This is a genomic window from Polycladomyces subterraneus (assembly GCF_030433435.1).
In the GTDB taxonomy this organism is placed as follows: Bacteria; Bacillota; Bacilli; order Thermoactinomycetales; family JIR-001; genus Polycladomyces; species Polycladomyces subterraneus.
Genome location: NZ_JANRHH010000047.1, coordinates 1 through 57671, shown reverse-complemented (window position 1 = coordinate 57671; position 57671 = coordinate 1). Strand labels below are relative to the sequence as shown.

56 protein-coding genes, 2 pseudogenes, 2 riboswitches and 2 other annotated features (1 of these 62 running past the window's edge) are annotated in these 57671 nt (G+C 53.6%); of the genes and pseudogenes, 11 read left to right on the top strand and 47 right to left on the bottom strand.

What is annotated here, in order from left to right:
* The 8 genes from yqfD to NWF35_RS13010 all read right to left on the bottom strand — a co-directional run.
* Positions 1 to 100 carry the 5' end (the start) of a sporulation protein YqfD gene (gene yqfD / locus NWF35_RS13045; RefSeq protein WP_301239645.1) on the bottom strand. It extends 1112 nt beyond the left edge of the window, so the window shows 100 of its 1212 coding nt (coding positions 1-100); it begins with the start codon at positions 98 to 100; the stop codon falls past the left edge of the window.
* 12 nt (positions 101 to 112) lie between these two features.
* Positions 113 to 391 carry a sporulation protein YqfC gene (gene yqfC, locus NWF35_RS13040; RefSeq protein ID WP_301239643.1) on the bottom strand — a complete coding sequence of 93 codons (279 nt, stop codon included), beginning with the start codon at positions 389 to 391 and terminating at the stop codon, positions 113 to 115.
* Positions 392 to 565: 174 nt separating this feature from the next.
* Positions 566 to 757, bottom strand: a complete 192-nt coding sequence (locus NWF35_RS13035) for an alpha/beta-type small acid-soluble spore protein (RefSeq protein ID WP_212772759.1) — start codon at positions 755 to 757, stop codon at positions 566 to 568.
* A 344-nt stretch (positions 758 to 1101) separates the two neighbouring features.
* Positions 1102 to 1476 (bottom strand): hypothetical protein, encoded by a 375-nt coding sequence (locus NWF35_RS13030; RefSeq protein WP_301239642.1) that lies wholly within the window; start codon positions 1474 to 1476, stop codon positions 1102 to 1104.
* Between the two features lie 70 nt (positions 1477 to 1546).
* Positions 1547 to 2533: a flotillin-like protein FloA gene (floA, locus tag NWF35_RS13025; protein WP_301239640.1), complete on the bottom strand. Its 987-nt coding sequence runs from the start codon at positions 2531 to 2533 to the stop codon at positions 1547 to 1549.
* Positions 2534 to 2855: 322 nt separating this feature from the next.
* Positions 2856 to 3299, bottom strand: coding sequence for a GatB/YqeY domain-containing protein (locus NWF35_RS13020; protein WP_301239638.1), 444 nt, complete (start codon positions 3297 to 3299; stop codon positions 2856 to 2858).
* An 18-nt stretch (positions 3300 to 3317) separates the two neighbouring features.
* Positions 3318 to 3491 (bottom strand): 30S ribosomal protein S21, encoded by a 174-nt coding sequence (gene rpsU, locus NWF35_RS13015; RefSeq protein ID WP_205492745.1) that lies wholly within the window; start codon positions 3489 to 3491, stop codon positions 3318 to 3320.
* 264 nt (positions 3492 to 3755) lie between these two features.
* Positions 3756 to 4133 carry a histidine triad nucleotide-binding protein gene (locus NWF35_RS13010; protein WP_301239637.1) on the bottom strand — a complete coding sequence of 126 codons (378 nt, stop codon included), beginning with the start codon at positions 4131 to 4133 and terminating at the stop codon, positions 3756 to 3758.
* A gap of 127 nt (positions 4134 to 4260) precedes the next feature.
* On the opposite strand from NWF35_RS13010, the gene NWF35_RS13005 reads away from it, so the two are divergent.
* Both NWF35_RS13005 and NWF35_RS13000 read left to right on the top strand, forming a co-directional pair.
* Positions 4261 to 4614, top strand: coding sequence for a hypothetical protein (locus NWF35_RS13005; protein ID WP_301239636.1), 354 nt, complete (start codon positions 4261 to 4263; stop codon positions 4612 to 4614).
* Positions 4615 to 4730: 116 nt separating this feature from the next.
* Complete coding sequence (locus NWF35_RS13000) at positions 4731 to 5666, top strand: Na/Pi cotransporter family protein (protein ID WP_301239634.1); 936 nt, start codon at positions 4731 to 4733, stop codon at positions 5664 to 5666.
* Between the two features lie 161 nt (positions 5667 to 5827).
* On the opposite strand, the gene deoC is transcribed toward NWF35_RS13000, so the two are convergent.
* The 16 genes from deoC to gpr form a co-directional block, all read right to left on the bottom strand.
* Positions 5828 to 6499, bottom strand: a complete 672-nt coding sequence (deoC, locus tag NWF35_RS12995) for a deoxyribose-phosphate aldolase (RefSeq protein WP_301239633.1) — start codon at positions 6497 to 6499, stop codon at positions 5828 to 5830.
* 26 nt (positions 6500 to 6525) lie between these two features.
* On the bottom strand, positions 6526 to 6951 hold the full coding sequence (locus NWF35_RS12990) for an NUDIX hydrolase (protein WP_301239631.1): 426 nt from the start codon (positions 6949 to 6951) through the stop codon (positions 6526 to 6528).
* A gap of 108 nt (positions 6952 to 7059) precedes the next feature.
* Complete coding sequence (locus tag NWF35_RS16890; protein ID WP_363321621.1) at positions 7060 to 7884, bottom strand: GNAT family N-acetyltransferase; 825 nt, start codon at positions 7882 to 7884, stop codon at positions 7060 to 7062.
* Positions 7885 to 8110: 226 nt separating this feature from the next.
* Positions 8111 to 9466 carry a tRNA (N(6)-L-threonylcarbamoyladenosine(37)-C(2))-methylthiotransferase MtaB gene (mtaB, locus tag NWF35_RS12975; RefSeq protein ID WP_301239629.1) on the bottom strand — a complete coding sequence of 452 codons (1356 nt, stop codon included), beginning with the start codon at positions 9464 to 9466 and terminating at the stop codon, positions 8111 to 8113.
* Positions 9463 to 10206: a 16S rRNA (uracil(1498)-N(3))-methyltransferase gene (locus NWF35_RS12970; RefSeq protein WP_301239627.1), complete on the bottom strand. Its 744-nt coding sequence runs from the start codon at positions 10204 to 10206 to the stop codon at positions 9463 to 9465. Before NWF35_RS12970 ends, mtaB begins: the two co-directional genes overlap by 4 nt.
* Before the next feature lie 18 nt (positions 10207 to 10224).
* Positions 10225 to 11163, bottom strand: coding sequence for a 50S ribosomal protein L11 methyltransferase (gene prmA / locus NWF35_RS12965; protein ID WP_301239625.1), 939 nt, complete (start codon positions 11161 to 11163; stop codon positions 10225 to 10227).
* A 73-nt stretch (positions 11164 to 11236) separates the two neighbouring features.
* The gene (dnaJ, locus tag NWF35_RS12960; RefSeq protein WP_301239623.1) at positions 11237 to 12364 is read right to left on the bottom strand and encodes a molecular chaperone DnaJ; all 1128 of its coding nucleotides are present in this window, start codon (positions 12362 to 12364) and stop codon (positions 11237 to 11239) included.
* Between the two features lie 119 nt (positions 12365 to 12483).
* The gene (gene dnaK, locus NWF35_RS12955; protein ID WP_301239621.1) at positions 12484 to 14322 is read right to left on the bottom strand and encodes a molecular chaperone DnaK; all 1839 of its coding nucleotides are present in this window, start codon (positions 14320 to 14322) and stop codon (positions 12484 to 12486) included.
* Between the two features lie 150 nt (positions 14323 to 14472).
* A complete protein-coding gene (gene grpE / locus NWF35_RS12950; RefSeq protein WP_301239620.1) occupies positions 14473 to 15120 on the bottom strand; it encodes a nucleotide exchange factor GrpE in 648 nt (215 codons plus the stop codon).
* Between the two features lie 185 nt (positions 15121 to 15305).
* Complete coding sequence (gene hrcA, locus NWF35_RS12945; RefSeq protein ID WP_301239619.1) at positions 15306 to 16328, bottom strand: heat-inducible transcriptional repressor HrcA; 1023 nt, start codon at positions 16326 to 16328, stop codon at positions 15306 to 15308.
* Between the two features lie 83 nt (positions 16329 to 16411).
* On the bottom strand, positions 16412 to 17605 hold the full coding sequence (hemW, locus tag NWF35_RS12940; protein WP_435873907.1) for a radical SAM family heme chaperone HemW: 1194 nt from the start codon (positions 17603 to 17605) through the stop codon (positions 16412 to 16414).
* A 139-nt stretch (positions 17606 to 17744) separates the two neighbouring features.
* On the bottom strand, positions 17745 to 19568 hold the full coding sequence (gene lepA, locus NWF35_RS12935; RefSeq protein WP_435873895.1) for a translation elongation factor 4: 1824 nt from the start codon (positions 19566 to 19568) through the stop codon (positions 17745 to 17747).
* A gap of 551 nt (positions 19569 to 20119) precedes the next feature.
* Positions 20120 to 22309, bottom strand: coding sequence for an anthranilate synthase component I (locus tag NWF35_RS12930; RefSeq protein ID WP_301239614.1), 2190 nt, complete (start codon positions 22307 to 22309; stop codon positions 20120 to 20122).
* Positions 22310 to 22544: 235 nt separating this feature from the next.
* Positions 22545 to 22910: a DUF3679 domain-containing protein gene (locus NWF35_RS12925; RefSeq protein ID WP_301239613.1), complete on the bottom strand. Its 366-nt coding sequence runs from the start codon at positions 22908 to 22910 to the stop codon at positions 22545 to 22547.
* Positions 22911 to 23059: 149 nt separating this feature from the next.
* Entirely contained in the window at positions 23060 to 24223 is a 1164-nt protein-coding gene (spoIIP, locus tag NWF35_RS12920; RefSeq protein WP_301239612.1) for a stage II sporulation protein P, read from the bottom strand.
* A 109-nt stretch (positions 24224 to 24332) separates the two neighbouring features.
* Positions 24333 to 25460 carry a GPR endopeptidase gene (gene gpr / locus NWF35_RS12915; RefSeq protein WP_301239610.1) on the bottom strand — a complete coding sequence of 376 codons (1128 nt, stop codon included), beginning with the start codon at positions 25458 to 25460 and terminating at the stop codon, positions 24333 to 24335.
* Positions 25461 to 25613: 153 nt separating this feature from the next.
* Between gpr and rpsT the strand changes: the two genes are divergently transcribed.
* Positions 25614 to 25880, top strand: coding sequence for a 30S ribosomal protein S20 (gene rpsT / locus NWF35_RS12910; protein WP_212772780.1), 267 nt, complete (start codon positions 25614 to 25616; stop codon positions 25878 to 25880).
* A 117-nt stretch (positions 25881 to 25997) separates the two neighbouring features.
* Here the strand turns inward: rpsT and trpS are convergent, their stop codons facing one another.
* Entirely contained in the window at positions 25998 to 26990 is a 993-nt protein-coding gene (gene trpS, locus NWF35_RS12905; protein ID WP_301239608.1) for a tryptophan--tRNA ligase, read from the bottom strand.
* Positions 26991 to 27035: 45 nt separating this feature from the next.
* Positions 27036 to 27257: a binding site (T-box leader), on the bottom strand.
* A gap of 187 nt (positions 27258 to 27444) precedes the next feature.
* Between trpS and NWF35_RS12900 the strand changes: the two genes are divergently transcribed.
* Together NWF35_RS12900 and NWF35_RS12895 are read left to right on the top strand one after the other, a co-directional pair.
* Positions 27445 to 27951 (top strand): CcdC family protein, encoded by a 507-nt coding sequence (locus NWF35_RS12900; RefSeq protein ID WP_301239606.1) that lies wholly within the window; start codon positions 27445 to 27447, stop codon positions 27949 to 27951.
* A 312-nt stretch (positions 27952 to 28263) separates the two neighbouring features.
* Positions 28264 to 29769: a M1 family metallopeptidase gene (locus tag NWF35_RS12895; protein ID WP_301239605.1), complete on the top strand. Its 1506-nt coding sequence runs from the start codon at positions 28264 to 28266 to the stop codon at positions 29767 to 29769.
* A gap of 179 nt (positions 29770 to 29948) precedes the next feature.
* Here the strand turns inward: NWF35_RS12895 and NWF35_RS12890 are convergent, their stop codons facing one another.
* Together NWF35_RS12890 and NWF35_RS12885 are read right to left on the bottom strand one after the other, a co-directional pair.
* On the bottom strand, positions 29949 to 31025 hold the full coding sequence (locus tag NWF35_RS12890) for an NAD(P)H-dependent flavin oxidoreductase (RefSeq protein WP_301239604.1): 1077 nt from the start codon (positions 31023 to 31025) through the stop codon (positions 29949 to 29951).
* 120 nt (positions 31026 to 31145) lie between these two features.
* Positions 31146 to 31643: a 2-thiouracil desulfurase family protein gene (locus tag NWF35_RS12885; RefSeq protein ID WP_301239602.1), complete on the bottom strand. Its 498-nt coding sequence runs from the start codon at positions 31641 to 31643 to the stop codon at positions 31146 to 31148.
* 142 nt (positions 31644 to 31785) lie between these two features.
* Here NWF35_RS12885 and NWF35_RS12880 point away from each other — a divergent pair, with 142 nt between their 5' ends.
* Positions 31786 to 33087: a phytoene desaturase family protein gene (locus NWF35_RS12880; RefSeq protein ID WP_301239600.1), complete on the top strand. Its 1302-nt coding sequence runs from the start codon at positions 31786 to 31788 to the stop codon at positions 33085 to 33087.
* A gap of 293 nt (positions 33088 to 33380) precedes the next feature.
* Here NWF35_RS12880 and holA read toward each other — a convergent pair whose 3' ends face one another.
* The 5 genes from holA to NWF35_RS12855 all read right to left on the bottom strand — a co-directional run bounded on the left by holA (position 33381) and on the right by NWF35_RS12855 (position 37293).
* Positions 33381 to 34403, bottom strand: a complete 1023-nt coding sequence (holA, locus tag NWF35_RS12875) for a DNA polymerase III subunit delta (RefSeq protein ID WP_301239599.1) — start codon at positions 34401 to 34403, stop codon at positions 33381 to 33383.
* A 25-nt stretch (positions 34404 to 34428) separates the two neighbouring features.
* The gene (locus NWF35_RS12870; protein ID WP_301239598.1) at positions 34429 to 35127 is read right to left on the bottom strand and encodes a zf-HC2 domain-containing protein; all 699 of its coding nucleotides are present in this window, start codon (positions 35125 to 35127) and stop codon (positions 34429 to 34431) included.
* A complete protein-coding gene (locus tag NWF35_RS12865) occupies positions 35124 to 35666 on the bottom strand; it encodes an RNA polymerase sigma factor (RefSeq protein WP_301239597.1) in 543 nt (180 codons plus the stop codon). Before NWF35_RS12865 ends, NWF35_RS12870 begins: the two co-directional genes overlap by 4 nt.
* 343 nt (positions 35667 to 36009) lie before the next feature.
* Positions 36010 to 36948, bottom strand: coding sequence for a ComEC/Rec2 family competence protein (locus tag NWF35_RS12860; protein WP_301239596.1), 939 nt, complete (start codon positions 36946 to 36948; stop codon positions 36010 to 36012).
* A gap of 45 nt (positions 36949 to 36993) precedes the next feature.
* Positions 36994 to 37293 (bottom strand): hypothetical protein, encoded by a 300-nt coding sequence (locus NWF35_RS12855; protein ID WP_301239595.1) that lies wholly within the window; start codon positions 37291 to 37293, stop codon positions 36994 to 36996.
* Positions 37294 to 37462: 169 nt separating this feature from the next.
* Positions 37463 to 37596, top strand: a riboswitch (cyclic di-AMP (ydaO/yuaA leader).
* Between the two features lie 97 nt (positions 37597 to 37693).
* On the opposite strand from NWF35_RS12855, the gene NWF35_RS12850 reads away from it, so the two are divergent.
* The gene (locus NWF35_RS12850) at positions 37694 to 39520 is read left to right on the top strand and encodes an APC family permease (protein ID WP_301239594.1); all 1827 of its coding nucleotides are present in this window, start codon (positions 37694 to 37696) and stop codon (positions 39518 to 39520) included.
* A gap of 47 nt (positions 39521 to 39567) precedes the next feature.
* Here the strand turns inward: NWF35_RS12850 and NWF35_RS12845 are convergent, their stop codons facing one another.
* From NWF35_RS12845 to NWF35_RS12820, 6 genes are all read right to left on the bottom strand, one after another.
* Complete coding sequence (locus NWF35_RS12845; protein WP_301239592.1) at positions 39568 to 39780, bottom strand: hypothetical protein; 213 nt, start codon at positions 39778 to 39780, stop codon at positions 39568 to 39570.
* A gap of 58 nt (positions 39781 to 39838) precedes the next feature.
* Entirely contained in the window at positions 39839 to 39994 is a 156-nt protein-coding gene (locus tag NWF35_RS12840) for a class I SAM-dependent methyltransferase (protein ID WP_301239951.1), read from the bottom strand.
* A 287-nt stretch (positions 39995 to 40281) separates the two neighbouring features.
* Positions 40282 to 40839: a dCTP deaminase gene (dcd, locus tag NWF35_RS12835; protein ID WP_212772793.1), complete on the bottom strand. Its 558-nt coding sequence runs from the start codon at positions 40837 to 40839 to the stop codon at positions 40282 to 40284.
* A 290-nt stretch (positions 40840 to 41129) separates the two neighbouring features.
* On the bottom strand, positions 41130 to 42293 hold the full coding sequence (locus NWF35_RS12830) for a trans-sulfuration enzyme family protein (RefSeq protein ID WP_301239590.1): 1164 nt from the start codon (positions 42291 to 42293) through the stop codon (positions 41130 to 41132).
* The gene (locus NWF35_RS12825) at positions 42259 to 43455 is read right to left on the bottom strand and encodes an aminotransferase class I/II-fold pyridoxal phosphate-dependent enzyme (protein WP_301239589.1); all 1197 of its coding nucleotides are present in this window, start codon (positions 43453 to 43455) and stop codon (positions 42259 to 42261) included. The genes NWF35_RS12830 and NWF35_RS12825 overlap by 35 nt, the downstream gene beginning before the upstream one ends.
* Before the next feature lie 297 nt (positions 43456 to 43752).
* Positions 43753 to 45054 carry a homocysteine synthase gene (locus NWF35_RS12820; protein WP_301239587.1) on the bottom strand — a complete coding sequence of 434 codons (1302 nt, stop codon included), beginning with the start codon at positions 45052 to 45054 and terminating at the stop codon, positions 43753 to 43755.
* 186 nt (positions 45055 to 45240) lie between these two features.
* Positions 45241 to 45358: riboswitch (SAM riboswitch) on the bottom strand.
* Between the two features lie 214 nt (positions 45359 to 45572).
* Between NWF35_RS12820 and NWF35_RS12815 the strand changes: the two genes are divergently transcribed.
* A complete protein-coding gene (locus tag NWF35_RS12815; RefSeq protein WP_301239585.1) occupies positions 45573 to 46766 on the top strand; it encodes an ornithine--oxo-acid transaminase in 1194 nt (397 codons plus the stop codon).
* Positions 46767 to 46826: 60 nt separating this feature from the next.
* Here the strand turns inward: NWF35_RS12815 and NWF35_RS12810 are convergent, their stop codons facing one another.
* A complete protein-coding gene (locus tag NWF35_RS12810) occupies positions 46827 to 47477 on the bottom strand; it encodes a helix-hairpin-helix domain-containing protein (RefSeq protein WP_301239584.1) in 651 nt (216 codons plus the stop codon).
* A gap of 90 nt (positions 47478 to 47567) precedes the next feature.
* On the opposite strand from NWF35_RS12810, the gene comER reads away from it, so the two are divergent.
* Positions 47568 to 48404, top strand: coding sequence for a late competence protein ComER (gene comER, locus NWF35_RS12805; RefSeq protein WP_301239582.1), 837 nt, complete (start codon positions 47568 to 47570; stop codon positions 48402 to 48404).
* Between the two features lie 255 nt (positions 48405 to 48659).
* On the opposite strand, the gene NWF35_RS12800 is transcribed toward comER, so the two are convergent.
* The 8 genes from NWF35_RS12800 to NWF35_RS12765 all read right to left on the bottom strand — a co-directional run bounded on the left by NWF35_RS12800 (position 48660) and on the right by NWF35_RS12765 (position 56423).
* On the bottom strand, positions 48660 to 48809 hold the full coding sequence (locus NWF35_RS12800) for a hypothetical protein (protein ID WP_301239581.1): 150 nt from the start codon (positions 48807 to 48809) through the stop codon (positions 48660 to 48662).
* A 427-nt stretch (positions 48810 to 49236) separates the two neighbouring features.
* The gene (gene leuS / locus NWF35_RS12795; protein WP_301239579.1) at positions 49237 to 51693 is read right to left on the bottom strand and encodes a leucine--tRNA ligase; all 2457 of its coding nucleotides are present in this window, start codon (positions 51691 to 51693) and stop codon (positions 49237 to 49239) included.
* Positions 51694 to 51749: 56 nt separating this feature from the next.
* Positions 51750 to 51990 (bottom strand) — a binding site (T-box leader).
* 142 nt (positions 51991 to 52132) lie between these two features.
* A complete protein-coding gene (rsfS, locus tag NWF35_RS12790) occupies positions 52133 to 52477 on the bottom strand; it encodes a ribosome silencing factor (RefSeq protein ID WP_301239577.1) in 345 nt (114 codons plus the stop codon).
* A 14-nt stretch (positions 52478 to 52491) separates the two neighbouring features.
* On the bottom strand, positions 52492 to 53070 hold the full coding sequence (gene yqeK / locus NWF35_RS12785) for a bis(5'-nucleosyl)-tetraphosphatase (symmetrical) YqeK (protein ID WP_301239576.1): 579 nt from the start codon (positions 53068 to 53070) through the stop codon (positions 52492 to 52494).
* Complete coding sequence (locus tag NWF35_RS12780) at positions 53060 to 53644, bottom strand: nicotinate-nucleotide adenylyltransferase (RefSeq protein ID WP_301239574.1); 585 nt, start codon at positions 53642 to 53644, stop codon at positions 53060 to 53062. The genes yqeK and NWF35_RS12780 overlap by 11 nt, the downstream gene beginning before the upstream one ends.
* 21 nt (positions 53645 to 53665) lie before the next feature.
* On the bottom strand, positions 53666 to 54517 hold the full coding sequence (locus NWF35_RS12775) for a shikimate dehydrogenase (protein ID WP_301239572.1): 852 nt from the start codon (positions 54515 to 54517) through the stop codon (positions 53666 to 53668).
* Positions 54518 to 54795: 278 nt separating this feature from the next.
* Complete coding sequence (yqeH, locus tag NWF35_RS12770) at positions 54796 to 55920, bottom strand: ribosome biogenesis GTPase YqeH (protein ID WP_301239571.1); 1125 nt, start codon at positions 55918 to 55920, stop codon at positions 54796 to 54798.
* Positions 55902 to 56423: a YqeG family HAD IIIA-type phosphatase gene (locus tag NWF35_RS12765; RefSeq protein WP_301239569.1), complete on the bottom strand. Its 522-nt coding sequence runs from the start codon at positions 56421 to 56423 to the stop codon at positions 55902 to 55904. Before NWF35_RS12765 ends, yqeH begins: the two co-directional genes overlap by 19 nt.
* A gap of 527 nt (positions 56424 to 56950) precedes the next feature.
* Here NWF35_RS12765 and NWF35_RS12760 point away from each other — a divergent pair.
* Together NWF35_RS12760 and NWF35_RS12755 are read left to right on the top strand one after the other, a co-directional pair.
* Positions 56951 to 57244: pseudogene (locus NWF35_RS12760) on the top strand (transposase).
* A 46-nt stretch (positions 57245 to 57290) separates the two neighbouring features.
* Positions 57291 to 57671, top strand: a pseudogene (locus tag NWF35_RS12755) (RNA-guided endonuclease TnpB family protein); the annotation flags it as partial.

Sequence of the window (57671 nt, the reverse complement as noted above, 5' to 3'; positions counted from 1 at the left end):
CGGCATTCTTCGCACGGTTCAACCACTGTGTTAAGCCGTCTCCTTTGAGTTCCACCCGCAGGTGACCGGTCATCGATCGTGGCCACTTGAGTCGCGTCACGGCTCCCTCTCCTCATTTCGCAAACTCGATCCCGTGTATGTTCCCCTCGATCCACACCTCGTCCCGATAAATGGCGCGAATCGTCAATTGCGCTCCGGTGATGCACAGGCTTCCCTCACTCAACCGCAAACGCAGTTCCCCGTCGCTGAAATGCGTCACTTCCCGGTAATTTTCCACTGCGATTTGCTGAGATCCGATTATTTGGATGCGCGGAACGTCGGACGTCACATCCGATGGAAGATCCAGCCATTGAAAGGCTCGTTTTCGCAGCTTGCCGCTCATCCTCCGCATGGACCAGCCCTCCATCTCCTTTCTAACCCTTATGCCGTCCCAATCGAATTTATGAGGGCAAAATAAAAGCGATGCGTTAAGACGCACCGCCCAGTTAGATGGAAAGTTTTTAAGCCCCGATCTCCCGTCAGCCCCACCATGATATGAGGGAGGGAGGTCCATCCCTTTTTGCCCTCAGCTTTGTTGCTGTTGGGCCTGACGCACCAATCGTTTCGTAATTTCCCCGCCGACTGATCCGTTAGCGCGTGCCGTTTCCGCTCCACCCAACGTCACGCCGAATTCCGCGGCAATCTCTTCCTTGAACTGATTGATGACTGCCCCAGCCCCCGGAACCAGCAACTTGTTGCTACTGCGCGTACGTGCCATGGTTTCACCCCCTTTGTCGATTAGTATGAACCGATGGGGGTGTGCCATCAGTCGCACATGTTTCCATGTCAAACAACGGCAATGCGTCCGCCTCGTCACGACAAGGATGTCAGTTCTTCACAAACAAGGAAAAACCCGACGCCAGGTCGGGGGAGACTGTTATCAAATCGGATCTGGACATGTGTAACTTGGTCGTCCGAATTGCTTTCCCGGCTCGTTCTTCGCTCGATCGGGCTTATGTCGTCGCTAACATCGCTACATGTTCGCAGACGTACGATAGCCACTGGATTTCGGGTGCGTTTTCCCTTCGCTCCCAGAGACCGATACCTGACCGCAACATGTGTTTACCTACCACGAGGAAATTTACTTCTGAACGGCCGCAATGCCCGAGGCGGACCCAGAATCTCCTGCATGACGATCGCACGGGACCAGTCCTCCCGTGCCCATTGTATCGGGGATCTCTTCTTTGTTTGCTTCAACCTCATCCGGGGTGACACCGCCTGGGGAGTCAACACCACCCTATCCTGAGATGTCCCCTTTTTTTGATTTTCCGGCGTAAAATCCGTTCGGGACACTTCATTTAACTGATAAGAGTGTCGGGCTCGATCTGTTTCGGCCATACGCTGTCGGGAAAGGGGGCGCCGTTGATCGCCTCTCGACAGCCGTCTCACCAATCGGATCAATAGAAACAATCCGACGACCAACAGTGTCCATCCCACTCCAGTGCACCTCCCCGGTGACGTTGTCGGTCTCCGCAATCGATATCAGACAAAGACCACTGAACGACCATCAGTTCTCCTCGTCCTCTTCTCCATCGGCAGAGCGGCTGATCGATTTACGCATCGCAGTATCCGCCATCACATTTTGCAAATGATAATAATCCATGACCCCCAATTTTCCGGAGCGCAACGCTTCCGCCATTGCCAGCGGCACTTGTGCTTCCGCCTCCACCACTTTGGCGCGCATTTCCTCAACCCGCGCACGCATCTCCTGCTCCTTGGCCACTGCCATCGCCCGACGCTCCTCGGCCTTGGCTTGGGCGATCCGTTTGTCCGCTTCAGCTTGATCGGTCTGCAGGCGGGCGCCGATGTTTTCCCCGATATCCACGTCGGCAATGTCAATGGAGAGGATTTCAAAGGCCGTTCCCGCATCCAATCCCTTGCTCAGCACGGTGTTGGAGATCATGTCTGGATTTTCTAACACTTCTTTGTGGCTATTGGCCGAACCGTTGGTGGTCACGATTCCTTCGCCGACCCGGGCGATGATCGTCTCTTCTCCCGCACCACCGACCAAACGGTCGATATTGGCGCGGACGGTCACCCGAGCTATCACCTTCACCTCGATTCCGTCCTTGGCCACGGCGGAGACCACCGGGGTTTCAATCACCTTGGGATTGACACTCATCTGTACAGCTTCCAACACATCACGTCCCGCCAAGTCGATCGCCGCCGCCCGTTCAAACTCCAGATCGATGTCCGCCCGCTGTGCAGCGATCAGGGCGTCCACCACCCGATCCACATTCCCTCCGGCCAGGTAATGCGTTTCCAACTGAACAATATTGACATCCAGCCCCGCTTTTCTCGCTTTGATCAAAGGATTGACGATACGCGCTGGCACAATCCGTCGCAACCGCATCCCGATCAATGTAGTCAAACCGACATAAACTCCTGACGCCATGGCACTGATCCACAGCATCACGGGTACAAATGTAAACAGGATGGACAAGAATATAATACCGACCACCACGAGCAAAACGACCAATACCTCGGCACTCATGCGCTCATCCTCCGTTTTTTGGTGGTGAAAAATAATTTTAACAGGTACGGGGCAAAAAAACAGCGTACCCCACGCTGTGAACCAGTTTGCCCAAGGTGTCTCTCCATCCTTTTGGGTGAAAGCACCAGACAGACGGTAACAATCGTTCCTGATCCCCCACCTGCAGATGGTAGACCGGAGTTGTCGGAAGGGATTCCCAACCCCAGCAACCACTGCAAATCAGATCAACGGAGCGTTGGTGGATCACCGACGGTTCAGCCGCCACGCAGGGTACACTGCCAAGCACATCCTATCATCAACCCAACAACCGCTGTAAGCGGAGTCAGCTCAATACTTCCTGCACTAAACGGTTGACCAGTTTTCCGTCCGCACGTCCTTTGACACGCGGCATGATGGCCTTCATCACTTTGCCTATGTCAGCTTTGGACGAAGCACCCGTTTCCTGCACTACTTCTCGCACCAGTTCGCGCAGTTCCTCTTCACTCAACTGCTCGGGCAAGTACGGTTCGATCACCGCAATTTCCTCCCGCAGTTGCTGAACCAGGTCATCCCGGCCCGCCTCTTCAAACTGCTGCAAGGCATCTTTGCGCTTTTTCAGTTCGCGCATCAGGACTTCGATCACTTCTTCATCGTTCAGCGTGTGTTGCCGCTGAATCTCTTCATTTTTGATTTCAGAACGAAGCATGCGGATCACGGAAAGCTTGGTCTTTTCTTTGTTTTTCATAGCAGTCTTCATATCCTGGTTCAACCGTTCCAAAAGGCTCACTTTGACAGCCACCTTTCCTTACTTCCGCTTTTTCCGTGCAGCCTCGGATTTCTTTTTCCGGCGAACACTGGGTTTATCGTAGTGTTCCCGTTTCCTCAACTCGGCCAGCACGCCGTCTTTCGAGCAGGAACGCTTAAACCGGCGCAATGCGTTATCCAGCGATTCGTTTTTGCGCACGCGAACCTCCGCCATGCATATCCCTCCCCTCCGCGGGTCAGCGAGCCGCCAAACCAAAAGCGGCCGGGGTTAGACAAAGTTGACCACCACCAGACACAAGTGGCGACCGATTTCCCAGCGAAGGGAAAGTCCACACCTGCCGGTTCTCGCTGTCAACCTGCCCCCATGCAGCCCGTAGGATGCCAACCGGCCCAAATAAGACCAGTCTTATGTTGCAAAGTCAGCCTTCATTATACATTAGCAGAAAAAGGCATGTCAAAGACCTTGGATATTGCAACATCAACCCGGAGGCCATGTCAGCTGACGGCCGCCGATCAGATGGAAATGAAGGTGAAAAACGGTTTGGCCGCCGTCTTTCCCACAGTTATTCACCACACGAAATCCCTTTTCCGACAACCCCAGCTCCTTGGCCAACTTGGAAGCCACCGTGAACAAATGGCCCAACACGGCTGGGTCACGATCTGCCGCTTCCATCACGTCGGAGTGATGTTCCTTGGGAATCAGCAGAACATGTACCGGTGCGACGGGATTGATATCCTTAAACGCCAGCACACGGTCATCCTCATACACTTTTTCGGATGGGATCTCTCCCTTGACGATACCGCAAAACAGACAATCGGCCACACACGACCCTCCTTGTCCTTCTGATGGCCACATTATATCAAGAAAACACCCTTAGACAAAAGAGTTTGAAACGATTTATCCAGCCCCGGCACTAAAAAGAGCGCATACGCATAGGATACAACGATCGCCTAACCGACCGGAAGAAAGGAGGGAAATCGACATGACCCGCGACAAACAAACAGAAAACCATTTGCGGCGCCTGATCCGCAAAATGGTGAAGGAAGAGCTGGAAAAACGGTTCCCGACGGACCATTCTGCTCCTCCAGACCCCTTTGACGATCCAGCTTTTGCCCATGATCACCCTTTCCCCCCTCCATCAAACCGCTCCCTCAAAAAAGCGGGCAACCCACCACCCTGGGCGGTTTTCGGCTCGCCCCAGCTCGATCCGGAACGCCATCCCGAAAAGGGAAAACGACCCATGCCGCCTCCGGAATGGCCAGTCCCTTTCTCTCCCGGGATGGAACCGGGAATGGAACCGCCCCCGTTCATCCCGAGACGAAACAAACAACGTTGACCCGACCTGCGCTCTGCGGTGACAAGTAATCAAAGCCCTCATGGGGCTTTTTTCTTTTGGAATCATGCCTGTCTCTACTTGGCCATATATTGGAATCAAGGTGGGGAGGCAGAGCCATGCGCGAATTGTTGATCCCTTTTGCAACAGGGTTGACCATTTTTCTATTCGGGTTGCAACTGATCCGTTCTGGATTGGAAACGATGGCTGGTCGCCATTTGCAATCGGTGTTGTTGCGATTTACCAAAACACCGCTTCGCAGTTTTATGACCGGTATTGTGGCCACCGGTTTCTTGCAGAGCAGCAGTGCAGTGACCGTGCTGACGATCGGATTCGTCAATGCCGGATTGATGGATTTTTCTCAAACAGTGGGGTTGATTTTGGGCACCAATATCGGCACTACCGTCACAACTGAAATCTTGGCCCTGAAAATCGAGGATTTCGCCGTGCCGATGATTGTCTCGGGTGCTGTCATCTGGCTGTTGCCGTGGAAACGGTTCGCGTGGATCGGCGTCGTCATTGGCGGTTTCGGCTGTATATTTCTCGGAATGAACGTGATGCAGTGGCTGGCCATTCCACTAAAAGAGCAGGGATGGATGTCATGGCTGCTCAGTCGTGGGGATGCTGTACAAACAGGTCTAACAGCCGGCATATTGATGACGGCAGTCATTCAGAGCAGCAGTGCCACCATCGCGATGGCCATGGGCTTTTTCGCATCAGGCTTGATTTCCCTTCCCTTTGCCGTGGCGGTGGTGTTGGGTAGCAATGTGGGCACATGTGTTACCGGGTTACTGGCCGTGATCGGTGCCAACCGAGCCGCCAAACAGGTGGCGGTGGCCCACTTGTTGCTGAATGTGGGCGGCATGTTGCTGTTCGCACCGTTTGTCTCCTCATTTGCGGACTGGGTAGCGGCGTTGTCCGCTCATCCTGCTACACAGGTAGCGCACGCCCAAACCTTGTTCAACATCATCTGTTCATTGATCATGCTCCCATTCACCAGCGCGTATGCTCGGTTCATCACCAGACTGGTACCATCGAGAGAATTGCGCACTTGACACTACCCATGGTTGAAGCGCGCCAAGGGAACTCCCTATGGGCGCCGTGATCTTTCAGACGGGTTCATGCTCATCCATCACTCCCATATACAAAAAACCCGCCTATTCAGGCGGGCAGGTTGGATGACAAAGTGCTTGTTTTGAATGATGTCGAAGATCCATCAATACCCTTTCGTTCCTTGGGCACCGGTGACAATGGCCACACTGGCACTAGCCCCGATTCGGTTGGCTCCGGCTTCGATCATTTTGCGGGCGGTTTCCGCATCGCGCACACCCCCAGAGGCTTTCACCCCCATGTCAGGTCCCACCGTCTTCCGCATTAGCCGGACGGCCTCCTCGGTGGCTCCACCGTGCCCGAATCCGGTCGACGTCTTGACGAAGTGAGCACCCGCTTCCTTGGCCAGAGTAGACGCGATACGAATCTCATCGTCATTCAGCAGACCCGTCTCCAGAATTACTTTGACCGTTTTTCCGCCGGCCGCTTCCACCACAGCCGCGATATCTTCCCGAACAAGCGTGTGATCCCCCGATTTGAGCGCGCCGATATTCATCACCATATCAATTTCATCGGCACCGTTTTCGATGGCGTTCCGGGTTTCGAACGCTTTGGTCTCCTTGGTAGTTGCGCCCAACGGAAAGCCGACCACCGTACATACTTTGACATCAGAACCCTTCAACCACTCGGCCGCCCGAGCCACCCAAACCGGGTTGACGCAAACGGAAGCAAAGCCGTATTCTTTGGCCTCCCGGCACAGATTTTCGATTTGCGATGCTGTCGCATCCGGTTTCAGCAACGTATGATCGATCATGCTGGCAATGGTTTTCAAGTCCATTCTTCCCTCTTCCTTTCCCTGCTCAATCAAACGTCAATGCCCAAGCATTGAAACGCTTTCTTCAATACCGACCGATTATTCTCATATCCTTCCCGTTCATGCAACTTCCAAGCCTCTTCTGCACTCAACCACCGCACTGTGTTGATTTCCGACAATTGCGGGACGACTTGGTCCGTTTCAGCTTGTACGAGATAATAGTGGACTTCTTTTTGCACGTTCCCTTTGTCGGGGTGAAAATATGTGTAGGACACCGATTCCAGCGGCTGCTCAATCCGTCCGCGAATCCCCGTCTCTTCCTCAATCTCCCTCAGTGCCGTTTCCTCGTGCGTCTCCCCGGGTTCCTGCTTGCCTTTGGGCAGTGTCCAATGTGTATAACGGTCCTCAATCAATAAAATTTCCACACCGTTTGCCGTGCGCCTGTACACTACACCGCCGGCTGATATCTCTTTCATTCGGCACACACCCCTTTTGGCCCGTTGTCGTAGGCGGCACAAGTTCACACGTTCGTGATGATAGCATACCACAAACAGCATGGGCAAGGGAAAAGGAGACAGGAGGGTTCAGGTTAGTTCCTTCCGAAACACCCAGCTGGTACGGTTATATCCCATTTTCCTCTCGTAAAACCGGTGTGCATCCAGACGTTGCACGCCAGACGTCAGTTCCACTCTTTCGCACCCGTTCACTTGTGCCCACGCCTCCAGATGGGTGAGCAACATCGCTCCGTATCCCTTGGAACGTTGTTGGGAATCCGTTACCAGATCGTATACAAACAAATGTCGGCCATTGTAGAAGTTGTGACGAATCCCTACACCGGCCAGCGCCAACCACTCCCCATCCCGGGCCAGTCCGAACAGCCGGTACCCTTCCTTTCGCATGACATGCAACAGGTCCACATATTTCTCCTCGGTGAGATCGGTCCTGAGCTGGCGTATGAGCGGAAAAACGGATCGGAAGTCTTCCTCATGGGTCAACTCCCGAATCGTATGTCCACCTCCCTGTTCGTTCCGATACACAGACGGGCCGTTCCACAGCGCCATAAGATCCCCGTACCACGGCATCAACCTTTCGGCTTCACTGAGGTCTTTCCACTCTACACGCTGGATCTCAGGATCTTCAGTTGCCATCTTCCCGCCCACTACGCGACCGCGAAAGGTGAAAAACACCACATGATTCGATGACATCCGTTCACTGATTCGTACCACCCCTTCCACTTCCACATCATAACCGGTTTCTTCCTTCGTTTCCCGTATCGCCGCTTGGCGGAGTGACTCCGCTTCTTCCCGCTTTCCGCCCGGGAGACTCCAGAGCTCCTCGTTCTGCACCGTCAACACCCGTTTTCGCTCCTCATCCAGAATCAATACGGAAACCACATCGATTCGTTCCACGCTATTCACTCCATTACGAAAAAGGTAATTCGAATAGGGGAATGACCATGTGGTAACAAAATGAGGGACAATTGTCAATAGTAAAACGAAAAGGAACCAAAAAAGCGACCCCAAAAGGGGTCGCGAAACTGTTGGCAAAGTGGTCTGAGGCTTGTCTGATGATAAGCCCGCTTTGAGCTTTTGACGGGAAATCGGAACGACCCTGAACGAGATCACTCCTAGCTCATCACACCGCTTTCGGTTTGGATGCCGGACGGGGCACGTCCCGTACCACTGTGGCAAATGTGCCTCGACAATATTCGGCGCCTGCTTCGTCGATTTTCACACGGCAAACCTGGCCGATCAGATCGTCATTGCCTTCGAAGACCACTTGCAGATAGTTGTCGGAATAGCCCATGTACAACCCGCTGTCCGGCGCTTCCTTGAACGGACGCTCCGGAATCACTTCCAGCACATCGCCTACAAACCGCTTCGAATATTTGAGCGAGAGACGATTGGACAGTTCGATCAAGCGGTGAACCCGTTCGTGTTTCACTTCTTCCGGCACCTGGTTTTCCATCCGGGCCGCCGGTGTACCGGTCCGTTTGGAATACGGGAAAACGTGAAGTTCCGCGAATTCCAGCTCTTCGATCAAACGATAGCCGTTTTCAAACTGCTCCTCCGTCTCGCCCGGGAATCCGACGATCACATCGGTCGTAATGGCCACGTTGGGCATCGCCGATTTGACTTGTTCGATTTTGCGCCGGTACTCGTCCACCGTGTACTTGCGGCGCATCCGTTTCAACACTTCGTCATCCCCGGCTTGAAGCGGGATGTGCAGATGACGGCACATTTTGTCCGAGGCGTTGAGCACTTCGATCACCCGGTCGGTGATCTGGCTGGCTTCAATTGAGCTGATGCGGACGCGTTTGAGCCCGTCGATCTGATCCAAATCCCACAGAAGATCCGCCAGCGTGTAATTTTCCAGGTCTTCCCCGTAGCCTCCTGTGTGAATGCCGGTCAGGACGATCTCCTTGTACCCCGCTTCCACCAGTTGGCGAGCCTGTTTGAGGACGCTCTCCGGTTTTCGGCTGCGCATCAGCCCCCGTGCCCACGGAATGATGCAAAATGTGCAGAAGTTATTGCATCCTTCCTGAATCTTGAGCGATGCACGTGTCCGTTCCGAAAACGTCGGGACGTCCAACTCCTCGAACTCCCGTGCTTTCATAATATTTTTCACCGCATTGATCGGCTGCCGTTCCCGCTTATACTGTTCCACATATTCCAGGAGTTTGTCCCGCCCCTGTGTGCCGACGACGATGTCCACACCCGGTATCTCCATAATTTCCTTGGGTGACGTTTGCGCATAGCAACCGGTGACCGCCACCACGGCATCCGGATTGCGACGAATGGCCCGACGGATGACCTGCCGGCTTTTTTTGTCCCCGGTGTTGGTCACCGTGCAGGTGTTGATCACATACACGTCCGCTTTTTGTTCGAAATCCACTTTTTCGTAACCGGCTTGTTTGAACAATTGCCAGATCGCTTCCGTTTCATAGGCGTTCACTTTGCAACCCAATGTGTGAAACGCAACGGTGCTCATGCCCGTTCACCTCCCATCTCACCTGATGCATACATCACTGCTGTCAACATGGCGACGGCGGCTGTTTCGGTTCGCAGGATGCGGGGCCCCAAACTGACCGGAACGGCACCAGCCGCTTCCGCTTCCCTCACTTCTCTTTCCTCAAAACCGCCTTCTGGTCCGACAATCAACAAAAAGGATGAGTGGTCACCTTCCAATACTTGTTGGATCGGTTGACCGCCTCCCTCATAGGCGATCATGGCACAACCCGTTGAAGCCGCACGGGATAACATCACTTGCCAATCCGCCACGGGCATCACTTCGGGAATCGTTCCGCGATGGGCTTGCTCAGCCGCTTCTTTGACGATGCGCATCCACCGTTCCCGCCGTTTTTCCGCTTTCTTTGCATCCCATTTCACAATGGTGCGCGCAGAGACAAACGGCACAAAGGTAGTTGCGCCCAATTCCGTACCTTTTTGCAACACCCATTCCCATTTATCACCCTTGGGGAGCGATTGCGCCACCGTAACGGATATACGCGGCTCTCCCGCGGATGGACGCCTTTCCACCACTCGGCAGACGACCTCATCTGGCCCGATGGTGTCAATGGCTGTCACATAATCGGTTCCGCGACCGTCGCAACAGATGATCGGATCTCCCGGCCGAAATCGCATCACTTTTTTGATGTGATGAACATCATCGCCCACGATGGTGATCGTGCGAGAACCGATTTGATCCAGGTCGACAAAATAACGCTGCATTTATTCACTCCTCACATTCTACACCTTTTTCGCCACGATGGCTACCCAATCTCCGTCGCGAATGGCTTCCACTATCTGCAATCCTTGCTTTTCCATTTCGCTGCGCACCAGTTGTTCTTTCACCTGGATGACTCCGGAAACGATGAGATGCCCACTGTCCTTCAACACACGTGGGACATCCGGCAACATGCGGACAATGATTTCCGCAAGAATATTGGCCACGACGAGGTCAGACTGTCCGGTCACACCCCGAAGCAAATCGCCTTGACGAACCCGCACGCGATCCTGAACTCCGTTCAACCGCACATTGGCCTCCGCACTTGTCACTGCCACATCGTCCAAATCGAGTGCCAACACCGACTCCGCCCCTAATTTGGCCGCGGCCACACTCAAAATCCCGCTGCCGCATCCCACGTCGATCACACTGCCACGATGGGGGATATAATGCTCCAACAACTGTAGGCAGAGCGTCGTCGTCGGATGCGTTCCCGTACCGAATGCCATTCCCGGATCCAGCTCGATGATCACTTCATCATCGTGGACCGGCTCATACGACTCCCACACCGGTTTCACGATCATACGTTTGGAGATACGCACCGGTTTGTAGTAGGCTTTCCACGCCTCCGACCATGACTCTTCCGCCAGTTTCCGTGTTGTAACACGTGCCGGACCAGGGTCCAGACCGTATTCCCTGATCTCCTTCATCAACGATTCGGCTTGCCGGACAAACGCGGTCACGCCCGATGTTTCGGGAATATAGCATTTCACCCGCACTCCTTCTGACGGGTAATCCTCCATCGATAATGCGGGAATCTCGCCGAAAGGACTTTTCCATTCACGTTCCAGTACTTCAGGATCTTCGATGGAAACGCCATCGGCACCCATCTCCTGCAACCGATAGCTGACAGCTTCCACAGCCTCCCGACTGGTATGGACACAAACCTCCACCCAATTCACGCAGTCACCTCCCCAATATAGGAAAAAACGGGCATACGCCCGCTATGATAAGTCCTTGCGACCTTGTTTAGGATCATTCGCCTTTAAAGGCCCGTTTCATCTTGGAGAAAAAGCTGTCGTTTTGCTCAGTGATGTAATCGCCGGTCAACCGTCCGAATTCACGCAGGACGTTTTTCTGCTCTTCGGTCAAACCGGTCGGTGTCACCACGCGGATCCGCACCCGCTGGTCACCCTGACCGTACCCGCGAAGCCGCGGAACCCCTTTGCCACGCAAACGGAATTCCGTTCCCGTCTGCGTACCGGGAGGTATCTTCAATTTGGCACGGCCGTTCAAGGTCGGTACCACCACTTCGTCGCCCAGCGCCGCTTGAACGAAAGTGATCGGCAGTTCGCAAACGATGTCGTCGTCCTCACGCGTGAAAAATTCATGCGGCTTTACCTTGATCAAAATGTACAAATCACCTGGCGGTCCACCGTTAATCCCCGGTTCACCCTCACCAGCGATGCGTAGTTGTGTACCATCGTGGACACCGGCGGGGATCCGGATGTTGATTTTCCGTTTCCGCTTCACTTTTCCGGTTCCACCGCACGCGACGCATTTTTGGCGAATAATTTTCCCTTTCCCTTCGCACTGATGGCAGATCCGCCGGTTGACGATGCGTCCGAACGGCGTGTTCTGCACGATTTCCGCCTGTCCTGATCCATGACAAACTGGACATGTCTCCGGATGCGTACCCGGTTTCGCCCCGGTTCCAGAGCAAGTGGAACAGGTTTCCGTCCGCGGGACCATCACTTCCATTTCTTTACCAAACACCGCATCTTTAAACTCAACGGTCAGACGAAACTCCAAGTCGGCTCCCTGCCGGGGTGCATTCGAGTTTCTCCTTCTGCCGCCAAAAAACATATCGAAAATGTCTCCGAAACCGAAGTCGGTCTCCCCACCAAATCCGCCGAACCCGCCAGTTCCACCCGCTCCCATGTTGGGATCGGCATGACCGAACTGATCGTATTGCGCCTTTTTCTGGGGGTCACTCAGTACTTCGTATGCTTCTTTCACTTCTTTGAACTTCTGTTCCGCATCCGGATCCTTGTTGACGTCTGGATGATATTTGCGGGCCAGCTTCCGATATGCTTTTCGAATCTCCTCGGGGGAAGCGTCCCGGCTGACACCCAGCACTTCGTAGTAATCCCGCTTGCTCACGGGTTCACCCCCCTATTCTTTCCCCGGCACAAGAATCTTTCACGTATATTATTCAGCAAAAAACGGGGAAGTCAAAGCGAAAAGCCTCTTTCGCTCCGACCCCCGGTACATGTGGCTTCTTATTTGTCATCATCGACTACTTCGTAATCAGCATCGACGACATTGTCGTCTTTCTTTTTGGTTTCCGCCGATTGGTCATTAGCTTCATTGGCCGTCTGTTGCTGGGCCGCTTGCTGATACACTTTGACGGAAACCTCCTGCACCACTTTCTCCAACTCTTCGGTGGCCTGCTTGATCGCTGCGGTATCGTTATCCGACAAGGTTTTCTGTACTTTTTCCTTGGCCTCTTCGACTTTTTTCCGGTCTTCTTCGGACACTTTGTCGCCCAGATCATTCAAAGTCTTGTTGGTCGTGAAGACCAATTGATCCGCTTTGTTGCGGACTTCGGCGGCCTCTTTGCGCTTTTTGTCTTCCTCGGCGTGCTCTTCCGCCTCTTTGATCATCCGCTGAATCTCTTCTTCGCTCAAGCCGCTGGAAGACTGAATTGTAATGTCCTTGCTCTTGCCGGTCGCCAAGTCTTTCGCCGACACATTCACAATCCCGTTGGCGTCGATTTTAAACGTTACCTCGATTTGCGGCACACCGCGCGGGGCAGGCGGGATATCCTGCAGTTGGAAACGACCCAGCGATTTGTTGTCAGCCGCCATCGGGCGCTCCCCTTGCAGCACGTGGATATCCACCACGGTTTGGTTATCCGCCGCCGTTGAGAAGATTTGCGATTTCTCCGTCGGGATGGTGGTGTTGCGCGGGATCAATTTGGTGAATACACCGCCCAGCGTTTCAATTCCGAGCGACAACGGCGTCACGTCCAACAGCACGACGTCTTTCACGTCACCGGACAACACGCCGCCTTGGATGGCCGCACCCATTGCTACTACTTCGTCCGGGTTGACCCCTTTGCTCGGCTCTTTCCCGATCAGTTTCTTGATCGCTTCTTGCACCGCCGGAATCCGGGTCGATCCGCCGACCAGAATCACTTTATCAATTTGGTGAGGCTCCAAGCCGGCATCTTTCAACGCCTGACGGGTCGGACCCATGGTACGCTCGACCAAATCGGCGGTCAGTTCTTCAAATTTGGCGCGGGTCAGAGTCACTTCCAGGTTTTTCGGTCCGGTTTCGTCCATCGCCAAGAACGGCTCCGTAATCGTGGTGGTCAGCATACCGGACAACTCTTTTTTCGCCTTTTCTGCCGCCATTTTCAAACGCTGCATCGCCATCCGGTCATTGCGGAGATCGATGCCGTGCTCTTTTTTGAACTCTTCCACGAGCCAATCAATGATCGCCTGGTCGAAGTCGTCACCACCCAGGTGGTTGTCTCCGCTGGTCGCTTTCACTTCAAACAGACCATCACCCAGCTCCAAGATGGAGACGTCGAATGTTCCGCCACCCAGGTCAAAGACGAGAATGGTTTGGTCTTCTTCTTTGTCCAGACCATATGCAAGCGCGGCAGCCGTCGGCTCGTTGATGATCCGCAACACTTCCAGACCGGCGATCCGACCGGCGTCCTTGGTCGCTTGCCGTTGGCTGTCGTTGAAGTAGGCAGGTACGGTGATGACAGCCTGTGTCACGGGCTCGCCCAGATACGCTTCGGCGTCCGCTTTCAATTTCTGCAGGATCATCGCCGAGATTTCCTGCGGTGTATACTGTTTATCGTCGATTTTCACTTTATAGTCAGTTCCCATGTGCCGTTTGATGGAGATGATGGTTCTGTCCGGGTTGGTGATGGCTTGACGCTTAGCCGACTCACCTACCAACCGTTCACCATTTTTGGTAAAACCGACAACGGACGGTGTGGTGCGTCCCCCTTCCGCATTCGGAATGACGACTACTTCATCTCCATCCATGAACGCCACACAGGAGTTGGTGGTTCCCAAGTCAATACCAATGACTTTTCCCATCGCAATGCCCCCCAAATCATGTAATCTCTATTTATCAACTATGTGGTATGATATAACTTTCAAAACGGTATGTGTCCACGAGAAACAGGCGCAGTGAAAGAAGGGCGCAGACGAGCCCCATTCCTTCTTCTGCGCTCGTGCTTCCCGACATCACACGCTGACTTTGACCATGGCCGGACGCAACACCCGGTCCTTGAACCGGTATCCTTTTTGCAGTTCCGCGATGACGATACCAGGCTCTGTATCGCTTGTTTCTTCTTGCATCACAGCATTGTGCAGGTGCGGATCAAACGGCTGACCCACCGACTCGATCGGCTCCACCCCCACTTGCCGCAGCACTTGAAGCAACTGGCGATACACCATCTCCACGCCTTCATGGAGAGCCTTGGCATCAGCTGCGTTTCCGCCTGCCGCCAGTGCGCGTTCCAGGTTGTCCACGACAGGCAGGATCGCTTCCGCCAGAGGCGCCATTGCGTATTTGGCGGATTCTTCTTTTTCCTTACGCACCCGTTTGCGATAATTGTCCAAGTCCGCCCGGGCACGCAGGAACATCTCATAATGTTCCTCGGCCTTTTGCTTCCATGCTTCCAACTCTTCCAGCGTTCGCTGATACTGCTCCGGACTGACATTGTCGTGCAGATCTTGTTCCGTCTTCTGTTGAACCGGTTCATCCGCCTCCTGATGGACCGGTTCTTCCGTCACGCCCGACCTTTCGTCTTTCGCCGCTTGCTCTTCGCCAGCGGCGGAAGACCCCTCGGGCCAAACCTTGCGGCGTTGCGCCGGTTGTTCTTTCTGCACCGTGAATTTCAACCTCCTATATGATCATGACCTGGCCGAGCCGATGGATAGCCGACCTGATCATCAAATCCCCGTTATCAATGCCATCGCTTCCGTCGGCAAACAAAGGGAGGGGGGGTAGCGTCGTACCCCCACCAAACCCGGCAGTATCCACATGTTTGATACGTCGTCCTGTCATCGATTGTTCAATACAGACGACGCAGATGCTCTGAAAAGTGTTTGGAGAACACGTCCAAAAGTGTAATCACTTTTCGATAATCCATCCTTGTCGGACCCAAAATCCCGATTGTGCCCAACGGACGTCCGTCCACCGTGTAGGTGGCGGTAATGATGCTACAGTTGTTGACTGCTTCCAGATCGTTTTCACGCCCGATGCGCACTTGTACGCCTTCTTCCCTCGATTCTAACAGCTGAACCATTGTTTCGCTGTTCTCGAAAAGGTCCAGCAAGTTCTTTACCTTCTCCACATCCTGAAACTCGGGTTGGTTCAGCATGTTGGTGGCTCCGCTGAAAAAGACGCGTTCGCCGTGGTCCGTTTCCAGCATCTGATCGATCATGCTCATCACGGACTCATAGTGGTCAATATGCCGGCGGAGCTCATCCATCAATTCCCAATAAACCACGCGTTTCAGTTTATATAGAGGAATACCGGTTAATTTGGTGTTGAGTAAATTGACCAGTTTTTCGATTGAGGAGAGTGAGATACCCTCCGGTACCGAAATCCGTCGTTTTTCCACATGGCCCGTATTGGTTACGAAGATCACGACCGCCGCCCGTTCAGACAACGGGATGACCTGCAAGTGCTTGAGCGTGCTCTCAAACACTTTGGGTCCGAGGATGATGGAGGTGTAGTTGGTCATCTGAGACAGGATGGAAGCCGTCTCCTGAATGACCTGCTCCACTTCATCCCGCTTGCGCGCGAAGAATCGGCGGAACGCCATCATCTCCATGCGTGAAAGACGGGCAGGCTCCATCAGGTGATCGACATAATAGCGATAGCCCTTGTGGGACGGAATGCGGCCGGCAGATGTGTGCGGCTGTTCCAGATAGCCCATCTCTTCCAGGTCGGCCATCTCATTGCGGATGGTTGCTGCGCTGAATCCAACGCCTTCGCGTTTGGACACAGTGCGCGAACCGACCGGTTCGGCCGTCATCACATAATCGTCGACAACGGCACGGAGGATCAGCTTCTGCCGCTCGGTCAACATCTGCCACCCACCTCCTTGTTAGCACTCTCTCTCTACGAGTGCTAAAATGCTTATTTTTAAAGTACCAAACAGGGTGGGCATTGTCAATCTATACTTGTGTTTTCAGCTTCTCCAAGGAACGCGGCAAACACCTCGTTGCCAAAGAGCAGTCCCTGCTCCGTCAAGCGAACCCGTCCACTTTCGATCTCCAACAAACCTTTTTGTTGTAATGCGGCCAGAACTGAGCCAAACACGCGGTCCAACGGTAAACCAAAACGCCGTTCAAATTCACTCTCTTCCACTCCACTCAACACACGCAAACCGAATATCATGAAATTCTCCATAGCTTCGGCTCGAGAAACGTGGTGAACCTCTTCAGTCGGAAAGCCCCGCCGCGTTTTTTCGATGTACTCCCGAATCCCCCGCACATTGGCATGGCGGACGCCTCCCACATATCCATGGGCACCCGCCCCCAGTCCGTAAAACTCCTCATGGCGCCAATACGTCAGATTGTGACGGCTTTCTTTTCCAGGATGGGCAAAATTGCTGATTTCGTACTGGTTCAACCCTACCTCACCCAGTATCCGCCGGGTCAGCTGGTACATCTCTACCTCTTCTTCCTCCGGTGGGAGCGGAAGCTCTCCCCGCTGATACAATGTGTAAAACAACGTCCCTTCCTCCACCTTGAGGCTGTAGGTGGAGATGTGATCGGGACGCAACGATATTGCTGTTCTCAGCGTCTCTTCCATATCGGCGAGTGTCTGGCCCGGCAAACCGAAAATCAAATCGAGTGACAAATTATCAAAACCGGCATGTCTGGCCTGCTCCACGCTGCGAAACACATCTTCCGCCGTGTGAATGCGTCCGATTCTCCGGAGAAGGTCGTCACGGAATGTCTGGGCACCGAAGCTGATGCGGTTGACCCCGCATTCGCGCATCGCCGTCAACTTTTCCGGCTCGGTCGTTCCCGGATTGGCCTCCACCGTGAACTCCATATCAGTCGCCCAACGGGGAAAATAGCGCCGGATTGCCACACACAACCGTTCCATCTGCCGGGGAGACAAAACGGTGGGTGTGCCCCCGCCAATGAAAACCGATCGAATCTCTCTCGGCGGATGCTGCTCAACCGTCCGTTCCATCTCCCTTTCCAGGGCGGACAAGTAATCATCAACGGGCTGACCTTTTACTACGTATGCGGTAAAGTCGCAGTAGTGACACTTGTTGGTACAAAAGGGGATATGAATATAAACCGCTTGCGGTGCCACGTGGAGTGACCCCCTTTCTAAAAACGTCAAGATGCGACGGCTCGTTTCAGTTTTGACAGTCCGTTCGGCCATTTGATTGCATGGAAAAAGATGCGGGAGCCTTCTGTCCCGCCTTCACTCCGTAGCCGGTCGGCTAGAGTCGCTCGGCTGGGAAACCGGCTCCCGCTTCCGTTTATTTTTTATTGCCGTCGTCCATTTTCAATACGGCCATGAATGCTTCCTGCGGCACTTCCACACTGCCCACAGCCTTCATTCGTTTTTTCCCTTCTTTTTGTTTCTCCAAAAGCTTCCGTTTCCGGGTGATGTCCCCGCCGTAGCACTTGGCCAACACGTTTTTGCGCATAGCGCGGATCGTTTCACGGGCGATCACCTTGTTGCCGATGGCCGCCTGAACGGGTACTTCAAACATTTGCCGCGGGATGAGCTCTTTCAGTTTTTCCACCAGCTGCCGTCCGCGATAATACGCTTTGTCGCGGTGAACGATGAACGAAAGCGCGTCAACCGGCTCGCCGTTGAGCAGGATGTCCATTTTCACCAAGTTGGATCGTTTATATCCGATCAGCTCGTAATCGAACGATGCGTATCCTTTGGTACCCGACTTCAGTTGGTCGAAAAAGTCATAGACGATTTCGGCCAATGGCAGCTCATAAATGATGTTGACTCGGTTGTTGTCCAGATATTGCATGTCGATATAATCGCCCCGTTTGTTCTGGCACAGCTCCATGACTGCACCCACGTAGTCATTGGGCGTCATGATGCTGGCCCGAACATACGGCTCCTCCACATAATCGATCTTCTGCTGGGGCGGCATATGTGTCGGGTTTTCGATATCCAACACGGTGCCGTCGGTCTGATGAACCCGGTACACCACACTGGGGGCGGTGGTGATCAGCGGAATGCCGAACTCCCGCTCGATCCGCTCCTGAATGATCTCCATATGGAGCAACCCCAAAAATCCGCATCGGAATCCGAATCCGAGCGCGGTCGACGTCTCCGGCTCATAGCGCAGGGATGCATCGTTCAACTCCAGTTTTTCCAGTGCCTCGCGTAAGTCGTCGTAATCGGCGGAGTCAACCGGGTACATGCCACAAAACACCATTGGATTGATTCGCCGGTATCCCGGCAACGGCTCGGCGGCCGGACGTTCCGCATCAGTGATGGTATCCCCGACACGGGTATCCTTCACGTTCTTGATGCCTGCTACCAGAAAACCTACTTCACCCACCGATAATTCGTCCATCAGCACCGGATGCGGAGTCAATGCACCCACTTCCGTCACTTCGAACGTTTTGCCGGTGGACATCATCTTGATCTTCATGCCCTTTTTGATCGTACCTTCAACTACCCTCAGGTAGACGATGACGCCTTTGTAGGAGTCGTATAATGAGTCGAAGATGAGCGCCTTCAACGGCGCATCGGGATCTCCCTTGGGCGGGGGCACTTTTTCGACGATCTGCTCTAAAATTTCTTCGATCCCGACCCCCGTCTTGGCGGAAGCCAGCACTGCTTCACTGGCATCCAATCCAATCAATTCCTCAATCTCGTTTTTTACCCGCTCCGGTTCGGCGCTGGGCAGGTCGATCTTGTTGATGACCGGGATGATTTCCAAATCATTTTCCAATGCCAGGTATACGTTGGCCATCGTTTGCGCTTCCACACCCTGCGCCGCGTCGACGACCAGGAGAGCTCCTTCGCACGCAGCTAGGCTGCGAGAAACCTCATATGTGAAGTCCACATGTCCCGGCGTGTCGATCAGGTTGAGAATATACTCTTTTCCATCCTTGGCACGATAGTTAAGGCGCACCGACTGCAATTTGATTGTAATGCCGCGCTCCCGTTCCAAATCCATCTGATCCAGAAACTGATCAGTCTTCTCCCGTTCGCTCAGTGCGCCGGTGTACTCCAGAATCCGATCGGCCAAGGTTGATTTTCCGTGGTCAATATGAGCGATAATGGAAAAGTTGCGTATGTTTTGTTGCCGATTCCGTTTCTCCACTTGTGTCCCTCCTGCACGGGCAACGCACAAAGACTGCATTTTTATATTATATCAGGGAACATATGCATCATCAATTGGCCCGGTATCATGAAAACGGCCAAGCCTTGTGGGCTTGGCCGAGCCTGCTGACAAAGTAGTTGGACCACTCGTGATTTTGAGGACACCGTTTTTCCTCTCACTCCAGCAACGTTAAACGCTCAAAGGTCGCTCGCGAGAAAACGGCCACCCTCTTTTAGCTGGTGAATACTGTCCAATTGCTTTCCCGGGATCACTCCATCTGTGCCCTGCAAGGAAACAGGTCATGTCCGCTCCGCCCCGGAGCGCAGGACACGGGCAAGTACGCTTCGCTTAGAGGAAGTTGCGCGCGATTTCATTCCTGCGCTTTCCGGGTCTTCGCTCGGCCGGGCTCGGTCAGTCGCTCACCTGGGAAAGCATTTGCTCCCTCATGGATTTACCTGACAAGAGCCCGAATATCCCGTCGGGTGTGGAGCGGAGACGGGAACCCACGGACGTTTACAATAACTTGAACAGCCGCCTACTGGCTGCAGATGTCATCCCGTTCGGACCGGTAACATCTCCATCACATTTTCAATGATGGTAAGTCCCACGGAGCCGCCCGCCGTCATGATGGACTCCGGGTGAAACTGTACGGCCCAAATCGGTAGTGACCGATGTTCGACCGCCATCACGATGTCATCTTCGGAACGGGCGATCACACGGAGTTCCTCGGGTACGCGGGATGCATATAGCGAATGGTACAAACCGGCCGTAAACGTTTCGGGCACACCTTTCCACAACGGACTCGCGTGCTTGATGGACACGGTACGCTTTTTTCCGTGCAACGGCTCGGGCAAAATTCCCAGTTCACCACCGAAATGTTCGACCAGCCCTTGCAATCCCAGACAGACACCGAACATGGGAAATTGTTTTTCCAGGCATAAACGGATCGTTTCATTCAATGCAAATTCCTCCGGACGTCCCGGCCCCGGCGACAACACCACCAGGTCGAAGTCTTCCCGCAACAGGGCATTTCGTGCCACATCCGACCGCAAGGTGATCACTTTTGCTCCTGTCTGACGGAAATACCCTGCCAATGTGTGAACGAACGAATCTTCATGATCCACCAACAGGATCGATTTGCCACGTCCGGTCTGCCGTTCGGCCGAAAAGACAGTCGGCGGCTCATCACCGGCCTCTTGAATCGCCTGCAACAGAGCGGCTGCTTTTACCCGTGTCTCCCGGTCCTCCTCCTCGGGATCCGAGTCGTGGAGCAATGTGGCCCCGGCACGCACCCACGCCTGTCCCGACTGCAATTTCACCGTGCGCAAAGTTAATCCGGTGTTGATATCCCCGTTGAACGCAAGATATCCGACAGCACCGCCGTACCATTCGCGCGGACTGTCCTCATGTTCCTCAATCCACCGGATCGCCGCCCGTTTCGGCGCACCTGTGATCGTAACTGCCCACATATGCGTCATAAATGCGTCGAGCGAATCATACGGCGGACGCAACCGTCCTTCCACATGGTCCACGGTGTGGATGAGGTGCGAATACAGTTCCGTCTGTCTCCGACCGATCACTTGAACCGACCCCGGTTCGCAAATACGGGACTTGTCGTTGCGGTCCACATCGGTGCACATAGTCAATTCTGCTTCATCCTTGGTGGAATTGAGCAACCGACGGATCTGCTCGGCATCCTCCAATGCGTCCGAACCACGCTGGATCGTGCCGGAGATGGGACACGTCTCCACCCGATCCCCCTCTACACGAACGTACATTTCTGGCGATGAGCCCACCAAGTGGGCATCACCCAGATGGATCAAAAAGCAATAAGGGCTCGGATTGATCTGCTTCAGCCGGTCAAATACCCGGGTCGGGGCAGCGGCACAATCAGCGGTGAACATCTGCGTCGGCACCACCTCAAACAAATCGCCCTTAAGAAACGCCTGTTTGGCCTTCCGCACCAGCTCCGGATAATGCCCGTCCGGGGTCGATTTCACCGATCGGATCGGAACCATTCGCGACATTGCTGCTCCTGTTGAGATCGAGATCGGACACTTGGGCAGCATCTCCGTGGATGTTCCATCTACTACAAACTGATAGGTAAGATGATATGCACGCGCCATTTGGTGATCGATCACTGCAATCCGGTCCGGCAGGTACAGAACCAAATCGGCTTGATCCGGTCGACGGCGATGCTTTAATTTCATCGGTTCCAGTTGGAACACCAGATCGTAACCAAATGCGCCGTACAACCCGAGAAAAGCATCCTCATCGGAGAAAAACCAATCGCGGATCGCCCGGATAACGGTAAAAATGGACGGCAAACGCGTCCGATCCTCTTCACACCGCATGTCGTCCGGTCTCGGCTCTCTCACCGTTCCCCGGAGCAAATGGTGGTCCACATGCATCAATCGCACGTCAGGTACATGTTGCAGTGCATGTTTGACAGCTTCCAGCAACACAACGCCATGCTCCCAAAGCGCCCTTACCTCGAAGGCGCGCCCGAAGCCGCGGATTTCCAACGGAGGATTCACCAAACCGATGTCCCATCGGGAGTACCGACCTGGGTATTCGTAACAGCTGGAGAACCAAATGCCTTTGTGCCTGTCGATGGAACGGGAGACTTCATCCATGGCATCCGCCGGTGCGACAGGCTCCGTCAACCTGCGGATCTCCACGCCCCCTTTGGTCCGGTAACTCAATACTTCTGTGGATGTGACTGCGGATAACAGAGACACGAGAGTTCCTCCTTGTCAGGGAGGAGCACAGGAGAAAGCGAGGGAGTTGGGAGGTAAGGATAAAAAACCTTCTTCAGGACAGCATCCTATACCGGACACGCCCTTGGTACCGTGCGATCAAGATCTTCTTTCTCTCCGACTCGTCTCTACTCGGCTCCGCTCGGCTCTTCCTGGCTCTGCTCCGTTTTGTTTGATTGTCACTATACCACGGAATGACTTTCTCCATCAATGGATATCATCGATTTTTGTCATTTGAATCCAACCATCCCACAATCACTTCGATCGCTTTCCTCGCTCCTTGACGGATGCCGCTGCCCATCTCATTGCCCATCTTGGCCAGTATGCCGCTGTTCTGTTGCACTGAATGCTTCACTTGGTTCACCCGTTGGACATTCTCCTGGGAAACGGGGTTTTCCGTTTCCACCACATGTCCCATCACCGAGATTTCCACCCTGCCATTTTCCGGCGTGATGTGAACCGCCCGTGGCGCTCCTTCGTTGCCCTGTATTTTTTGGATGTTTTGTTCAGCCGTGTCGATGCCCAGAAACACCCCGAACATCAACACCATCAACAGCGCGGTCACTTGTGCCGCCCATCTCATTTCGCATCACCTGACCATTCCAGAACTATCGGATCAATCCATTCTCATCAGGATGAGCCTGTTTCCCTATTTTCTCTTTAACAACTCAAAGGTCGCTCGCGGGAATCAGGCCACCCTCCTAAAGGACCAACGAATAGACAGACATCCCTCTATCGAGAGCCACTTGGTGCTGATGTCCGGGCGTCCACGGGTTCGGTTTGGAAATACAGATCCGCAAACGCACGGGCCAGCGCTTTGGTGGTACGGAACACTTCAACAAAGCTGTTGTCCACCCCGCCGATTTCCACCAGAATACTCCGCGGCGACAAGGATTGGTTGTATTCGCCGTTGCCCGTGGCACGGTTTTTGAGAAATACGCCTTTGGACAACCCCGGATACAAGGATTCCAGTTTGTTGTGCAGTTGACGGGCCAACTTCAGATTTTGTTCCCAATCCTCATGTGCCGTACCAATGACGAACGAAATGCGGGCGTAGGGCTTTCCGTCAATCGTCGTGGTGGTTTTGTCCCTGCGTTGCGAATCCCGGTGAATATCGATAAAGTATTGCAAATCCTGATTTTGCCGCATCGCCGCCAGTACAGTTTTGCGGGAAGAGCGATATAGTTTGGGATGTGGTTCCTTGTAATGCGCGGTGGAGACTTCTGTGCCGATTCCCAAGCGTTCCAACTCCTCTCCCAAACGCTTGCCGACCATGATCACGTTTTTGTCCCAGTCATAAGCCATGTCGGGATCACGCCTGCCCAAATCCGGCAGGTACGATTCGCTGAAATGCGTCTGGTAGATGAAAACACGCTTGACGGAGGATGAAGGTGACGGCTTATCCACACGATCAGACGGGGTGTGGTCCTTTACCCTTTCGGATTGTCGCTCCAGTTCTTTCGCCAAATCCGGCGGCGGTTCTGATTCGATGGGCACATCCGTATATTTGACGCCCTTTCCGGCTACGACAATCTCCGTATCAAACAAAGAGAATCCAGGTAATTCCCGCCCGATAAATGTGCGGGGGTCCTTTGGATCGATGCTGGTGGCCAGTTCAAAAAAGAGCCGGGACATCCGCCCATCATCCTGCTTGTCCCTCATCGTCGCCAAATACGGAATCTCTCTGCCCATCGCCCACAACAACGTGTCGGCTGACAGGTGAGTGGTCAATCTGCCGATATCGGAAGAGTGTGCGCTCCGTTCTGCCTCCAACATGGCGAAAGCGCCGGTAAAAATGAAAACCAACGCTGTTCCCAGAATCAGCAGGACAAATGATTGGCGTTCACGTGGTCCGGACATGTTCAACGTAGCAAAACCTCGATAACGGTGGCGCATTCCTCTCCCCCTCTATCATCCTTGTCTTATCCCAGGTATATGAAAGAAAGGGACAAGGTAGAACCTATGAGAAACGAAGTGAATTGATAGAAAAAACGGCTGTGTACCGTCAGGTTGTATGCGCCGAGACGTTATCGATGGTAACGGATTCGTGCAATGCGCAATTGATTCCGTCCGCCACCAGTTTGCCGATATCGGAGATAAAATCGTCTACCTCTTTGGGAGTGACGATCAAGTTTTGCCCCAACGGTGAGAGCACTTCGTGGATCAACTGCCGTTTTTCCTCATCACTTAGCCCGCCGATCAATCCCAGGAACCGGTTCTTGGCTGCTTCATCCACTTTCTGATTCTGCAACTCTTTCAAATCGGGCCGATTCAGCGGGTCTAGCGGGTTGGCCGGCTTTTTTTGGTTCATCTCACGATGAAGGTGCGACATCACCAATTCGATCGTGTCATACGTAATCGTCGCCGCATCCACCACTGTCGGTACCCCGATCGCAATCACGGGCACACCCAACGTGTCACGGTTCAATGCTTTCCGTTTGTTCCCCACACCGGAACCGGGATTGATGCCGCTATCCGCCACTTGGATCGTAGTGTTGACCCGCGTCAATGCCCTCGATGCCAACGAATCGACAGCGATGACAGCATCCGGTTTCGTTTTTTCCACGAGGCCGCGCACAATTTCGCTGGTCTCGATCCCGGTTGTCCCCATCACCCCCGGCGAAATGGCGCTGACCGGACGGTACCCTTCCTCCACTTGTTCCGGCATCAGCTGAAACAGGTGGCGGGTGATCAGTGTGTGTTTCACGACGAACGGTCCCAGTGCATCGGCAGTCACGTTCCAATTGCCCAACCCAACGACCAGGATCTTGTCGTCTTCGGCAATCCCCGACTCTTCGAGAAAACGGGAAAATTCCTCGGAGAAATGGACAGCCACCCGATGTTGCAATTCTGAATCCTTGCTTCTGAGTCCCGGTACTTCCAGTGTCAGATACGTCCCCTGCTGTTTTCCCAGTGCACGGGCTCCCTCTTCGCTCTCCACCCAAATCCAGCTGGTTTTGATGCCATCCTCCTCGTATTCTTCCATTCGCACACCGGGGATTTCCCCTTCTTCGCGACCTTTCAACGCTAAATCATGAGCTTCCCGCGCGAGGTCTGTGCGAATGGCCAACGCACTCAAATCCAACTTTGGCCGATCATTGGCTTCGTCCCGTTTGTTTGTGTCATGCGCCATGTTGGTGATCAGCTCCTCTCGCTCAGATACATCCTATTTTTGCCATACATTCCCCCTCATTATTCCAAGCTTGCAATTTGCCCAATGCCGTGCTACAATTTAGCATGTTGCACGCTAAGGGACGCAATGGTGGTATCTGCAGGAGGTGAAATCATGGCGAACATCAAATCTGCGATCAAACGGGCGAAAACCAATGAAAAACGCCGGATGCATCGCGCGGCCCAAAAATCTGCTATCCGTACGGCCATCAAAAAATTCCTGGCTGCAGTGGAAGCCAAGGATAAGGAACAAGCGGCTGTGTTGTTGCGCGAAGCCTCCCGGAAATTGGACAAAGGCGTCACCAAAGGCCTTCTCCATAAAAATGCCGCAGCTCGGAAGAAATCCCGCTTGGCTCAAAAATTGAACGCCCTGAACGGTTAATCGGACGACCCCACGCAGGGTCGGCTTTTATTATTGATATCAGACATAATAGAAGGTCCGGGCAGATCGCCCGGACCTTCATGCTTTTGAAAAGACTTGGCGGTATGTCCACCTGCATTACCGGCTAAACGGCGGCACCAACCCCATCGCTTCCTTCATCCTGGCCAGCGTTTCATCAGCGATGGCATTCGCTTTTTCCGCACCTTCGGCCAGTACGCGCTCCACTTCCCCCGAGCGCCGCAGTTCGTGATAACGCTCGCGGATCGGTGTGAGATGTTCCACCACAGCTTCGGCCACTTCCTTCTTCAGCTGCCCGTATCCTTTTCCTTCAAAATGCTGGACGGTGTCCTCGATCGACCGTCCCGCGATCAGGCTGTAAATGGCCAACAGGTTGCTGACCCCCGGCTTGTTCTCCGGATCATAATCGATGCGGTTCTCCGAATCGGTCACCGCCCGTTTGATCTTCTTCACGATCACATCCGGCTCATCCAGGAGCGCAATGTAGTTGGCTTCACTTCCGGCACTTTTGCTCATCTTTTTCACCGGATTGTCCAATCCCATGATACGCGCACCGACCTTCCCGATCAGTGGTTCCGGCAGTGTCAGCACTTTCCCGTACCGGTTGTTAAACCGCTCGGCCAAGTCGCGCGCCAATTCCAAGTGCTGTTTCTGGTCTTCTCCCACCGGAACGGCGTCCGCTTGGTACAGCACGATGTCCGCCGCCTGCAGGACGGGATAGGTGTACAAACCGACGACCACACCTTCGGACCCCTGGCTTTTTTCCTTAAATTGCGTCATGCGGTTCAATTCGCCCATACGGGCAACGCATTGCAACAACCAACCGGCTTCCGTGTGCGCACGAACATGGGACTGTACGAACAGTGTCGCTTTTTTCGGGTCCAGGCCGGACGCCAGATACAGCGTCGCCACTTCCAATGTCTTCTCCCGCAACTCATCAGGATCACGCGGTACAGTCAATGCATGAAGATCCACCACACAGTAGAAGCATTCCGCCTCATCCTGCAATTCCACAAATCGCTTCAACGCACCGAGATAGTTGCCCAGATGCAGATTTCCCGTCGGTTGAATGCCAGACAACATCCGTTTCATTAACCATTCACGCTCCTTTTTCCTAAAATAAAAAAACCCCATCCCCATAGGGACGAGGCATTCCTCGCGGTACCACCCTGTTTCGCCGACAACGGCGCACTTGATTGCCATAACGGTCTGCGACCGGTTCCGCCTACTGGGACGATTGATCGTCCTTTCGGGAAACAGCTCCGAAGCCCATTCACGCGGGAGCCCGGTTGACTCGCACCCACCGTCAACTCTCTGAACGGGCCGATCCGCGCTACTCTTCTTCTTCTTCGCCTTTGTCGGTATCCGATTGTCCGTTTGCGTCTGACGCTCACTTTCAGCCCAACCCTAAAGGGCTGGGCATTCCCGCTTACTCTTGATAAACAAGATAACAAGAAATGGCGCCGAATGCAACCGTACTTACCGAAATATTTACAAACCCAGGCTGGTATGTTACGATTTCGATGTTCAAGTAGGAGGGTTGACCATGCAAGCCTTCGGAGTGAAGCCGGTACACATTGCGGCAACGCTGGGATCCATCGTCATGGCCCTGACTTTTGTCGTGATCCGGTTGCGTGCCACCAAAAAACCGACATCAGCCAAAAAGATCATTCTGCCGCCGATCGCCATGAGCACGGGGTTTCTGATGTTCCTCTACCCGTCGACCCATATCCCCGTCACCTGGGGAATCATCGCTTTTCTCGCCGGCGCGGTGTTTTTCTCCTACCCGCTGATCCGCACATCCCATTTTCATGTCGTCGACGGCGATATCTATCTGAAGCGATCCAAAGCGTTCATCTTTATCCTGCTCGGGCTGCTGATCCTGCGTCTCGGCTTGCACAGCTATGTGGAGGAACTTTTTTCCATTCCGCAGACGGGTGCGGTCTTCTTCATCCTCGCTTTCGGCATGATCCTGCCGTGGCGGGTGGCGATGTATATCCAGTATCGGCGATTGCTGAAAAAGATCAAGACTGAATCGCATCATGTAGACTGAAAGATGGAACCGGTTTGATCAAAATCTAGGAGCCTGCCGGCTCTTTTTTTCTATTTCCTACCCGATTTTGACTGAATAATCATATGATAAAAAATAGAATAACACCGAAGACTGGCCGTACCCTTGCCTATCGAATCAAAAAATCCTCCCCTTTGATAAGGAGGGAAACATATCTGCTTAACGGAATGGCAAGACACTTTTCCAGCACCTTATCAATACTCCTGATTTTTATTTTTCTAAAAATAGTGCAATAGTCCCAAGGAATTGTTCCCTCCGAGTAGAAAGATATCCCTAAAAGAGGAGGGATGCCATTTGAAAAAAACAAGATTGCTGTCTGTACTCACCACAACCGTTTTCCTATTGGCATGGACCGTTACTTGGCCGCTATCTCCTGCCGTCACACACGCACAACCTGCGACGGACCCGGCGGACATTCCCGGCATCTATCAACCGGCCAATCCGCATCTGCATGCGGAAGCGATGCCTCGGACGAAGTCATCCGCCCACACGAATGACCATCTACTCGGTCCCGCCCGCCCTCATTACCGGATGAACGTCACCTATGACGCCAACCGTCATACGATCACCGGAACAATGAACGTGACGTTTGGCAACAATCTCGGTTTTACACTCCATGACCTGTATTTCAACGTGTGGGCCAACGCACGAGATTTCACGGAAGTCGGCGGAGGCACGGAAATCCAATCCGTCAAGGTAAACGGAAAACCGGCCGCATTTGCCTTGAACGAAACCGCGCTTCACATCACCGGCCTGAACTTGGCCCCCAACAGTCAACCGGAAGTGCAAATCGACTTTACCGTCAAAGTGCCTGAATTGCAAGACCGGTTCGGATGGTATGGCACCACCGTTTCACTCGGCAACTGGTTTCCCATCCTAGCCGTCTATGACGAAGAAGGGTGGAATACCGATCCCTATTTCCCTTACGGGGAATCGTTCTACTCTTTGACCGGGAATTTTGATGTCCTGTTCACTACCGACCGCAACCAGGTGGTGGCGGCGACCGGCACGCAAGTGGGCAAAACCATCTTCCACAAAGACCTGGCCACTTACCATTTCCGAGCCCAAAATGTCCGCGACTTTGCCATGGAGTTGGACCCGAACTACCATGTCCGGCAGACTTCGGTCGGTAACGTGAAAATCAACGTGTACTATACCGATCGGCAGGCCAAGTATGCCGATGCGATGTTGGAAGCGGGCCGCGGCAGCATTGCCCTGTACAATGAAAAGTTCGGGACATATCCGTGGCCGGAGCTGGACATCGTCAGCATGGAAGGATGGTTTGGCGGGATGGAATATCCCCAGCTGGTCATGATCAGCCTGAGCGACAACCGCACCCAGGAATGGGTGAAGTCGGTGACGGCACACGAAATCGGTCACCAGTGGTTTTACGGGGTCATCGGCAACAACGAATATGATGAACCGTGGCTGGACGAATCGTTTGCTACCTTTGCCGCGGCGCTCTATATGAATCATCTGGACGGGTTGACGACGGAACCGACCAAGGAAGAATACTATCACGTCTCCTCCCCCGTTTCCACCTTCGTCCAGCACGCCGATGAGGGCGGCATCGATGCTTATTACCAAATGATCTATGGATACGGTTCCCGCACGTTGAACGAATTGCGGATAGAGTTGGGCGACGAAACCTTCTACCGCGCCATGCAGGCTTGGTTCCGGGCCGAGAAGTTTGGTGTGGCCACCACGCGGGACTTCATCCGGATCATGCAGCTAACCAGCGGGCGGGATTTGCACGATTTCTTCGTCAACCACCGAGTGTATGTCAATAACCAGGAGTAAGTAAAAAGGGTGTAGCAGAAGTGAACCATACATTGGCCGCTCCGATCGGAGCGGCCAGCATGTTGAAAACTGCCCGGCATCAATGAAAACCAAGGCCGCTTCAAACCGTGGAGTGCGACACACCCCATTCGATAGGATATAGGAAAAGGTGGCGATTTTTCCCTCCGCACTTCACAAGCTCAACGCACTGACTTTGCCAACCGATCAACCGCTTCCTCCGTTTCCTTCACCAATACCTGTATCAACGCTTCTGCCGTTGTCTCCCGACTCAATCGGGTGCCTTGTCCCGCCCACATCGACAGAAATTCGGGGCGTCCCTGCTTGCCTGCCGCTTGTCGGATCTCACGGGTCAACGCATTTTGTATTGGATAATCGGGTACTTCGACATCCGCCATCTCCTCGATGAACCGGTTGCGGATACCTCGTGCAGGCTTGCCGGAGAAAGCGCGCGTCAGCGTCGTACTCTCCTCGGTAGCAGACAGCACCGCTTGCTGGTGCAACATATGGGCGCCACTCTCCCGGCAGGTCAAAAACGCAGTGCCCAATTGCACGCCTTGCGCCCCCAAGGTCAAGGCCGCAGCGATTCCCCGACCGTCCATGATGCCGCCTGCGGCAATCACCGGGATGCGGACGGCGTCCACCATCGCCGGGATCAACGCCATCCCGCCGATCATCGCTTCCTCAAACCGGCTCAAAAACGTCCCCCGATGGCCGCCCGCCTCGAACGCCTGGGCCACTACCATATCCACACCACTCTGCTCCAACGTGACCGCCTCCCGCACGGTGGTCGCCGTGCCGATCACCACCACATCGCGGCCCTTCAAAATCTGCATCCATTCGGCCTCCAACTTGCCAAACGTAAAACTGAATACGGGCACCCGTTCTTCCAACACCACTTCTATCTGTTCCTCAAACGACGGAGCAAACTGTTGGGGAACTTGTGGTTCCGACAATCCCAATGCTTTTCGATAGAGACGCATTTTCTCTTGAACACGGGAAATCTCCTCCGCTGACACTTCATAAGGTTCCGGGGCGAACAGATTGACGGCAAACGGGCGGTCGGTCAACCGGCGCACGGTACGAACGGCATCCCGCAACTGTTCACCCGTCCAATAACCGGCCCCCAGTGTTCCCAATCCCCCTGCCTCCGAAACCGCCGCGGCCAACTCCGGCGATGCAGGACCTCCCGCCATCCCTGCCTGGATAATGGGATATTGCACACCCAATCTGCGCACGACTTCGGTTTCCGACCACATGGGCCCCTCTCCCCTTTGTTGGTATTGTCGTTCATTTTCATCATAGTAATTTAATTCTCAAAAATAAAAAACAGGGGAAATTCATCCCCTCCCTCCTGAATTGCGACATACAGTACGGATTTAATCTTGTGCATCCTTTTTTTCTTCCCATGTTTCTTCCGACACGACTTCGATTCCGTGCCTTCGCAATAATGCAGCGGTTACCCCCATCCCTGACTTCAACGTTTTGCTGAAAGTCCCATCGTAAATGGCACAACTGCCGCATGACGGGCTCCGCTCCTTCAAAATCGCTTTTTTGGCGCCGATCGCCTTTGCCATGGCCAACGCTTCACGTGCTCCGGCCAGGAATGCTTCTGTCACGTCATTCCCATGGTTGTCCACGACACGGGCCCGGCCGTCCAGCACATCGTCTCCGTCACCGCCGACGATCTCCGCCGGATTGCGTGGGGTAGGCAGACCGCCCATCTGTTCGGGACAAATGGGAATCGCCCGCCCTTCCCGAACCAGTCGCTGAATGGCATCGATCCGGTTGTGCCTTTGGTCAAAACGGCAGTGAATCCCGGCAAAACAAGCGCTGACGATCATCGGGGAAATGCGCTCCCGATCTTTCTTATCCATCTCCTTTACCTCCTGAAACGAAAACGGAACTTTCAAACATCCATTATCCCCTACGCGAGGGGGTGGCAACTTTGTTACAATAATCTATGGAATAGGAAAACGCTTTATCTTCGTGGTCAATCAGAATAGGAGTGTGTCATCCGTGTCAGAAAAAGTAGTTGTCGTCGGTGGTGGATTGGCAGGGTTGAGCGCGGCCGCGCGTTTGGCCTACCATGGTTACGAAGTCACGCTGTTGGAAAAATCACCAAAGTTGGGTGGTCGGGCGATCACCATCCCGATGAAAGGGTTTAATTTCAATTTTGGAGCTCATGCCATTTACGCCCGTGACAAAAGTATCTTGCGTAAATACGAACACGAGTTGGATCTCAAGGTAAACTGGCGGGATTTCTCCCCCAAAAAAGCGTATTACGATCTGGGATCGTTCACAACCCCGATGCCGTCTACCTTGGAACGGCTATTTCAAACCAAAATCCTGGACAACAAAAACAAATTACGCTTCGCCTATGAAGTGATCAAAACACTAACCCATATCGAACGGGGGGAAGACGGGGTTCCGATAGGCGAATATCTGAAAAAAGAGCCGGAACCTTTGCGCGATTTGCTGTTAACGCTTGCATCCTCCAACTTTTTCACCAATGAGCCAGAGAAAATACCGTCCCCGCTATTTTTCCAATATTACAGCCGATTATTTGCCACCCATCACGCTGTAGCCTACATCGGGGGCGGCTGGCAATCCATTGTGGATGGTTTTGCGGATATTCTCACTAAAAACGGCGGTCGGATCCTGACCAAAGAAAAAGTGCAAAAAGTGGAGACGGAAGGCAACCGCGTCACAGCGGTCCACGGGAAAGATACGGTCTATCACGCCGATCATTTCATTTTCTGCATTCCACCCAAAGAATTGCTTACCCTGTTCGGCGAAACGCGATTTGCGCCGTTGTTTGAAGAATACAGTCGATACGTTCCGAATCAAGTTGTCGTATACGATGTCGGTCTCAGCAAACGGATCGAAAGCCCTTATACTTACATTTACCATAAAGGGGAACGCGTATTTATCACCGACATCTCCTATTACGATGAGACATGTATCCCGGAAGGCGGTCAACTGATGCAGGCCGTTGCTTATCTGACCCAGGATGAGATCGAACAAAACAGAGCGGATGAAAAAGTGGCGACGATCGAATCCGTTTATGACAAACACTTCCCGGGTTGGCGAGATGTATTAGTAGCCAAGCGAATTTCGAAACGTGCCACCGTACAGGAAATCAAGTGCATCGACGATCAACGGTTGATGCCGACCAAATTCTACAGCATCGCCAATGCATATTTTGCCGGTGATTGGTGTCAAGGGGAGGGACAATTATCCGAGCTTTCCTTCAGCTCGGCCTATAACGTCACCAATCGGATCCTGGCACATCGGGGCGAGCAACACATGGGTCAATAGAACGAGTTCCATCAACCTGAGGGGGGGTAACCCCCTCAGGATCTTTTTATTTCAATCTTTTTTCGGCAAACTCTCAGGGCGTTTGCCGACGACCCCCTTGATAGACAAGCAGGTCCCACATTTCTGTCAAACGACTGACCCAGCCCTACTGAGCGAAGAACCTGGAACGCGCAGCAATTTAGTCGAGGACACTTTTCTCTCATGGAAAACGGTCTTTACCCGCACCTACGCCCCCGGTTTGGGGTGACCTTGATCTTCTGATGACATCAGAAGATGATTATATTCGGAAGTGATTAAACCAGCTCCGGTGTTTGCGCCATCAAAAACCGTTCCAATGCCAACACTTTGTCTATTTTTCCTGACTTGACGGCCTGATCAGTTTCAATGGCTTCCAACAGTAAGGAGCGCAGCGCTTTCTCGGAGTATGCCTCCCCTTGACGCACAGCCAGTTTGACCGGGTACGGGTGTAACCCAAGGATGGAAGCAATCTGGCGCTCCGATTTTCCTTGTTGAACCAACACTTTCACTTGCAACATGATTCGGTACTGGCGAATCAGCAAGGCGAGGATTCGAATCGGTTCCTCCCGCTGATACAACAAATCGTACAAGATGGACAGCGCCTCGTCCGTTTTCTGCCGCGCGACACAATCCACCAGTTTGAATACGTCATGTTCCAATGTCCGTGGAACCAGCAGTTCCACCATCTCCGACGTGATCTCCTCACTCCCGGCATAGGCGGCCAGTTTCTTGCATTCCTGATCCAACATGCGCAAATCGTTCCCCGTCAACTGGATCAACCGCCGAACAGCTTCCGGTTGGGCTGATGCACCCGCTTGTTTCAGCCGTTTGGCCACCCAGCCCGGCAACTCCTTTTCTTCCAATGGGGGAAAAGCGACGGTGCAACAGTTTTTTTCCAACGCTTTCACCGTTTTTTTTCGTGTGTCCAGTTTTTCAGCGGGTACGATCAATACCATGACATTGGATTCCAAGGGATTTTCTGTATACCGCAGGAGCTCTTCCGGTTGGTGCTCCACTTTGTCCTTCCCTTTGGCCGCAGTCAAGAACCATGCATTTTTACCGATCACCAACCGGCGCCCACCGAAAAATGAGGGGGTTTCCGCCTCCTGCACCAGCTGTTGCACCGGGATTTCCTCCAAGTCCAGGATCACTTCATGAAAGGAAGGATCCTCCGAAGGCAGGACATGTTTACGCAACAAGTGAACCATCTCTTCGATCAAAAAGCTTTCTTTGCCGTATAACAAATAAACCGGCTCAATATGCCCCTTCATGATCTCCCGCGCCAAAGTGCGGTACATTCAGCAGTCCCCCCTGCTCCGCCTTCTACTTTTCTTCTTGTTTGTGAACCACATCGTATTTTTTTAACACCGATTTTGCTTGACCGTCTTTTCCATGCCAAACGATCAGAACGATCAGCTTGCGATCATCGGCCCAACTGAGTTGGGCTTTGCCTCCATTTTGCCAAGCGGAAGAGCGATACCACAACTTCCCTTCTCTTGTACGCACTTCTACGCGGTTGCCGGATACCACCGCCTGATAGCGCCGATGGGGCGACCATTCGGCCTTGTCTCCCGTATCCTCCACGGATGCTCCGACAACAGGTTGTTGGCCGGAGGAGGGATGGTCCTTCGCTGAGGTACCACCGGATGGGTTTGTCGCAACCGGCGGTTTTGGAGGCGTGTGCTCTTCCGGTATCCCCCATTGGGTGAAGATGGCACCGATTATGATTGCGATCGCTGCAGCGATCCCCCCGCTGATCCATCCCATTTTGGTGAACCATCTGCGGAAGGTACGTGTCGGCATTGGTTTTTCCAACTGTGGCAGGATACGGTCGACCACGCTGACAGGCGGATGGACGTGGGGTAGGAGAGATAAATGCTCATCCAGTCGCTTCAGCCGCGATTGAAAATCCGAACAACTGGTGCACACGGACAGATGGGATTGGAGACGTTCCTGTTCCGCCTCGGACAATTCCTCGTCCAAACTCCGCTGAATCAATTCCAGCGCGTCCTCACACCTCATCGTGCGACACCCCCTTCCTTGTATTCCGCCAACAGCACTTGCAATTGTTTGCGCGCGCGAAATAAATGGGATTTTACGGTATTGATGGGCAAATCCATCGTTTCTGCTATTTCCTGGTAACTGTAGTCGTGTACATAGCGCAACACGACAGCCGTTCGTTGTTGATCAGGCAATTGCGAAATGGCCATTTTCAGATCCGAATGAAAATGGGATTGGTGCACTGCCTGTTCCGCCTCGGTATCCACCGGTTGCATCTCTTCCGGCATCGGTACCACTTTCGATTTGCGGCGAAACTGATCGATACAAATGTTGGTCACAATGCGTTGCGCCCAAGTTTCAAAGCGGGATTGCCCCTGAAAAGTGGAAATCCGATGATAGATCTTCAGCAGTGCTTCTTGGGTCGCGTCCAGCGCATCCTGCTCATTTCCCAGGAGATAATAGGCCGTGCGGTAGACAGGTGTCTCGATTTCCCGCAGCAGCCGGATCATGGTCTCGCGATCGCCGGCTTGCGCCCGTTTGACCCATTCCGCTTCGACCACATCTATCCCTCCTAATTTACCAGACGGTCCTGGGGTATCAAAGGTTGCTATTTTCTTGGAATCCGGACTGCGGTACGCTCTCCCGGGAGCAAATTCATTCCCCATTGTACCATAGACGGACAAGCCGGTCCGATCCGAGAAGAACACTCACAGGAAGAAGATCGCTTTTTTAGGGCTTGCCTGGTGAATACTGTCCAAGTCAATCCTGCGCTTCCCGAGTCTTCGCTAAGACATGGCTTGGTCAATCACTCGCATAGGAAAACATTTCTCCCTTACGGAATAACCAGACACGCCCCAGAACAATGACACGACTGTTTGCAACGGCCAACCATCCGATGTGATGTCATCTAGCCACCGACAATGTTGTCTCCGCCGTCCAACCGGCCGGACGAATCCGGATGGTCACCGCCCCGTCACGGTCTGTCCGCCACACGTGAATCCGATGGCTTTGCAAGCGGCGAATCACTTCCGGAGCCGGATGGCCGAACCGGTTGTGCCGGCCGACCGAGATCACGGCAAAACCGGGCCGGACGTGCGCAAGCCATGATTCACCTGTCGATGTACGACTTCCGTGATGGGCCACTTTCAGCACATCTACCGGTGGAAAGCGCCACTTTCCCACTATGTCCGCTTCCGCTTCCTGCTCGATGTCCCCCGTCATCAGCAATCGAAAGTGTTGGATCTGCAGCAAAAAAACAATGGAATCACTGTTGGTCCGCCCGTCGGTCGAGAGATGAGCCGGATCGGGATGGAGAAACTGCCATGTAACCCCCGGTTCCAGAGTCCATGCCGTTCCGGGGGAAGGTGCGGTGATGCGGGCACCGTGTTCGATCAAAGTGCGCATCAATTTCCGTTCCGTCGCTGTACGGGGTGGGTGGGGATTACGCAGGACGAGGCGAACGGGGAATTGTTCCACCACTTTCTGCAATCCTCCGATGTGGTCCGTATCCCCGTGCGTCATGATGAGGTAGTCAATATGCCGGATGCCGCGATAACGCAGATACGGAACCAACGTTTTCTCTCCCACGTCGTAGGGATGTTGCCGCCGTTGCCATGACTTTTGCGGAAAAGACACCATCCCGCCGCCGTCCACTACGATGACCTGTCCTCGCGGTGTCTCGATGACGGCGCAGTCCCCCTGCCCTACGTCGAGAAAGATAATGCGCGCCTCAGTCTCCCCGTGAAAAGGATGATAAGAGTAGCAGATCAGACCCGTAAGCAACACCGCCGAACACCAGCGATGCCGATGGGGATGAAGCGCATTGCCCGTCCATGCGTACAATGCGTATACACATGCCGCCGCGTATGCCGTACACCATATCCATGACTATTCCGGCACCGCTTTTCTCTCTCCCAGCACCAATCCGCGAATCAGACCGGAGATCTCTGCCGGATACATTTGTGTCAGGATTTCAGCCCCGCTACGCCGAATCCGGTCTGACCATGCGAATACATGCCATGGGGGCGGTGGTTTCGCCGACACCTCGCGAAGCCCGTCCGCTGTCGCGATCCAATGCACGAATTGACGGCGATAAAACGATCGCGCATCAAAACCGCCAGGATTTTCGCCGGGTCCGGGCGAGACAACCGTACACCCTTCACCGTCAGCAGCGTCCCACTCGTCCAAGCGCGAACCATCTGCAACTCTGTCGGCGATTGCAATCGCAGACGAACCCTCCTGATTCGACAAAAACGGTTGCCTATTGGTTAAGGACCGGTTAAAAATTCTTGATTGACAGGTTCCGGTAAACGGATTAGAATGCTAAACATGACAAAACCTAATACCCGACAGTTTCACACTCCGAGCGCTGAATCCGTAAAGGAACGGGGGAACCAATTTTTGGGGTGAATCCGGTGCCATCACCGGTAGGGTCACTCTCACGGACCCGAATCCGTCAGCTAACCTCGTAAGCGTGCTGAGAGGGAAGTGTGCTTCTTCACATGACCAAAAGTCATTGAAGCGGGCACTTCAATGACTTTTTTGCGTTTCCAACAAAAACGGAATCCATCTGGGGAAGGTGAATGTAATGTTGACCTCGCTGAAGCGTTGGATCATCGGGCGCCCGCTTCGCACTGAGCAACTGCAGGAGGAAAAACTGCCGGTTTGGAAAGCGCTCCCTATCTTATCATCGGACGCGCTGTCGTCGGTCGCTTACGGCACGGAGCAGATCCTAAGAGTACTCGTACTCGCTCCGATCAGCGTGCTGGCGCTTTGGTATTCGTTGCCCATATCCGGCGCGATTATCGGATTGTTGACACTGCTCATCCTTTCCTACCGGCAAATCATCTACGAATACCCCGGAGGGGGCGGTGCATACATCGTTTCGACGGACAACCTGGGTTGGTTTGCCGGGTTGATCGCCGGTGCATCGCTGTTGATCGACTATACACTGACAGTGGCAGTCAGTGTTTCGGCCGGGACAGACGCGATCACTTCAGCGTTTCCGGCTTTACACAGGCATGGGACGATGATTTCAGTTTTCTTCGTCCTGCTCCTCATGCTCCTCAACTTGCGAGGGATACGTGAATCCGGCACGATTTTCTCATTCCCCACCTATCTGTTCATCTTCGGCATGCTTGGTTTGGTGATCGTGGGGTTGGGTAATGTAGCGATCCATGGTATTCCCGCTAACGTCCCGCCGGTGACGCACACCTTTCCTGCCGGTCTCAGTTGGTTCCTGTTGTTGCATGCGTTTTCGTCCGGATGCTCCGCATTGACCGGGGTGGAAGCCATCTCCAATGCCACTCCCACCTTCCGAAAACCGGAGACGAAGAATGCGGCACGCACGCTGGCGCTTCTGGGCTTATTGCTGGCCGTGCTGTTCGGTGGTTCCAGCTTGCTGGCATATTTGTACCACATCACGCCCAAAACGACGGAGACGGTGCTTTCCCAGATCGCCGAAGAGACGTTCGGTAGAACGCTACCATATTACTACATCCAGGGGACAACCGCGCTGATCCTGATCCTGGCAGCCAACACCAGTTTTTCGGGTTTTCCGCTGTTGGCCTCCATCATGGCCAAGGACAAATTTATGCCGCGGATGTTTGCTTCCCGCGGAGACCGGCTTAATTTCTCCAACGGCATCATCGTGTTGGCTCTGGCCGCGATCGCTTTGATCGTGGCGTTTAAGGGAGATGTGGAGCGATTAATCCCCTTGTATGCGATCGGTGTCTTTCTGTCGTTCACCTTGGCACAGACCGGAATGGTGGTACGCAGGTTGAAGCAGCGCAACCCGGGCTGGATGCGCAAATTGACGATCAACGCCGCGGGTGCGGTCGTCTCGTTCATCGTCCTGCTGATCTTCACTGTCACCAAATTTACCGAAGGCGCTTGGATCGTAGTATTGGTGATTCCGCTGTTCATCTTCGCCTTTTACCACATTCGGAAACACTATGAGGCTGTCGCTGAAGAGCTGCGCATTGACATTACTGCTGACAAACCGGAAAAGAAAGATCACGTGATCATCATTCCTGTCGGGGGCATCAGCCGCGTCGTTCGCAACACGATCGCCTACGCCAAGACAATCGGAGACGACGTGGTGGCCATTCACGTGGCCTTCACCGAAGAGGATGCGGAGAAATTTGAGAAAAAGTGGGAGCAGTGGGATCCCGGTGTCCGACTCGTTGTCACCCGCTCCCGCTACCGGAGCGTCAACGGTCCCGTGTTGCGGTTCATCGACCTGGTTCAGGAACGAGCTGGGGACAACATGATTACCGTTCTGATCCCCGAATTCATCCCGCGCAGATGGTGGCATCGCTTTTTGCACAACCAATCCGCGCTATGGCTCCGTTTCCTGCTGTTGTTGAGAAAAGACGTGGTCGTCTCCACGGTACCGTTTCATTTACGCAAATAAATCCGTCAAAAAAAAGCCCGATCTGCGCCGAATGGCAGGTCGGGCTTTCATTCGTTCACATCACTTTCGCGCGCCCATACCAGATTAACTACACCCGCCCAGTGGGATTCCACCTTTTCCACCACCAGATCAGATGAACAGATGAGGTTCATCATTTCCCGGTTCTGATGACATCCCACCAAGCGGTAGGCCAACGGATCCAAAGCTTTTTGCAGGAAGGAAAGAAACAGGTTGGAACTGAGACCATGCTCCATCAACAAAATAAGGACGTCATTCCTGCACCACCGACTGAATCGATTGAGCACCCCGACGGGATCATCATAACGGTGGACACCACAGTATCAAAGGAATCGGGCGGAAAGTGAGCGTTTCGACGTCGGACTGGATAAACGCCACCTCAATCCCATATTCATCCGCAGCTTTCCGAGCCCTTTTCAGCATTTCTGGACTGAAGTCGACCGCGGTGATTCTCACACCGGGTGGATAAAAAGAAAAATTGGCTCCGGCTCCCACCGCCACTTCCAGCAATTTCCTCGTGCAGAATAAAGGAGTTTTTGCCTCCACTCTTTTTGTGCCTGTTGGATCCGCCTCTTTTCATACCAACGTGCCTGTTTGTCGAACTTTTTGATCAAATCAGCACGGTTCATGATTGATCCCCTTGTTGATGTGTGATCGCTGCCACTTTTATTCCCCGCCAGCGAACGTCATTCCTTCCAAATAGAAACACTCCTTTCTTATGAAAGGAGTGTTGATTGACCCCATCAAACCTTGGGCAAGGTGATTCCCCGTTGATGTTGGTATTTTCCCTGTTTGGCCCGGTACGATACCTCGCACGCCTCATCGCTTTCGAAAAACAGTACTTGGCAGAGTCCCTCATTTGCGTAGATTTTGGCGGGAAGCGGCGTCGTATTGGAAATTTCCAGAGTAACATGTCCTTCCCATCCCGGCTCGAACGGTGTCACATTGGTGATGATGCCGCACCGAGCGTACGTGGATTTGCCCACACACACCGCCAAGACGTTTTCCGGGATGCGAAAATACTCTACCGACCGAGCCAATGCAAACGAATTGGGCGGGATGATGCAAACATCTCCCTTAAAGTCGATGAAAGAGTTGGAATCGATTTGTTTCGGATCGATGATGGAGTTCAGCGCATTATGGAATATCTTGAATTCATCTGCCACACGCAGATCATAGCCGTAACTGCTCAGACCGAAACTGACAGCTTCCCCTTTCCCGACATTCCGGTCGATGAACGGCTCGATCATGCCGTGCTCCAAAGCCATTTTCCGAATCCACTTGTCCGATTTGATCGTCATTTCCCGTACGACTCCTTTTCTTCCATTTCAAAGATTCCCGACGTACATTCCAACCGATATGATACGACAGACAAAAACGATTGCAAAGAGACCAGGGCAGGAAAACTGCGGAAAAACAAAAGCCATTATATCAGGATGTCTCTATTCTACCATATATTGATACAGAAAAAAGGAAAGTCTGGGGGCATCCTCCTCAAACCAATGAAAAAGCCGGTCAAGTGATCCTTGACCGGTATGAATGGCTACCGTATTTTCGCTTTTCACAACGGTATGGATCCTCAACTGGTTCATCACCGGCTGGAAGCGACCGAAACCGATCGGATCGACAATGCCTGATCCAAATCGTTCAACAGGTCTTCCACATCCTCCAATCCAACGGACAGCCGGAGCAATCCGTCGGTGATCCCATGTTGCTCCCGTACATGTTGGGGCATGGCAGCATGGGACATCTTGGCCGGATAGGAGAGGATGCTTTCCACCGCACCCAGGCTGACCGCCACAATGGGCAGACGTACGCGACTCAGCACTTCCCGCGCCCGTTCACCGGATCCGACGTCGAACGACAGGACCGCACCATGTCCGCTGGATTGTTGACATTGCAAACGATGGCCAGGGTGTGAGGGAAGTCCTGTGTAATACACCCGATGTACTTCAGGGTGATTCGCCAACGCCTGAGCAATCGTTTCCGCGGAACGGGTGGCAGCGTCCATCCGGGTTTTGAGCGTTTTGATCCCCCTGAGGACCAACCAGGCATCCTGCACACCCAATACCGCACCGATCGCGTTTTGCAGGAAACCGATTCGTTCCGCCAAGTCCGGGTCTTTCACGGCCACCAAACCGGCCACGACGTCACTGTGTCCACCAATGAATTTGGTCGCACTGTGAATGACGATGTCTGCTCCCAACAACAATGGATTCTGATAGACCGGGCTTAAAAACGTGTTATCCACAATCAGCATGGCACCGTGTCGACGGGCAATTTCTGCCGTACCGGCAAGATCCGTCACCTTCAGGAGGGGGTTGGAAGGCGTTTCGATGTAAATCCCCTTGGTGTTGGGACGAATCGCCGCCTCCACCCGGTTCAGATCGGTCGTGTCGACAAAGTCAACCGTAATGCCCAACCTGGGCATCACTTCGGCCATTACCCGATAAGTGCCACCGTACAAGTCCTGAGAAGCCACAAGATGATCCCCATTGGAAAACAGCAGCAATACGGTGGAGACAGCCGCCATCCCCGACGAAAACGCGAATCCGTGGGATCCTCCCTCCAGCTCGGCGATGGTCCGTTCCAATGCTTCCCGCGTCGGATTGCCCGACCGCGCGTAATCGTACTGTCCCGGTTGATCCAAATCATACTGGTGATAGGTGGATGCGAGATACATGGGTATACTGGCCGCCCCCGTCCGGGGGCAAATTTCGTTACCGTTGTGGAGCAATCGGGTCGCGAACTTCATCCCGTTTTTCCTCCTTCCATACCCGTTCCGCCTGATCCAGCGCCTGTGCCAGATCAGCGATCAAATCATCCACATTCTCGATCCCAACCGACAACCGAAGCAGACGATCGCACACCCCGACTTTGCGCCGCGTTTCTTCCGGGATGTCAGCATGTGTTTGCGTGTGCGGATACGTGATAAGCGTTTCCACTCCCCCCAAACTCTCCGCAAACGCGATCAATCGCAATGAAGAGAGCAATGGTCCCACCAATGCGGGTGATTTCACACGGAATGACAGCATGCCGCCGCCCCCGTCAGCTTGTTTGGTCTGTATTTCCCACGTCTCCGACTGCAATGCGGGATAGAACACTTCATCCACCAGTGGGTGCTGACGTAGGAAATGGGCCAGTTGATAAGCGTTTTCCTGATGCTTCTCCATTCTGAGTGCCAACGTCTTCATCCCGCGAAGCAACAACCATGAATCCTGCGGTCCCAGCACGGCGCCGATCGCGTTGTGCAGCCCCGCCATCTGTTCACTTAAATCTTCACCCTTGGTCACAATCAGGCCAGCCAATACATCATTGTGTCCGCCTAAATATTTGGTTGCGCTGTGAATGACGATATCCGCCCCGCACTCGATCGGACGCTGAAAATACGGCGTCATAAACGTGTTGTCGACAATCGTAATCAACCCATGACATCGCGCGATTTCACAGACAGCATGTAAATCGGTTACCTGCAACAGGGGATTGGTGGGTGTCTCAACGAAAAAGGCGCGCGTTTCCGGACGGATGGCTGCTTTCACTTCGTCCAGACGGCGGAAATCGACATAACTGAAAGAAAGACCATACCGTGTCATTAACGATTCAAACAGCCGGTACGTCCCCCCATACAAATCGAGCGAAACAATCAAGTGATCCCCTCGTGCGAATAGTCCCATGACCGTTTGTACGGCGGCCATCCCCGAGCTGCAGGCGAATCCAGCTGTTCCACCCTCCAGTCGGGCGATCGCTTCTTCCAACACCGCCCTTGTCGGGTTGGCGGTCCGAGTGTAATCGTATCCCGTGCTTTCTCCCAATCCCGCATGCCGATAGGTTGTCGAATAATACACCGGATAACTGATCGCCCCGGTTTTGGTCTCTTTGTTGGAACCCAATTGGGCCAGTTGTGTCTCAATCCGCATGCCATTGCCCCCTATTCCAAAAACCGTACGGAAAGTCTTTTTTGGTCATTTCGTTTACACAGATGGAGACGTGCTTTCCTCGATAGTCCCGGCCGGAAAACACGTCCCCTGTTTCATCCCATCATCAGAGCTTCGCCCGAATCACCGTCCCGTCTCTCTGTATCCCAGCGACAACATCGTATGAGCCAGCTCTCGATTGTCAGGCCAACCCTTCCCCAGGATCGATCCATGACGGGATTTACTTGTGAGACAGGCTTTCAGCCTTCATCACCATTTGTTTCGAATGGTCCCGATGTATCAGGCCGTGATGACTTGTTGACTTTTCTTCAATGCCTGATCCAGATCTGCGATCAAGTCGTCCACCGACTCAATCCCTACGGACAAGCGGACCAGTTCCGGTGTTACACCTGCGGCCAACTGTTCTTCCTCCGTCAATTGCTGGTGCGTGGTGCTGGCCGGATGGATCACGAGGGATTTGGCGTCACCCACGTTGGCCAGGTGAGAAAAGAGGCGCAAGTTTTCGATGAGTTTTTTGCCTGCTTCCAAACCGCCCTTGATACCGAACGTGAAAATGGCACCTTGCCCTTTGGGCAGGTATTTTTTCGCTTTTTCGTACGACGGATGGCCTTCCAATCCCGGATGGCTTACCCATTCCACCAGTTCGTGTTCCTGGAGGAACCGGGCGACCCGAAGCGCGTTTTCGCTGTGCCGTTCCATTCGCAGATGCAACGTTTCCAACCCCTGCAAGAACAAAAACGCATTGAACGGAGAGATGGCAGCGCCGGTGTCCCGCAACAGTTGAACCCGAGCCTTGATGATGTAGGCCAGCGGCCCGACCGCTTCGGTGTAGGAAACCCCGTGATAACTCGGGTCCGGTTCGGTCAATTCCGGGAACTTGCCGTTGGTCCAATCGAATTTGCCCGAATCCACAATCACCCCACCAATGCTGGTGCCGTGTCCTCCAATGAATTTGGTGGCTGAGTGCACCACGATATCTGCCCCGAACTCGATCGGCCGGCACAAGTACGGCGTGGCAAACGTGTTGTCCACAATCAGCGGCAAACCGGCATCATGGGCCACTTTGGCCACGGCTTCCACATCCAGCACATCCATTTTGGGATTGCCGATGATTTCCGCAAAGACGGCCCGTGTCTTTTCATTGATCGCCTTTTTGAAATTTTCCGGATCAGAAGGATCGACGAACCGCACGGTGATCCCCAGCTTGGGCAAGGTGTGTTGAAACAGGTTGTATGTGCCGCCATACAAACTGCTGGATGAGACGATTTCGTCCCCGGCTTTGGCGATGTTTAGGATGGAGTAGGTGATTGCCGCCTGACCAGAACTCGTCGCCAGCGCACCGACGCCCCCTTCCAGCGCAGCCACCCGCTTTTCAAACACATCTTGTGTCGGGTTCATGATGCGGGTGTAGATATTACCGAATTCTTTCAACGCAAACAAATTAGCCGCATGTTCCGTATCGTTGAATACATAGGAAGTGGTCTGGTAAATCGGTACCGCTCGGGCATTGGTCACCGGGTCCGGCTCTTGGCCACCGTGGACCGCCAACGTTTCCAGACCGTATTGTTGCGATTCGCTCATCACCATCATCCTTTCGGAAGAGATTGAATGATTAGGAATTTAGATCCCTCTCACTCTTGCAACCACACGCTCAAGGGCGCTCGCCCATTAAAGCCGCCTTCCCGTTTGTGACACCAGCCTACAACAGTGGAATAAAAAAGCCTCTTCTCCGATAAGAGAAGAGGCTCTGGTTACGCCAGCTCTCCTCTCTTATCTCTCGGAAACCGTTGGCGTCGGTTTCCGCAGGAATTGGCACCTTCCGGTTCGTACAGACCGGGGTTGCCGGGTTTCATCGGGCCAGTCCCTCCACCACTCTCGATAAGAGATTCCAAATCCGATTCAATTGTGTCGACAATCAGAAAACTTGTTTTTCATTATACCGGTCTCTCATGCTGCCGTCAACCGCTTTTTGAAGAAATGTTCGGCCATTGATTCCATTCCAAATTCCATCTACAATGGTGATAGATTGCTCATTTTCGGCTCAGGACGTGTGAATATGCGTCCATACATCAAATTGATGCATCATCAAGGAGGCCATCATGTCACGGAACCAATCATTGATCGAATTGACGGAAAAATACGGCGCGAGGAACTACCATCCCCTGCCGATCGTGATTTCCAAGGCGGAAGGTGTTTGGGTGGAGGATGCCGACGGCAACAAGTACATGGACATGCTGAGCGCCTATTCGGCATTGAATCACGGACACCGCCATCCCCGTCTGATCGCGGCGCTGAAAGAACAAGCGGATAAAGTTACCTTGACATCTCGTGCTTTCCACAATGATCAGCTGGGACTTTTTTACGAAAAAGTGGCTCAATTGACAGGCAAAGAGATGATCCTGCCGATGAATACCGGTGCCGAAGCGGTGGAAACCGCCCTCAAAGCAGCCCGGCGCTGGGCCTATGACGTGAAGAAAGTGCCGGAAAACCAAGCGGAAATCATCGTCTGTGAAAACAACTTCCACGGACGGACCATCACCGCGGTCTCTCTCTCGTCCAGCGACGAGTACAAACGCGGATTCGGCCCGTTGACCCCTGGCTTCAAAATCATTCCGTACGGTGATGTTGAAGCGCTGAAAGCAGCCATCACGCCCAACACCGCCGCCTTCCTGGTAGAGCCGATCCAAGGAGAAGCGGGCGTTATCGTGCCGCCGGAAGGATATTTGCGTGAAGCTTACCAAGTATGTAAAGAGCACAACGTCCTGTTCATCGCCGACGAGATCCAAACCGGCTTCGGGCGAACCGGCCAACTGTTCGCCTGCGACTGGGAAGATGTTCGGCCGGATCTGTATGTGATGGGGAAAGCGTTGGGCGGCGGCGTGATGCCGATCTCCGCCGTAGCCGGTGATAAGGAAGTGATGGGAGTATTTGAACCGGGCTCCCACGGTTCCACCTTCGGCGGCAACCCGTTGGCCTGCGCTGTCTCCGTGGCTGCACTGGATGTGCTGGTGGAAGAAAACTTGCCTCAGCGCTCGCGTGAATTGGGCGAATATTTCATGGCCGAGCTGAAAAAAATCCATAATCCGATCATCAAGGAAATCCGCGGCAAAGGCCTCTTCATCGGGATGGAATTGTTTGAACCGGCCCGTCCGCACTGCGAGCGTCTGGCTGAAGAAGGGTTGTTGTGCAAAGAGACGCACGAAAACACCATCCGTTTCGCTCCGCCGCTCACGATTACCCAAGAGGAGCTGGATTGGGCACTGGCCAAGATCCGGAAAGTGATGTCTGTTTGATATATGAAATAAGAACCCCCTCGGACTACGAGGGGGTTTAAGTTAAAATGATGGCTCAAATCACGGCACAGTCAACCGATCGCGAAACTTTTTCAGTGTTTTCTCCCCGATCCCCGGAACGTTAGCCAGCTCGTCCACCGAGCGAAAAGGACCATGCTCCTCACGATAACGTATGATAGCCGCCGCTTTGGACGGGCCAATTCCATCCAGCTGATCGAGCTGTTCCGCTGTGGCAGAGTTGAGCGAAATTTTGCCACCGTTAGCCGTGGTGCCTGACTGCGTCCCGCCATCTGGGACCGACCCGGTTGCACCGGCCACGGGAGGAGGTCCCTGTTCCCCTTTTCGCGGGATATAGACCACCATCCCGTCAGCCAACGGCTGAGCCAGGTTAACCCGATTCACATCCGCTGACGGTGCCGCACCGCCTGCATGTAGCATCGCGTCCTGCACACGCGAACTGCTGGATAACTTGTAAACACCCGGGCGGTTGACCGCCCCCTTGACGTCAACGACAACCTCAGTGGCTTTTTCCCTATTCCCGGCAGACGGTGTTGCCGGTAGGGCCGGTTTATAGGCAGGCAGGGTTGGAACCGGTGCAGTCTCTTCCCGATGGCTGATCAACAACACGATGAGTCCGATCACCACCAGCGCCAGCATCCCTGTCGCCATCGCCCACTTATTGATTCGGTAGTACCACTTGTCCTCCCACACCCTTACTCTCCCTTTCCTCATAATCCTCCCCGTTCCTGCATAGGGTTAAGGAGAAACGGCCAGCGTCATGCGGATGGGGAGGGTATTGTGATGAAATTCGGCTTCATCGGGACGGGGAGCATGGGAAGCAACCTGGTTCTCGCGTTTGTCCAATCTTACGCCATGCAACCCGATCGTATCATCGTTTCCAACCGTACACGCGACAAAGCGGAACGGCTGGCTCTGGATTGCCCTGGCATTCACGTGGCCGATCACAATCGGGAAACGGCCAAAAAGGCGGATTGTATCTTTCTCTGCGTCAAACCGGGAGATTTTCGACATGTGTTGGATGAGATACAGGATGTTGTCCGACCGGACCACTATGTCATCTCCATCACCAGTCCGGTGATGATTCGCGATTTGGAAGAGCATTTGGACGCGAAAATCGCCAAAGTAATCCCTAGTATTTGTCATGCCTCATTGTCGGGTAACTCTCTGTTGATACCCGGAACCCGTTTTTCGGATGAAGACACCCAGTGGTTATACCAGCTGTTCTCCTGCATCAGCGAACCGCTGTACATCGACGAAGCCCATACGCGCGCCGCTTCCGATTTAGCCAGCTGTGGTCCTGCGTTTCTTGCCAACATCTTGGAGCAATGGATCCAAGCCGCCATCAAAGTGACCGGACTTCCTGAAGAAACCGCCACCTCCTTAGTGGAACAGATGATCGTCGGTACGGGAAAATTGCTGACAGAAAACGGGTTCACACTGCAATCCCTCCAGGATCGGGTGGCCGTTCCCGGCGGGATCACGCGCGAGGGACTGTATCTTTTGGATGAGGCCTTCATCCCCTATTTCACCCGCCTTTTCCAACTGACGCACATGAAATTTTCCGAAGACCTCCGCAAAGTGCAGCAATCGTTCCAACGCGCTGAGAAAAATCTTTGAGACTCCTTTTTACTTGAAAGCGAAGCAATGCCGAAACATCAACCGTCCGAGGTCCGGTTCCGTTTTGGACAACGCCCAGCTCCACTGTCTCATCAACTCTTCGAATGGCGCTCCCACTTGATGTCATGCCCCGACTAAGCCGTTTTCATTTTACCACGAACAGCATTTATTGGCATTACTGTATGATTCTCTCACAAAAAGACCCGGTTCACTGTTGCACCTGCAACTGGACCGGGCTTGAAACGGTTCGGCATCTCAAGTGGAAGGTCGGTTGGGACCTTTCACTTTTTTTTCTTTGTTCTCATCCACAGCACTGCCCAAGGTCGTTCCTTCCTGCGACAACTTGGCATCACGGGCTTCATCCGCTCCGATCGGCGGTAATTTCGAATCGGGTTCCAGGCGCATGTACCAGACATCCTTTCCTTCAGATTGCCGATCTTCGGATCTGATCAGCGGCTATCCTTTAGGATGTGGAAGGGATCGCTTTCTCATGCAAAAAGAAAAAGCCCGTTACATAGCGGTCTGCAACTGCTGACAGAGTGGTCGGTACAATCGTGATTCTGGGTGAGCCTTTTTCCCTCTCGCTTCCCTTTCGGCAAGCTTAAAGGTCGCTCGTGGAAAAACGAACACCCTTCACTTTTAAATGAGCGAATCTGAATTTCCTGTCGAGCGACTCTAACCGTTGCTACGGAGCGAAGGTAAGAAAACAAGCCCGACCAGCACCGGAAGCACAGGGTTCGACAACACGACCGGCAATGGAATCCCTGCGCGTTCCGGTCCTTCCTATCGGGCTTGAGTAGTCGCTAAACGATGATACATCCGATCATGTGAGTCAATTTGCCACGATGTTGACCAATTTGCGCGGTACGACGATCACTTTGCGGACCGTTTTCCCCTCCAACAGTGTTTGGACACGGTCCAGCTTCATGACCAGTGCTTCCACTTCGCTCTTGTCCGCCTCAGCCGGCACAACCACTTTATCCCGCACCTTACCGTTGATCTGCACGGCGATCTCCACTTCGTTTTGCACCAAAGCAGCCGGATCAAAGGTCGGCCACGACTGGGCATGCACGCTGTCTTGATGGCCCATCCGCTGCCACAGTTCTTCTGTGATATGAGGGGCAAACGGCGCCAACAACAGCACGACCGTCTCAATCGCATCGGCCAGTGTTCCGCGGTCGGCATCCTCCGGATAGGCATAGATACCGTTGACCAGTTCCATGATGGCGCTGATGGCGGTGTTGAAGTGATAACGTTCATTCACATCTTCCGTCACTTTTTTGACGGTTCGGTGACGCAACCGGTTCAGTTCCTGGGCTTCTCTGCTCGTCGTATCAGGTGCGGGGCGTTGTTCGAACAGGGAGGCGTGCTGCTCCACCATCCGCCAGACGCGGTTCAAGAAACGGTAGCTGCCTTCCACCCCGGCATCCGACCATTCCAAGTCACGCTCCGGTGGTGCGGCAAACAGGATAAACATCCTGGCAGTGTCCGCCCCGTATTTTTCGACGATCTCCATCGGGCTGACCACGTTACCCTTGGACTTGGACATTTTTGCTCCGTCTTTGAGCACCATTCCCTGGGTCAGCAGGCTTGTAAACGGTTCATCCACTGGCACCAACCCGGCATCGTACAGCACCTTGGTGAAGAATCGAGAGTACAACAGATGCAACACAGCGTGCTCAATCCCGCCGATATACTCGTCGACCGGCAGCCAATCCTTCACCTTGTCCGGATCGAACGGCATGTCTTCGTTGTGCGCATCCGTATACCGGAAGAAATACCAGGACGAATCGATAAACGTATCCATCGTGTCCGTCTCCCGGCGTGCCGACTTGCCGCAGCGGGGACATTCGGTGTGCACAAACGTTTCCGACGTGGTGAGCGGATTGCGTTTGCCGTCAAATACGACGTCTTCGGGCAGAAGAACCGGCAGTTGTTCTTTCGGTACCGGGACGATGCCACAATCGTCGCAGTAGACGATCGGAATCGGGCATCCCCAATACCGTTGCCGCGAAATCAGCCAGTCGCGCAGGCGGTAGTTGACCGTCGGTCCGCCCAGCCCTTTTTCCTCCAGATGACGGGCGATGGCCTTGATCGCTTCCCGGTTGTTCAATCCGTTGAAATCACCCGAGTTGACCAGTTTCCCTTCGCCGGTATACGCTTCTGTCAACTCGTCGGTGACCCCCTCCTCCGGACGGATGACGACTCGAATCGGCAAATCGTATTTCCGGGCGAACAGGAAGTCCCGCTCATCGTGGGCCGGTACTCCCATCACCGCGCCAGTGCCGTAATCCATCAAGACATAGTTTGCCACCCAGATTGGCACTTTTTCACCGGTTAAAGGATGTTGAGCATACGCTCCCGTGAAATAGCCCACTTTTTCCGCATCCGCCGCTGTCCGCGTGATTTCGGATTCTTTCCGCATGCGTTCGATAAAATCGGCAATGATCGATTCATTTTCCTTCCCACGGATCAATTGCGGAACCAGCGGATGCTCCGGTGCCAACACCAGGTAAGTGACACCGAACAACGTGTCGGGACGAGTGGTGAACACAGTTACTTTTTCATGATCCAGTTCGGGGATCGTAAAGGTGACGTGCGCCCCCTCGCTGCGACCAATCCAGTTCCGCTGCATGGCCTTCACTTTGTCTGGCCATTTCGGCAGCCGGTCCAATCCTTCGAGCAGACGGTCGGCGTAATCGGTGATGCGCAGGAACCATTGCTCCAGCTCCTTTTTGGTCACCTCCGAGTCACAACGCCAACACAGCCCGTTTTCAACTTGTTCGTTGGCCAGCACCGTATTACAGGTGGGGCACCAGTTGACAGCCGCCTTTTCGCGATAAGCCAGCCCCCGCTCGTAAAAGAGCAGAAACAGCCACTGCGTCAATTTGTAATAATCCGGCAAACATGTACCGACATATCGCTCCCAGTCGTACGACACGCCCAGCCGGGCTTGTTCCTCCCGAATCCGCTTCATATTTTTCAACGTCCACTCGCGGGGATTCACCCCCCGCTGGATGGCGGCATTCTCCGCCGGAAGACCGAACGCGTCAGCGCCCATGGGGTGCAGGACGCGGTATCCGTTCATCCGTTTGAAGCGGGCGATCACATCCCCGATGGTATACACCCGAACATGGCCCATATGTAACCCTTCACCCGAAGGATAAGGGAATTGTTCCAGCGCGTAAAATTTCGGTTTGTCCCGATCCTCGTCGGTCCGGTGCATGCGGCGCTCCTGCCAGACCGCTTGCCATTTCGGTTCGATTTCACTCGGTTGATACGTCCGCATGTGACCCAACCTCCTTCACACCAAAATATGAAAACCTCCCGCCCCCAGCCTTCCTTGCTAGGGACGAGAGGTTAGTTCACAACTCCCGCGGTACCACCCTAGTTGACATTTGTACGGCGTCTGCCGAACAAATGCCCACTCCATCATCCGTAACGGGGATGTTCCGCCGGACAGTACTGCACTTTCCCATCCGGAGCGATGAGGCGAGTTCATCCAACCTCTCTGATCGGCTTGCACCTGAACGCCGACTCTCTGAGCAGAGGAAGCTAGATTACTACTCCTCATCCAAGCTTTGTCGAATCTTGGCTTATGGCGATGTTTGATTCACATTATATGAAACAGCTTGGACACGTGTCAATGGGTTCTCTACCATTTGTTCACGAGTTTTTAACATTGTTCACAAAATCGACCCATTCCATACCGATTCATAGGATGTTCCTCATTGCACCTGTCGAATTTCCCTGGCATCGCCCCACAACCGTTCCAGGTCGTAAAATTCGCGTTCATCCTTGTGGAAGACGTGGACGACTACATCCCCGAGGTCCATCAGTACCCAGCGCGCCTCGGCAAACCCTTCGATTCCCCTGAGAGGAACCTTTGCCTCGTGCATTTTGTCCTTGATCGCAGTTACAATGGCTTGCACTTGCTTTTGCGAATTTCCGTGACAGATGACGAAGTAATCGGCAATCACCGACAATCCACGGATATCCAGGATGGTGACACGCTGTGCCTTTTTCTCCTCGGCAGTCGTAGCCGCCAATTGCGCAATCTCCACCAGGTTCAAAAACGATACCCTCCTCAGGATGAATTTTTTCCCGACACCCGCTCCAATACATCGTTTCGGGCCATAAGCGTCAAGGGATACACCTTCTGACCACGGTCGATCAGGAAGCGAATCGTGTTGTCGAGCGCCATCAACACGGCACGATCCAAGTCGGATTCGGCCACGGCGCGCACTTCGTCCACACCGGGGAACCGTCGGCCTGGTTCGATATAATCCGCCAGAAACACCACTTGTTCCAAGCGCGTCATGTTCGGCCGTCCGGTCGTATGGTAACGGATCGCGTCCAACACCTCGGGATCCGTCACCCCCAGGCACTCGCGCACCGCTTCGGCACCGACGGGGGCATGCCACAATTCTTTATTATAGTGTAACAGATCCGACGGTAAATGATGACGAAGAATCCAATCCCTCATGCGTTCATCCGGCCAATATTTGCAGTAATCATGCAGAATACCCGCCAAATCGGCCTTCTCTTTATCAGCTCCGAACCGATCGGCCAATCGAACGGCCGTTTCCGCAACGCGCAAAGTGTGTTCAAACCGTGATCGGGGTAGTTCCTTTTCTACAGCTTGCAACAACTTCTCACGTTCCATACAACCTCTTCCCCTTGATGTACTTGCGCACCGGTTCCGGCAAAAGATACCGCCCGGAAGCACCACGCGCCAATTGCCGGCGAATCTGAGTGGATGAAATATTCACAGTGACGGGATCTTGCACCCAGATCACTTTCTCCTCGATCTCCGGGGGCAAAGCATCCGTCTTCGTTCCGGGGCGCGCGTGTCCGATGATGTCCACCATTTGCAGGATTTCCTCTATTTTATACCAATTCGGCAAATCGTTCACCATATCCCCGCCCACAATGAGAAAAAACCGATCATGTGGATGTTGTGCACACAGCTGGCGAACCGTATCCACAGTATAGGATGGTCCCGGGCGTTGCAACTCAACTGTGGACAATCGAAACTTGGGGTGATCGCGTATCGCCAGCCTGACCATTGCCACCCGATGTTCTGCGGGAGTGATGCCTTGTCCCGGTTTGTGGGGCGGAGACGCTGCCGGGATGAACCACACCTCGTCCAATCCGGCACTTTGCCACGCCTGTTCGGCAATGATCAGATGACCGATATGAATCGGATCAAACGTGCCGCCAAAAATGCCGATGTTCATCACACATCCTCATTTCCGCCATCATTCTCCTTGCAGTGAGGCTTCCAGCACCTCCCGCATGATCTCAACCGGTGCGGGACATCCCATCCAATGTTCGAACGCCAACACCGCTTGGTAGAGCAACATGCCCAATCCGGAGTGCACACGGGCTCCCCGTTTTTTCGCCTCTTGCAACAATCGAGTACTCTTCGGCCGGTAAATCAGATCACTCACGATAAGACGATGATGCAGACTGGACGGCGAGATCGGCATCTCATCCACATGCGGATGCATTCCCACAGATGTGGATTGCACCAACAGGGTGGTATCCTCCATCACTTGGTCGATGTCGGCCAACCCGACCACATCTGTCACCGTCCACTGCCGGAGATGGGCCGCCAGTTCCTCCGCTTTTTCCACTGTGCGGTTGGCCACCGTGATGTGCTGCACCCCCGCCGTCGCCAGTGCATGTCCCACCGCTCGTGCCGCACCACCCGCACCGATGATCAATACGCGTTGTGCAGTAACATCCAGGCCGGTTTCCTCCCGAAGCGAGCGCAGATAACCCGCACCGTCGGTATTGTACCCGACCAATCGGCCGTTGTCGTTGACCACCGTGTTAACGGCACCGATAGCCCTGGCTGTTTCGTCCACTTCATCCAACCATTCCATGATGGCGACTTTGTGCGGGATCGTGACATTCCAACCGCGGACACCCAAGGCGCGTAAACCTCGCACAGCATCGCCCAACGCTTCCGGCGCCACATCGAACGCCGCATATATATAAGGAAGGCTGGCCGCCTGAAACGCCCGATTCATCATCTCCGGCGATTTGGAATGGGCAACCGGATGACCCAATAGTCCCACGACGCCGGTCGTTCCGTCGATGTGCATAGGCGATGCTCTCCTCTCCTCCATTTTAACCATTTCCAAGCTCTCGAAAGATGAAACCTGGTGTGCGGCTCGTTTTCTCCACTCGCTCCGACCAGAGCGTGTTTAATCTCAATCGTCCACATCACTTTCCCGGCTCGCTCCACCTGAGTCTTCCGGTAGCAGAGCAAGCCTGCCCCGAAGCTACTTCCCGTACACTGGTTTCAAGAAGCTAGCATCACTCGCTTAAGAAAATTTCGCTCCATCTTCCCCTTGGCTGATGTTGCATGTTGAAGTAAGTTCTAGATGACAGACGGACGCAATTCCACCTGGATGCCTTCCGGTACCCACACCTCGATATCGGCCGCTTCTTTACCAACAGCGATCCATCCGAGGCCGGCGATCACCAGATCCTGCTTCCCGCCGCCCGCAATGTGGAATCGCTGTTTGCGCCAAGGGGGCAAGACGGACGGATCTTCCGGCGGTGTCAACAGTTCACCCAGATGTGCCCGTTGGATTTCATCCGCTTTCTCATACTTGGTCCGGTGAATGTACAGTGCATTGGAGACATACAACACAAACGGCTGGCGCGGTCCCTTTATAAAATCGACGCGTGCCAGTCCGCCCAGGAATAGCGTTTGCCGGTCGTTCAGCTGATACACGCGCGGATTTATGGTGCCTTTGGGTACGATCACCTTCAAATCGGCGGGAGAAACCCATTCGCTCAACCGATCCTTTCGTACGATGCCGGGGGTGTCAATCAGGGTGCGCCCGTCTTCCAACGGAATCCGGATTGTATCTAAGGTCGTACCCGGATATGGCGAAGTCGTGATCGGTTGACCGCCATCGCCGAAATCATGCAATAAACGGTTGATCAACGTTGATTTCCCTACGTTGGTGACACCGACGACGTACACGTCCCTCCCCTGTCGGTAACGCTCGATGGCCGCCATCACTTCCCGTATGTAAATACCTTTGGCCGCACTGCACAGCACGATATCCACCGGATTCGCGCCGAGGCGCTCAGCGGACCGGCGCACCCATTCACGAATCCGCCCGTGCCTGACCGATCTGGGGAATAAATCGATTTTGTTGGCGATCAACAGAAGCGGATTTTCCCCGATCCACCGCGGCAGATCCGGGATCCAACTCCCGTCGAAATCAAACAGGTCCACCACTTGAACGACGAGGCTGTCCGTATCCGCAATTCGTTGCAGCAAGTCCTCATAGTAGCCGGGGTCCTGTACGACAGGTGCCACTTCGTTATAATGCCGAATACGAAAACAACGCTGGCAAACGGCATCCTGCTCCGCCTCCGCCAGCACCTTTTCCGGAACATATCCCGGTTGTTTCGGGTCAGCGGCTTGCAGCGGCACGCCGCATCCCACACAGTACAATGCCGATTCCCTCACGGGCGATCCCCCCATCGCAACATTCCCTTTTCTTTCATCCAGCGGAAGACGATCCGTTCCATCATACGGTTGATCTTGGTGAAGAAGCCTTCTGATTCGGAAATCGGCACGACCAGAATTGCAAACAGGCCCATTCGTTTGGCTCCCAACACATCGGTGAACAACTGATCACCGATGACCACGGTCTCCTCCGGTTTGGTCTCCAAGCGCCGCAACGCCTTTTTGAACGCACGGGAGAGCGGTTTCTTCGCACGGTGAATAAATGGAATCTGCAAGGGTGTCGCAAACCGAGACACACGTGTGCGCGTGTTGTTGGAAACGATCATCACGCGAAATCCCATCCCCTGTACCTGGTCCAACCAACTGACCAATTTGGGGGTGGCGTCGGGACGGTCCGCTTCCACCAGTGTATTGTCCAAATCAACGATGGCCGCTTTGACCCCGCGACGTTGCAACTGATGGAAGTCGATATCGTATATAGATTGTACATACAGATCAGGAACAATCGCTTTAAACACAGGCCCACCTCATCGATCGTCCGTACTTATGTCGGCAATAACTATACCACATTTGTCCCACCAAGGGCAAAAATACCGCGTTACAACCATGTTCATCCCACTTGATGAATGGCGGCGAGATCTCATCAATCCATTGTGTAGATGAAAGCGAGTATTTCGCAGGATCCCCCTTGCGGGGATGCTTTAAGCAATAATGAATTGTTTATTTTAATATAAGGTACAAAAACATTTCAACTTCAGAGGCGAGTCGTTCATCTTGCCCCCGCCTGATGCTCAACAGTCACCCGCAGGAATTGGCCACCCTTTCCGCGGATCTGCAAACTGCCGAACCACACCTTCGTTCACATCCGCTCCTCATGACAGGATATTCATACGCCTTTGTTATAGTGAAAACAGTTGAAAGCCCACAGTTTCAATCGTGGGATGAAAGGCGGCATTGCTCGTTGCCCTCTGAAGAGGGCGCTTAGAGAAACATTTTTTGTTTTTAGTTGTTTCAGTATTTATAAAATACTGATACAACTAAAACCATGGGACAAGCATACAGAAGGACCAAAAAGACGGTATCTCTGATTCACTACCACTTTGTTTTCTGCCCACGTAATCACAGAAAAGCGTTGATAAACAAGTGGAAGAGCGATTCAAAAGTTGGTGAAAGACATTTGTCAGGAAAACGGCTGGGATATCCTTGCCATGGAAGTGACATGGCAAAATTGAAGGGGGTGACTTCTAGAAAACTGAGGCAAGAATTCAATCACTTGTCTCATCCCAGCTTGTGGACACGCCCATTCTTTGTTAGTACGGCTGGAAACGTTTCAAGATAAACGATCCAGCGATATGTGGAAGAACAAAAGAAAAGGGGGTGAATGGATGCCCACCATCACACTCAAGTTGGAACTGTATAAACCAACCAAATTCAAACAGGCTATGTATGAACGGATGACCCAGATCAACACGGAGTTTGCAAACTGGCTCCTGCTTCATCCCGACGTGAACAAGGCGACCAGCAAGATTTTCAAGGAGTTTTCTGGCGAGAAGTTCCCGTCTGCGATCATAAACCAAACGATCCGGGATGTGAAATCGCAGAAGAAACACCAACAAGCTCGGGTATTCAGGAGGATGTGGTGTTCGTTCAACAATCAGAACCTGAAAGTCGAGAAAAATGGTGACTTCTACACGGTGTCGTTCCCTATGCTGGAGAAGCGCATCGGTGTACCGGTTGTGGCTCGATCGTATCAGCAACAATGGCTG

Bases quoted from the DNA above. Each gene is read 5' to 3' on its own strand.
- yqfC (WP_301239643.1), bottom strand. From the start codon at position 391: ATGCGGAGGATGAGCGGCAAGCTGCGAAAACGAGCCTTTCAATGGCTG.
- NWF35_RS13035 (WP_212772759.1), bottom strand. From the start codon at position 757: ATGGCACGTACGCGCAGTAGCAACAAGTTGCTGGTTCCGGGGGCTGGG.
- floA (WP_301239640.1), bottom strand. From the start codon at position 2,533: ATGAGTGCCGAGGTATTGGTCGTTTTGCTCGTGGTGGTCGGTATTATA.
- rpsU (WP_205492745.1), bottom strand. From the start codon at position 3,491: ATGGCGGAGGTTCGCGTGCGCAAAAACGAATCGCTGGATAACGCATTG.
- NWF35_RS13010 (WP_301239637.1), bottom strand. From the start codon at position 4,133: ATGTGGCCATCAGAAGGACAAGGAGGGTCGTGTGTGGCCGATTGTCTG.
- NWF35_RS13005 (WP_301239636.1), top strand. From the start codon at position 4,261: ATGACCCGCGACAAACAAACAGAAAACCATTTGCGGCGCCTGATCCGC.
- NWF35_RS13000 (WP_301239634.1), top strand. From the start codon at position 4,731: ATGCGCGAATTGTTGATCCCTTTTGCAACAGGGTTGACCATTTTTCTA.
- deoC (WP_301239633.1), bottom strand. From the start codon at position 6,499: ATGGACTTGAAAACCATTGCCAGCATGATCGATCATACGTTGCTGAAA.
- NWF35_RS12990 (WP_301239631.1), bottom strand. From the start codon at position 6,951: ATGAAAGAGATATCAGCCGGCGGTGTAGTGTACAGGCGCACGGCAAAC.
- mtaB (WP_301239629.1), bottom strand. From the start codon at position 9,466: ATGAGCACCGTTGCGTTTCACACATTGGGTTGCAAAGTGAACGCCTAT.
- NWF35_RS12970 (WP_301239627.1), bottom strand. From the start codon at position 10,206: ATGCAGCGTTATTTTGTCGACCTGGATCAAATCGGTTCTCGCACGATC.
- dnaK (WP_301239621.1), bottom strand. From the start codon at position 14,322: ATGGGAAAAGTCATTGGTATTGACTTGGGAACCACCAACTCCTGTGTG.
- hrcA (WP_301239619.1), bottom strand. From the start codon at position 16,328: ATGTTGACCGAGCGGCAGAAGCTGATCCTCCGTGCCGTTGTCGACGAT.
- NWF35_RS12925 (WP_301239613.1), bottom strand. From the start codon at position 22,910: ATGAGATGGGCGGCACAAGTGACCGCGCTGTTGATGGTGTTGATGTTC.
- spoIIP (WP_301239612.1), bottom strand. From the start codon at position 24,223: ATGCGCCACCGTTATCGAGGTTTTGCTACGTTGAACATGTCCGGACCA.
- gpr (WP_301239610.1), bottom strand. From the start codon at position 25,460: ATGGCGCATGACACAAACAAACGGGACGAAGCCAATGATCGGCCAAAG.
- rpsT (WP_212772780.1), top strand. From the start codon at position 25,614: ATGGCGAACATCAAATCTGCGATCAAACGGGCGAAAACCAATGAAAAA.
- trpS (WP_301239608.1), bottom strand. From the start codon at position 26,990: ATGAAACGGATGTTGTCTGGCATTCAACCGACGGGAAATCTGCATCTG.
- NWF35_RS12900 (WP_301239606.1), top strand. From the start codon at position 27,445: ATGCAAGCCTTCGGAGTGAAGCCGGTACACATTGCGGCAACGCTGGGA.
- NWF35_RS12890 (WP_301239604.1), bottom strand. From the start codon at position 31,025: ATGTGGTCGGAAACCGAAGTCGTGCGCAGATTGGGTGTGCAATATCCC.
- NWF35_RS12885 (WP_301239602.1), bottom strand. From the start codon at position 31,643: ATGGATAAGAAAGATCGGGAGCGCATTTCCCCGATGATCGTCAGCGCT.
- holA (WP_301239599.1), bottom strand. From the start codon at position 34,403: ATGTACCGCACTTTGGCGCGGGAGATCATGAAGGGGCATATTGAGCCG.
- NWF35_RS12870 (WP_301239598.1), bottom strand. From the start codon at position 35,127: ATGAGGTGTGAGGACGCGCTGGAATTGATTCAGCGGAGTTTGGACGAG.
- NWF35_RS12850 (WP_301239594.1), top strand. From the start codon at position 37,694: ATGTTGACCTCGCTGAAGCGTTGGATCATCGGGCGCCCGCTTCGCACT.
- dcd (WP_212772793.1), bottom strand. From the start codon at position 40,839: ATGACGATCAAATCGGACAAGTGGATTCGGAAAATGGCTTTGGAGCAC.
- NWF35_RS12830 (WP_301239590.1), bottom strand. From the start codon at position 42,293: ATGAAGTTCGCGACCCGATTGCTCCACAACGGTAACGAAATTTGCCCC.
- NWF35_RS12825 (WP_301239589.1), bottom strand. From the start codon at position 43,455: ATGCGGATTGAGACACAACTGGCCCAATTGGGTTCCAACAAAGAGACC.
- NWF35_RS12820 (WP_301239587.1), bottom strand. From the start codon at position 45,054: ATGAGCGAATCGCAACAATACGGTCTGGAAACGTTGGCGGTCCACGGT.
- NWF35_RS12815 (WP_301239585.1), top strand. From the start codon at position 45,573: ATGTCACGGAACCAATCATTGATCGAATTGACGGAAAAATACGGCGCG.
- comER (WP_301239582.1), top strand. From the start codon at position 47,568: ATGAAATTCGGCTTCATCGGGACGGGGAGCATGGGAAGCAACCTGGTT.
- NWF35_RS12800 (WP_301239581.1), bottom strand. From the start codon at position 48,809: ATGCGCCTGGAACCCGATTCGAAATTACCGCCGATCGGAGCGGATGAA.
- leuS (WP_301239579.1), bottom strand. From the start codon at position 51,693: ATGCGGACGTATCAACCGAGTGAAATCGAACCGAAATGGCAAGCGGTC.
- yqeK (WP_301239576.1), bottom strand. From the start codon at position 53,070: ATGGAACGTGAGAAGTTGTTGCAAGCTGTAGAAAAGGAACTACCCCGA.
- NWF35_RS12780 (WP_301239574.1), bottom strand. From the start codon at position 53,644: ATGAACATCGGCATTTTTGGCGGCACGTTTGATCCGATTCATATCGGT.
- NWF35_RS12775 (WP_301239572.1), bottom strand. From the start codon at position 54,517: ATGCACATCGACGGAACGACCGGCGTCGTGGGACTATTGGGTCATCCG.
- yqeH (WP_301239571.1), bottom strand. From the start codon at position 55,920: ATGGGGGGATCGCCCGTGAGGGAATCGGCATTGTACTGTGTGGGATGC.